The following is a 54,124-nucleotide window of genomic DNA, read 5'->3' as shown; positions in this document are numbered from 1 at the left end:
TTACACCTATGGCACCAGTTCGCTGAGCATCGGGATAAGCTGACCACATGGGCGATCGGCCAAGCGGTGGAACTGGAAATCCCTGACGCTCGCCGAGTGGTGAATTCACTGATGGAGCTAGCGGTGTACTACCGCGATCACACTCTGGTCCAGAAACTTTTCGATTCGCTGTCGACCAAACGTCCTAAACTGCTCATTGAGGCGTTGTCAAACGCCGTGCTCGACCCGCTCTTCGGTGCCTACATCCGCGGTCGGCTCTACAGTTGGCTGGACCGTAAGCCAACTCAAGATGTCGTCGACGTTGTCGCCGCGGTTTGCGGTGGTGAGTTCGGCCGAGTGAAGCCCAGCATGGCGATAACCAGGCTGGGACGGGCAGCCCTTAGGTCTCCGGACCCTCTCAGTCCCGCTCTCGTGAATGCGTTCACCTCGATAAGCGCATCCGAGCACCGACAGCTGTTGTTTCGGGCGATCAAGCGGTGGCTTCAGACAGCCGACACCGAACGTGCAGGCGTTGTCGCGTTCCTCTGCATCGCGGGCACCAAAGAGGGTACGGCCGCGCTATACGGCGAGCCCGGTAATGAAATCTCCACTGAGGCCCTGATCCAAGCCTTCCAGAAGGCAATCGCTCGGGAGGAGACCTACAAACCTGCAATAACTGTGATGCAGGCATGGGAGGAGGCTGCTACCCACGGCGTGCTCAACCGAGACCGCATCACCGAGCTGTTCGGTGCTGTCATCAGGCCGCATATAAGGCGGAATATCATCTTCGACCTTTCTTCCGGCGATCGCCGAGGGGAGCTTGTTGATGACATTTTGAAGTACGCCATTCAGCAGTCAGGAACTCCCACTGAAAGCGTCAAAAAGGAGAGATCAGACGATGCCGTTGTGGGCTGACCGAGCTCTGCGGCGTCAACGATCGTCGCGATTTACGGTAGCCCTGCCCACCAGGATCCCTGGCATCTCCTTCGAGGGCCGGGGACGGGTCTGGTATCGGCCTGCCTCCACAGGGAGGTTCAAGGACGGGCAATCCTCCACAGGCTGGACGCATCCGAACCTGGCGCAGGCGCGTGCTGCGGCCTTGGCAGGCGTTGATGCCGCCGGTCGTGCAATAACCGGAGCACTCCTCCCAGAGGACAGCTTCGAAGCCGAGCAGCAGGTGACGATAGCGCTTGCGGCCTGGCAGTCCACGCCCGTGTGCAAGAACGTCGAGTTTCGTTGCCGAATCCACGTCTCCCTGCCAGAACGCGATGCGGTTCGGTACGAACCATTTGCCGAGGCGAGACGAACGGCGCGGCTAGCTACCGTCCTTGCTGAGGACGCTTCAACAGACCTGCTGCGCACCCACTTGTCCGATGTCACCAGTGCTCGCTTGTGGTGGCTGAAGCAGTATCTCGATCAGCCCGGACAGGACCTTTCATGGAAGGTGTTCGATGAACATGTCAGACCTTTGATTGCAGATGCGCACCGCCCCGAACGTGACATTGACCGGCTCGCACGGATCATCCTGACGTCTACTGACCGGATCTCCGATGATCCAACTCGCTTGGAGACGTTCCTCCAAGTCCTGGAGAAAACGTTTGAGATCATGGGCTGGCCTGACCTATCCGCCGATGTTGGCACTCTCAGTGAACGTCCCGGATAATTTCTATGGAGTAGTGATCCTTCTAGTTCGACGGATATCGTTGGCACGGCAATCAAGCCGCCTGGGTCGTTATCGGGTAAGCGAACACGGCAGCCGCTTATCTGCACGGTGGACAGCGGATAGGGGATCGCTGCGTAAGGTGGGCAGTGATCAGCCATGTTCCTCAGTGAGCCGGGGTGAGGGACGAACCCCGGATCTTCGATCGCCCCTGACCATAACGGCCATCGGCCACCCCGTGGCGATCGTAGGGCTGCATTGGGGCGGCGCGGCAACCCTGGCCGGTGTGTTCGGTCAGTACGGCGAGGCAGGCGTGTAGCGCCCGGCCCGATGTCCCGCCGCCGTTCGGGACCGGCCCCCAGGCCGCACGCCCGGACGGCGGGCGGGCGGAGGGCCGGGGGTACGGCGGCGCGGCGCGCCGCCCTTGATCACCTATAAGAACAATTCGGCAGTGATCCGGGTAGAGCCCGCGTCGGCACGTCATGGCCGGTGGTAGAACGCTCGGTGTGGACGATCGACAGGACCGGTTGCGGGAGCTGGGCGAGCTGCTTCGGCGGTTGCGCAAGGGTGCGGGGCTGACGGGCAAGGAGCTGGCACAGCGAGCGGGGGTGGCGCAGCCGACGATCTCCCGGATCGAGACGGGACAGCTCCTGCCGACTCCTGAGACCGTCGAGCGGGTTTCGGCAGCTCTTGAGCTGGGTGAGGCAGACCGCGGAGCACTGGACGCGCTGCTCGTTCGGCTGCGTGATGAGGTCTCCCGCCTCAAGGGTGGGTTGGCCGGCCGGGAGGCGGCGAACGCGGCGCGGGTGCGGTCAGCCGGTTGGATGGCCGTGTTCTCTTCGGCAATGGTGCCGCCACTGTTGCAGACGGCGGAGTATGCCCGACTGGCCCTGACGATCGGCCGGGAGGTGGACGAGGATGACGCGGCCAGGGCGGCGGCCGTACGGGTCGAGGCACAGACCGTGTTGTTCGAGGCGGGGCGGAAGTTCGCCTTCGTGCTGACCGAGGGTGCGGTGCGGACCTGGCCGGGGTCGCCGTCGTTGATGCTGGCGCAGCTCGACCGGCTCGCTCAGGTGGCGACGCTGCCGCATGTCCGGCTCGGCGTCGTGCCGTGGAGGACGGAGGCGCCGGCCTTTCCTCTGCACGGGTTCACGATCTTCGATGGTTCGGTGAGCGTGGTCGAGAGCCTCACGGGTGATCTCACGTTGACGGAGACGGGCGACCTGGAAGCGCATGAGGAGGTCTTCGAGGCGTTCGCCGGAGCGGCGCTCTACGGGGATGACCTCCGTAGCTTGCTGAGTGAGATCGGGGCGGACTACCGAGCGCTGGGGAACCACTCAACGAACTGACGCATTTATGCGTCGAATACCTTGGGCGGCTTCTACTGTTGGTCATACGCTTCCGACGTGGATGTATAGCCCCCTATACAACGGAGTACGCCCATGTCAGGTTGGCGCTTGTCCCGTCACTTCCTCGGCTCCACGGCCTCAGTCCGTGAAGCCCGCCGGTTCGTCACCGCGTTCCTGAACGGCTGGCCCATCGTGGAGGCGGCCGAACTCATCGTCAGCGAGCTGGCCACCAACGCGGTACGGCACTCGGCCAGTGGCCGGTTCGGCGGCCGGTTCCTCGTCACCATCCACGTCGGCCGGGACCGGCTGTGGCTCGCCGTGCTCGACGAGGGCGGTCCCCGCACGCCCGAAGTGCTCGACGGCCAGGAGGACGAAGGCGGACGGGGCCTGCTGCTGGTCTCGACGCTCGCCGACTCCTGGGGAGTCGACGGCGACGAGCAGGGCCGTACCGTGTGGGCACTGCTCAGCACCGAGCCGGCCGCGGCCGTGCAGGCGGCGTCATGCCGGTGACCGGCTGCCTGAGCCCTCATCTTCCGCTTCCGCAGTCTCAGTGCAAGCGCCTGGACTGGCATCCTCCCCGGCTCGGGGAACGGGTCCGGGTGATCGCCTGGACCTGTAAATGCCGGGTTCCGTTCTACGAGCTGTGTGAGGCCGGCGGGCAGGCGTTCATCCGCCGCACCGTCTACGAGGGCAACGGGTGGAAGGTCCGGGAGACCTCCCGGCGGCGATCGGCCGAGGCGCACGCGATGTGGACGGCGCTGCTGTCCGGTCTGGCGCGGTGAGCGGTGAGTCCGCGCGGCGTCCCGAAACGGCGCTCTGCGATCCGGGCGGTGGACTTGAAAACCGGCGAACCGCTCAAAACAGTACCGTCAAGGGGGATAGACGGCATTTCGTCTAGGGGCCTAGACTCGGTGGAGCACCACCGAAAGGGAACCACCGTGCCATCGAGCGACCTCGACCGTATCGCTGCGATCGACGATCCGTATCTGCTGCTGCGGGCCGCGACCGAACGCCTCAACGCCGCACAGCAGGAGGTCACCGAACTGGCCCGGCTCCGCCGCCGCGTCATCCAGGAACTCCACGCCCAGGGCATGTCGTATGCCCAGATCGCCGAGAAGGCCGGCCTGTCACGCGGGCGCATCCACCAGATCAAGCACACCGGCCCGGCCCCCGAAGGCGCGTTCCTCGGCACCGGCACCATCACCCTGGCCACCCCCCTCAAGCGCGAGGCCGGCAACGCCCGGCCCGTCGTCGCCATGGAGGACGTCACCGCGGCCAAGCGGCTGGAAGACCTCGCCCGCGGCTTCGACCTGGCGGTGAACCTCGAACACGTCCCCCTCGGCGGCGACATCGATCTGAACCGGCCCAACCTCATCGTCATCTGCGGGCCGAAGCTCTCCCCCGTCATGGGCGCGCTGTACGAGTCCGACCCGGTGCTCGAATGGGTCAAGGACGGCGCGTGGACCCTGCGGGACCGCCGCACCGGGCAGAGCTACCGCTCCGGCGAGGACTCCGAACCGGCCCGCCCGGTGGACTACGCCTACCTCGGCCGGTTGGCCCGCCCGGACGGCAACGGCAACCTGCTGGTCTTCACCGGCATCCACCCGCACGGCACCCTCGGCGTGGTCGACCTGCTCACCTCCGAGACCGCCACCCTGTGGGGACAGGTCGGCGAGAACCGCTTCTCCTGCGTGGTCGGCGTCGAATACGACCCGGCGACCGGGGAACCCGTCAGAGCGGAACTCGCCAGCCCCCTCTACCGGCACGAGGAGCCCTGACCCCCATGCGCGTCACCTTCGCCACCGAAGCAGCCCCCGGTCGCCCCAACGAGGACTTCGTCGCCGCCACCCCGGACGCGGTCGTCCTGCTCGACGGCGCCGGCACCCCGGCCGGTTCGGAGTCGGGCTGCACTCACGGTGTCGCCTGGTACAGCCGCGCCCTGGGCTCCACCCTGCTCACCGCCATGACGCAGACCTCCAGCCCGCTGATCGAGATCCTCGCCGAGGGCATCAAGACCGTCGCGTCCATGCACGACTTCACCTGCGACCTGGCCCACGCGGGCTCGCCCTCGGCCACCGTCGTCATGCTGCGCCACAGCGCCGACGCCCTGGACTGGCTGATCCTGGCCGACTCCGTCCTCGTCCTGGACACGGCCGACACCGCAGAGCCCATGGTCATCTGCGACGACCGGGAAGCCCTCGTCGGTGCGGCCCACCGCACGACCATGGACGCCCTGCCCTCCGGAAGCCCCGAACACCTCGCGGCCCACCGGGCGTACGTGGAGACCCTGCGCGGCCACCGCAACCGCGACGGCGGCTTCTGGGTCGCCTCCGCCGACCCCCTCGCCGCCGACCAGGCCCTCACCGGCACGGTCCCCGCCCACCAGGTCCGCGCCGCCGCACTGCTCAGCGACGGCGCCTCCCGCCTGGTCGACCGCTTCGCCCTGACCACCTGGCGGCAGACCCTCGACCTCCTCGACCAGCACGGCCCCGCCGAACTGATCCGCCGGGTCCGCGAGGCCGAGCACTCCGACCCGCACGGCGAACGCTGGCCGCGCGGCAAGGCCCTCGACGACGCGACCGCGGCTTGGTGCGATCTCCGTTAGGAGAACTTCTTGATGGCGTCCTCGATGCCGCTGTTCCCCTGCGGCTGCTACGTCGTCGGCGAGATCAAAAAGGCCCTCCTCCCCATCTGGGGAAGAGGGCCTCTGATCTGCGGAGGCTCGGGGATTTGAACCCCGGATGGGCGGTAAACCCAAACCGCATTAGCAGTGCGGCGCCATAGACCTGACTAGGCGAAGCCTCCTGGTAGCCGTGTGGCTCAGCACAGAGTACCGGCGATCGGGCAAGGCGGCAAAGCGATTGCCTGGCGCGTCGGCCATGCCTTCCCGGGAGGGTTATCCACCATCTGTGGATAACTTCGTCCACACCTGTGGACAGAGCCGTGGAGGAGCAGGTAGAGCTTAGGGTAAACCTGTGGATTCTCTACGAGTGAGACAAGAAATCTCACCTGTCGAGCACGCGAAGGCTCCTCGCCCGACCGGGGAGGAGCCTTGCGTCGATCCCGGAGACCAGGGGTCCCGGAGACCAGGGGTCCCGGAGATCAGGCGGCCGGGTTGGCCTCGCCCTCGATCTCGATCTTGATCTTCTTGCCGACGAGCACGCCACCGGTCTCCAGCGCCTGGTTCCAGGTGAGGCCGAACTCCTCGCGGTCGATCTCGGTGGTGATGGAGAATCCCCAGACCTCCTGGCCCCACGGGTTGGTGCCGGCGCCGCCGTACTCGACGGTGAGCTCGACCGGCTTGGTGACGTCGCGGATCGTCAGGTCGCCCGCCAGGGTGAACTCGTCCCCGGAGTGGCCGACGACGCGCGTGCTGCGGAAGGTCAGCTCGGGGAACTTCTCGACGGCGAGGAAGTCGTCGCCGCGCAGGTGGCCGTCGCGGTCGGCCACGCCGGTGTTGATGCTCTCGGTCCTGATCGTGAGCTCGGCGGAGGACTCCAGGGGGTTCTCGGCGATCGTCACGGTGCCCGCGAAGTCGCCGAAGCCGCCGCGGACCTTGCTCACCATCATGTGCTTGACGACGAAGCCGATGCTGGTGTGGGCGGCGTCGAGCGCGTAGGTGCCGGCGGCGGGGATCTGGAGGTTCTCCCAGGTGCGAGTGCTCATCGTGTTCTCCCGAGGGGTGCTTGCTGCGTGGACATTTGCGTCAACATATTTCTACACGAGGAATATTCCTCCCGTCAACTATCGTCCGATACAGTGTGAACGTGCTTCCCCTAGACGACCCCCGGCTGACCGCGATGGGCCTCCTCTCCGAGGTCTCCACCGGGCTGTCGGACAAGACGCTCCCCACCCTCGCGGCGGCGGGGCTCTCCGAGATCGACTTCGAGACCCTGATCCGCCTGGCGCGCTCCCCGGGGCAGCGTCTGCGGATGAGCGACCTGGCCGCGCAGACCACCCTGTCCACCAGCGGTGTGACCAGGGTCGTGGACCGGCTGGAACGCGAGGGCCTGGTCGCGCGGGAGGCGTGCGCCACGGACCGCCGGACGTCGTACGCGGTGATCACGGAGACGGGCCTGGCCCGTCTCGGCGACGTACTGCCGCAGCACCTGGCGGACATCGAGGCCTGGCTCACCGGGCTGCTCTCCCCCGACAGGCTCTCGGCCTTCCTCGACGCCCTCAGGACCATCCGCGACGCCGTACGGCCCTGCGCCACGGCGGGCGCCCAGGACCGGTCCCCCGGAGAGGCCGGGTCCTGCGAGCAGCCTCCCGGGCGGCCGTCCTCCCGACGGTCCCCTGAGGACCGCGGCCGATGACCCGGAACGCCGCCGGGAGGATCCGGGGACGCCGATGACCCCGAACGCCCCCGGCAGGATCCCGGGACGCCGATGACCCCGAACGCCCCCGGCAGGATCCCGGGACGGAGGGTCAGGACCGGGGCTCGAGCCGCCGCTCCTGGACCTCGAGGGCGCAGCGGAGCTTGGCCATGCCGCGCGAGACCGTGCTCTTGACCGTGCCGACGCTGACGCCCAGGGCCTTGGCGATCTCCAGTTCGGTCATGTCTTCGTAGTAGCGCAGCACGATCGCGGCCCGCATCCGGGCGGGCAGTCCGTCGAGCGCCTGCTCCACCCGCTCGGGCAGCTGCCGCTGGACGCCGGCGACGACCGGCTCGGGCACCTCCCCCGAGGGATACTCCTCCAGCCTGCGCCGCCGCCACCACGAGATGTTGATGTTGACCATCGCGCGGCGCACGTAGCCGTCCAGGGCCGCGCGGTCCTCGATGCGCTCCCAGGCCAGGTAGGTCTTGGCCAGTGCCGCCTGGAGCAGGTCCTCGGCGTCGTTCGGGTTCCCGGTGACCCGGCGGGCGGCGCGCAGCAGCGCCGGTCCGCGAGCAATGACGTACTCGCGGAACTCGTCGTGGGTCCCCCCGGTCACCGCGATCACCCGCCCTGTGGTCAAGGTGTCTCCCGTGGCCAGAATCGCAGCCGGAGCGCCTGATCCGGCTGAACCGGAATCCAGGTTTCATCCCTCCGGCCGCAAAGATCGCACCAACTGCCCCACCGGCTGCCGGAAGACCGTTAGACGCCGTTTTGCCCTGTCATGGGGGAGAGGCATTCCACTGGGGAGGGAAATCCTGATACCTGGTCGGATACCTGACGGAATTATCAGGGGAAGCCGACAGCAGGACATCTCCCAGCATGTGACGCTGGCTGGACGTCCCGCCGAGAACAGGAGAACCACGATGCCCCAGCGGAGCGTCGACCGCCGCCGGGCGCTGGCCTCGGCCGCGCTCGGCCGCCCCCTCACCGCCTCCGGCCCCGTTCCCGGCGACGGCGAGCTCCTGCACGCCGTCACCGGCACGGTCCTGGACGCCAGCCCGCACCTGATCATCATCGAGACCTCGGACGGCGCGGAGGAGCGGCTCGTCATCGCCCCCTGGGCGACCGCCTGGCGCGGAGACACCGTGGCCCCGGCCGACCTGCCCTCCGGCGCCAACGTGGTCATCAGGGCGTTGAAGGCCGGCCGGGTCGTCGACCGGATCTGGGCCGACACCACCCGGATCACCGGCGTGATCCAGGAGGTCGGTCCCGGCGCCGGGGACCGCACGGTCGAGCTCTACTGCGGGCCGCACCGGGGCACGCGGACCGTCGTCGTCCCCTACGCGGTCTCGGGGCGGCTCCGGGTCCGGCATCCGAAGTTCGAACCCGGCTACCTGTTCGACGCCGTCGGCGTCGTCGAGGACGGCGTGGCCCACGTCCGGCTGCCCACGACCTCGCAGCCGCCCTACCGGTGGACGTCCGTACCCGAACCGCCCCTCGCCTACGGCGGCGCGCAGCCGCACGTCTCGGGCACCGCGACCTGGTCCGACGGCTTCGACTTCGGCGAGCGGGGGGCCGCCTACCCGATGCTGGAGTCCTCCGACGCCGAGTGCGACGAGGTGGGGAGGTCCTGTGCGAGACTGCCGTACCTCGCCCTGGGGTCGGCGCTCGACGTGCGCAACGTGTGCGCCGGCCGCACCTCGGTCGTACCGGTCGTGACGTGCGGCTGCCTCGCCGGCCGGTTCTGCGACCGGTGCCTGGAGTGCGGCACCTCCCCGCGCGGCCGGATCGTCGAACTGTCCCCGGCCTCCTTCGTGGAGCTCGGCGGGGAGCTGACCAAGGGTTGTTTCAACGCCCGGATCACTTTGGGATGACGTAGGTGACGACGCAGATGACAGAGATGCTCAGGACGATCGCCGCCGCCCAGCTCCCGGTGCTGAGCGTGCTGCTGGCCCTCGGTACGGTGGCCAAGATCCGGACCGCCCGGGGCGAGACGGGCCTGGACGGGATGAGCGGGCTGGGGCCGGCCGTGCTGGTGCCCGAGCACTGGCGGGCGCCCGTGATGCTCGGTTGCGCGGCCGGGGAGGCGATTCTGCTGGGCGGGCTGATGGCCACCGGGCATCCCGTCTTCCGGTGGGGGACGACCGCGTTCTTCGCGGTGGCCACCTACGTCCTGTGGGAGTTGCGCCGCCGCCGCCCCGACGTGGGGTGCGGCTGCTTCGGCGAGGTCAGCACGGTCCCGGTGGGCTTCCGCTCGTTCGCCCGCACCGTGGTGCTGACGGCCATGGCGGTCGGGACCGTGTGGGCCGGACCGGTGCCGGGGTGGTCCGTGCTGGCCGGGATCTCCTGGACCGAAGCGCTGGCGGTGACCGGAGGGCTGCTGCTGGTCGCCGCGTTCTCCCCGGAGATCGAGGAGACCGCCGCCCGGCTCCGGCACCGCGCACCGTGCGAGGAGCGTCCGGCGGACGCCGCGACGGCCGCCGCCCGGCTCCGCTCCAGTACGGCCTGGCGGGCCTACGAGGGGTCGCTGACGAGCACGGAGCCGGTCGACAGCTGGCGGGAGCTCTGCTGGCGGTTCTTCGTCCATCCGGGCCGGGGTCCGGACGGGGAACCGGTGGACGTGGTCTTCGCCGTCCACCTGAGCGGCCGCAAGCCCGCGGTCCGGGTGGCGCTGGTCGGACCGGACGGACGGGCGGTCGTGACCGTCCCGCTGCCGGAGCCGGTGACGGCCGCGGACGGGGCCGGCGGCTCCCCCGCCCTCGCGGCACACGATCATTGATCTCTGTACGGCTGTCCAGACCCAAGGCCCGGGCATCCGAAGGCCCGGCATCCGAAGGCCCGGCATCCGAAGGCCCGGCATCCGAAGGCCCGGACGGAGAGGTCAGCCGGTGAATCCCCGCACCAGCGCGACGAGCGCCGCCGAACCGATCAGCGCCAGGTAGCCGAGCACCAGCCGGGTGTCACGGAGCAGGCACCTGCTCCGGGCCAGCCCGGCGCGGCGGGCCCGCAGGTAGCCGGTGAATCCGAGCACCGCGAAGCCGAGCACCACCCATGCGCCGCCGAGCCAGGCCAGCAGCGCCACGGTCGCGTAGACGCACAGCCGGAGCGGATCGTACGGCTGCGCGCCGCCCGGCCCCGGCCCGGCGGGTGTCCGTCCCGCCGCAGGATCCCCGCCGGCGGGCGCCGTACGCCCCGTCAAGTGAGCTCCACCAGCGGGAGCCGTACGCCCGGGTCGGCCGCCGCCACCGCGGAGAGCCGCTGGCGGGAGAGCGCGGGCCAGGCCTGGACGGCGCAGAACGGGGCGCACTGGTCCTGGTCCGCGCGGGTGCCGACGTGGACGCAGCACTGGACCAGGCGCTCCTCCAGCATCGTCGACATGTCCATGAACGGCTTCACGGTGATCCGGACCACCCGCTCGCCGAGCATCCGGCGGAGCCTCCCGCGCCGTCCGGGCAGCGCCGAGGAGGCCAGCGCCAGCAGGGTGGACACGCCCAGGTCGCAGTTCTCGCAGATGTCCCGCCACAGGTCGCCGATCTGCGGGTGCGAGAGCGACGACTGCTCCGACAGCAGCCCGAGCAGCGACTCCTGGACGGCCCGGCGCAGCTCGCGCGGGATCTCCCGGTCGGCGATCCGGTTGGCCACCAGGCCGAGATGCTCCTTGAGCCGGTCGTGGCCGATCAGAGCGGCCAGCGACCGCCACGCGCCGGAGTCGTCGCGGATCAGGTAGCCGACCGAGCAGCAGTGCGGGTGTGAGCACGGCAGTGCGGTCAGGTCGCGCCAGGTGACGGCGCCGCCGGTCTGCGGGCCGAGGCGGGCGAGCACCCCGGTGTGGGTCAGCCGGTCGAGCGGGTCGATCGCCGCCGACCGGCCGGAGCCGAACTGCGGCTGCAGGGAGACGCCGCCCACGTAGGGGGTGTCGAGCGCGAGCCGTACCACGTCGCCGATCTCGCCGTCGTTGACGCCGAGCGCCGCGGTCATGACCAGGGTCGTGAAGATCTCCCGCTCCGACAGCCGCCGCACGGCCTCCGCCTTGAGGGCGCGCAGGTCCCCGCCCCGGTGGTGGCGCGAGGCCGCGGCGGAGGTCCCGTCGTACTGCAGGTAGACCTCCACCCGCTCGCGGTGCCCGGTGAGCAGGTCGAGCAGCGCGTCGTCGCGGGCGACGGCGACGCCGTTGGTGTTGACCAGGATCCGGGTGACGGGCCGGGCGGCGAGCTCGGCAAGGAGCGTCCCCAGCTCCGGATGGAGGGTGGGCTCGCCGCCGCTCAGCATGAGCACGTCCAGGCGGCCGTTCTCCCTGGCCAGGCGCTGGTCGACGTTGGCCAGGACGTCGGCGACCGGGACCACCCCGCGCAGGTCGGGCGAGGAGCCGGCGAAGCAGGTCGGGCAGCGCAGGTTGCAGGTCTCGGCGATGTCCTCCAGCAGGATGCAGGTGTGCTGGGTCTGCATCTCCGGGAGCCCCCGCAGGTACGCCGCGGGGACCGGGTCGAAGTTCCCGGGGGTGTCGGGGACGTGGGCCTTGGTGGGGGCGGTCCACTCCTCCAGGTAGGCGAGGATCTCCGGGTCCTCGTCGTAGAGGGTGCGCACCAGGCCGTGGACGCGGCAGCCGCGCTCCAGGAAGACCCGGCCGTCGCGGACGGCGAGGTAGCCGGTCAGGCGGGGCACGTCGTGCAGCGGGCGTTCGGGATCCTCGTCGTGGCAGCGCGGGCAGAAGGCGTTGACGTAGCGGAGGATGCGGTCGCCCCGCAGCCCCATCCCGCCCGTCCCGGCGGTCCCGGCGGTCCCGGTCACAGGTAGACCCCCGGGTTTATGCCCGTGCAGAATCCCGCGCTGACGATCGAGACCAGCGCCCAGCCGGCCATGAGGCCGATCCCCAGCCCCTTGGACCAGGGTTCGCCCTTCCGGACCAGCAGGATCCCGCCGCCGAAGGTTCCCAGCGCCAGGACCACCGCCGCCACCCCGATGCCCACAGGCGATTGGGTGGAGAACGCGAGGAGCGCCATCAGCACGTTGGCCGCGATGAAGGCGAGGACGCCGACGAACGCCAGTGCCACGATCACCCCCGTGGAGTCGCCGGACGGGGGCCGCCCCTCCCGCCCCGGTGGAGGGCCCGCCGAACCGGGTGGAGGGCCGGTCTGTCCCGGCGGGCCGGGCGGTTCCTGGGGCGGCGTGGTCATGCGCGGGCCTCCTGTCTGCGGACGAGCGCGTCGTAGAAGCCCCGGCGGTAGCCGTACCGGAGCCTGAGGACGACCAGCAGCAGGCCCGGCGCGAGGAACCACTGCGGGCGGGTGAGGTCCAGCCAGACCGTCTCGTTCGCCCGGGTGAACTCCACGAGGAACCGGAAGACGGCGTAGGCCGCGACGTAGAGGGTGAACAGCTCGCCCGGCCGGGTGATCCGGCTCCGCAGCCACCAGAGCGCGCCGAAGGCCGCCAGCTGGAAGGCCACCTCGTACAGGAACGACGGGTGCATGGCCTGCCCGGACAGGCAGCCGGGGCAGGCGGGCGTGGTGGCGGGGGCGTGCACGCCCCACGGCAGGTCCGTGGGGCGGCCGGGGGCCTCGGTGAGGTGGCAGCCGATCCGGCCGACCGCCATGCCGAGCGCGACCGCGGGCGCGAACAGGTCACCGGTCCGCTCCCGGTAGCCGATCAGCCGCTTGGCGACGAGCACTCCCGCGTAGGCGCCGGTCAGTCCGCCCAGGATGCTCCGGGAGCCGAACATCCAGGCTTCCAGCAGGCTCGGGTTGAGCGCCGGGTCGAGGTGCTCGGCCCAGCCGGACAGCCGCATGCCGACCGCTCCGCCGACCAGTGCCCCGGTGACCGCCACCAGCGACTGCTCGGCCGGCGCGCCCCGGCGGCGGGCCTCGGCGACGAAGACCGCCGCGGCGGCCAGCACCCCCAGGACGACGAAGAGTCCGTGCACGGGCACGGACCGTCCCGCGATCCCGATCACCGGCTCCATCCCGCCACAGTAGATGCGAGAACGCCTCCGGACCACCACCTCCGCCGAGCCGGAGACCGTGCCCGGACACGCGCCCGGGCTCGCGCTCGGACGTGCCCGGGTCCGACGGGACCGCATGCGGTGGAACCGTGCGGCAGGACCATGTGCGACGGGACCGTGCGGCAGGACCATGTGTCGCGGGGTCGCGTGCGGCGGGGCCGGAAGGACGCACCGGCACCCGCCGCGACCGGTCGACTACGCTGATGAGTCGTCGTGCCGGTCCGTTGCGAGGGGGCAGCAGGTGGGAAGATCTCCGTCCGTGACGCGCGTCCGGACCGCCCTCGCCATGACCGCCGCCTACCTCGCGGTGAGCGCCTGCGGCGGTTCCGAACCCGTCACCGCGCCCACGACGCCGCCCCCTCCGCCCAGCCCGCGCCCCTCGTCACCGTCCCCTTCGCCTTCGCCCTCGCCTTCGCCGACGGACTCGCCGACCGCGACCCCGTCGGCGTCCCCGTCCCCCCCGCCCGACGGAACGGACGGGCCGGCCGGGACCGCCTCCCCGCAGGCGTCGCCGTCCGCCGGGGCCGCCTCGCCGCCCCCCTCGCAGACGCAGCCCCCGGCCGAGCCCCCGGAGTTCGCCGCGAAGGTCTCCCGCGTCGCCCGCGAGCGCCTGCCGTACTCCTGGCGCAAGGGCTGCCCCGTCCCGGTCAGAGATCTGCGGCTGATCACGATGACCTACTGGGGCTTCGACGACCGGCCGCACACCGGCGAGCTGGTCGTGCACGAGGACGTCGCCGACGACGTCGTCACGGTCTTCGGCCGGCTGTACGACTGGCGCTGGCCGATCTACCGGATGGTGCTCGTCGACGTCTACAAGGGCGACGACTTCGACTCGATCGACGCCGACAACACCTCGGCCTTCAACTGCCGCCCGGCGACCGGCTCCAGCAGCTGGTCGCGGCACGCGTACGGCAAGGCCATCGACATCAACCCCCGCGAGAACCCCTACGTCTCCGCGGACGGCTCGGTCGCCCACCGGAACGCCCGCAGGTTCGCCGAGCGCCCGGTGAAGGCCCCCGGTGTGATCAACCCCGGCGACAAGGTCGTCCGCGCCTTCGAGAGGCTCGGCTGGGAGTGGGGCGGCTCGTGGTCCGGGATCAAGGACTACCAGCACTTCAGCAAGGGCGGCGGCTGAGGCCTGGGCCGACATCGCAGGGTGGAGCCTGATATGTGGTCCGACCTCTCGCCGGTTCTCAGTGTTTCCGGCTGTCTCCTACCCTCGTGTGCCCTGTCTCACGTCGGGATCGCCCGGCTGACCGCATTGGAGAAGCAGACCGGCTCGTACACGAGCGTCGCCGGTGCATGGCACCAGCATCCCCATGAACAGGGGGATATACCCCGTCGATCCCGGCGAGAAGTGACCGCAGTCCTGTCACGGCCGCGGAACCGTCGCCTCGCCGAGCGCTTCGGCTGGGCCGTTGCACCACCCGCCCGCGGTGAACGGGACGATCAAATGGAAACCTCCATCAGTTGAAACCGTTTGGGAGGGACGGCCGCCCCGTGAGCCATCGAGGTCGAGGGCCTCGAATATCCCATCCGATCTGCGACGAAACCAAGAATTCGTGTGGCGTGCATCACATCGAGCTTGACTTGCTCAGCAAAATCAATTGACCTGCAGAAACATGAGGCAACCCCTGCCTGATGACTTTACGTAGCGAAGGTATTGCAAGTCATGCATTGCCTCCTCCCGCACCTCTGACTCAATATCAATCATGATCACCACCAGCGCCCACAGGAGGTTATAGATGTCGGCGGAGATCCGATTCCATGTTGATCAGGATCTATCGACCGGCCTATTCGGTGATGGTGGCGCATTGCAGCACGACGCAGCCGTCCTTCTCGCCGGGCAAGCCTGGTCCCGGGGCAGGACATCCCCGGCGGCCGGCACGGGAACCGCCGTCGATGCGCTCGCGCACCTGGCCACCCGAGCCAGTCTGGAAGCCGAAGGCTCCGAACTGGAGTGGAGCACGCTCAACCCGGACCTGGGGAAACCGCCCATGACTGGACCGCGCCGGTGCCATGGATCAACGGTCATGCCGCATGGTCTGTCACAGACTGGAAAACCGAGGACTCCTCCCGGTTGCTGAACGTTGTTCGCGCGGTCTTTTCCTTCAGCGGCCACGAAGAGGAGGTCGGGGAAGGTTGCCTGATCGAGAGAGATCACTATTCTCTCGCACGAGCCCAGGAAATACTCGTGAAGACGATGCCGAATCTGACCGCGAACACCCTTTCGCTGGTTCGGCTACTGGTAGTCCTTCGTACGGACATCCCGTCATGGTATCTGACACAGATCCCAGAGAGCATCGGCCTGGGAGAGAACCTTCTCCGACGTGAGAGCGATCTCGTCATCGCAGAATGCCTGCTGCATGAATGCCTACATGAGAAATATACGCTGATGCGGCTTGTCCGAGCCCTTGTCCGCCCCGGTTACAGTGATCACAATAGCCCCGGAGTGATGCTTCCCTGGTCATTGAGCATGGGCGAGCGAAGGGTCTTCAAAGTCAATCGACTTCTTTCCACCCTGCACGTCTACGCACATCTGTCGGCTTTTCATTCGGCAGTCCTGCGGACTCCTGGACTTGGCGCTCATCATGCTCAGGCAGCGGATCGCATCCGAACGAACTTCGAGCGGGCTTCCTACATCAACCAAGCCCTGCAGTGGACGGAAGTCAGTTGCCATCTGGGTGGCGACGGTCACGCCCTACGCGACTGGCTTGACCGTACAGCGCTCGGCTTCGTCCGCGAGACATCCGACGTCCTCGGGCTCGGCCTGCAGGCTTACCCCACCGACCAATGGACGCATGACGATCTGATCGAGGTATGACCATGACACAGCCGATATCGATCCCGGAAGTACGGATCGAACCGCTGTCCATCAAGGGGCGTTACTTTCTCTTCGCCCGGCAGCCACCGACCGTGATGATGATCGATTCGATGACCGCATTAGTCGTCCGTCTTGCACAGGATCCGGACACTGCACCCGGTGAGGTGAGACAGCGTTTTCGCGAGCTGACCTCCCGGCGAGGACTTTCACCGGATGCTGCGGATGCCCAATTCGATGTGGCCGTCGCCGCGCTGAAGGCCGCTGGATTGACAGAGTTCGAGGCGGACGCGCACATGTGACGGGCCCCATAGGTCCCGGCTCCCCGACGGAGCCGGTAACTGCAACGATCGAGGGGAGGTAGAACAATGAGCACCGCCACCATCACCGTCGAGGATCTCCTGGCCGAGATCGACGACCAGTCGGCCGAGACGGCGCAGCCCATCTCGACAGTTGTCATGCCCGACATCAAGGCACAGGCGCAGTATCCGAAGATGGTCTGACAGCGCGGACGGGTGGGAGGGCTTGCCACTCTCACCCGTCCGTATCCACTACTGGCGAGGAGCCATGGCACAGCGATCCACTGCAGTATTGCACGATGGGCCGTTCGGAGACTCCAACGCCCTGCGAAACGATCTCCAGGTGTTCCACGCAGGGCTGGTCGAAATGCTCAGCGAAGTGACCGGAACCCGGCTGCCTGACAGCGGCCAGTCCTTGCTCCGGCAAAGCATACGGCGGGCCTACCTGGAACGCGCTTTCAAAGCGTGTGTCGTACAGCGTGACACCACCGAAGCGACTCGCCTCGTCAACGAGGCGGCCACTCTTCTCGACGAGACCACCGAAGAGACCGAGGTGGCAGCTGTCCCCTCCGTCTACGCCCTCGCCACCGACTGGGAAGAGTCGAGAGCCGGCCGTCTCCTGGTCGAGCTCATCAAGAAGGACCTCGCCCCTCATCCGGTGACCGTTCTCAACGCCACTCCCGCGCAGGCCCTAGACGTCGCCCGCGGCATCCACCTATTGATTGAAATGCTTGGCGAGCTCGCCACAGGCACGCTCGCCTGCGTGTCGGGGACAGTCATCCTGGACAGCGACGCCGTTGAGTCGGCTTTCATCGTGCCGGTCCCGGCCGTTTCGGTAATGAACCAGAACATACTTTCGGATCCTGTCGCCGTCGCGGACGCCGCGCTACACGAAGCCTGCCATCAGAAGCTGTACGACCTGATGGCCACCCGACACATCGTCCAGTCCGGCTATGATTATCTGAAAGGTCCGCTCTTCGAAATTCCATGGACACCGATCAACGGTAAACGCAGGACCATGGATGCAGTCCGGATCGTATCCACTCTTCACGTGTACGCCCATGCCATGGCTCTTCTCATCGCCTTGGCCAACAGTGGCCGAGAACACCCGACTGCGACAGACCGCCTGTCCGACTATTGGCGACGATCCCAATTCTTCTGGACTGTCGCGGAGAGCGGCGCTCTCGATCGAGGGCTTGGTCCTGACGGTCGGGCCATGGCACGGTGGCTCACCGAGATCTTCCATCTTCACGCTCAGGACATGCAGGACCTGGGGCATGGAACGGACGACACATTCGGCCGTGACGCACGCCGTCAAGTGGAGGCTCTCGGTGCTTGACGACTGGGGGCCGGACCCGCTTTTCGGTCCATTTCTGAGGATCCATGAACGTTTCCCGGATGTGCCTGTCATAAGCTACTACGAAGACGACTTCTATGTTTACGGACGTGACGCGGCCTGGCCTCAGGTGTGGGATGTTCCTGCGATCACCGCATTGGCGGAGCGCGTCGATCCCAAAGCGATCATGGATCTCGGTTGCGGTGAGGGTCGCATTTCCTGGAACCTTGTAAAGCGAGGATTCACCGGCCCGATCATGGGTGTCGACAACTCCCCCTCCGCCATGAAGGCTTTCACCGAGCGGTTCGCACCGTACGACCAAGCACATTTTGAGCTTCGGGACGCCACGGGACCGGCATCGGCCGTCACAGAGTGCGATCTGATCGTCATGGGAAGCGTGACGATCAACTCGTTCTGCACGGAGCAGCGACTCAACGCGCTACTGCAGTTCATCAATGCCTCGTTGCCGACTGGCGGACATGCGATCCTCCTCGCCTATCAGGACCAAATCCTCGAAGGCTTCGAGCAACTCAGCGGAGCCATGGACGCCGTCGACTTCACCGACTCGGAGGGAGTTCAGCGTCTCATCTGGCGCGGAGTCCACTACAGAGATCAAGATTTCCGCCAGAACTACTTCATCGAGCATTCCGGCTCTCGTTTCCCTGGAGTCCTCGGTGTGCTCAGGGAACGAATCTGGACCGCTACCGAACTGCGTGCGCTAGCGGAATCAGTCGGTCTCCAGGTCGTCAATCGCGAGGTCGCCACCGTCGACGACGGCGGTGCCGAGGGATGGAGCTGCGACGCACTCTTGTTCCGTAAGGGTTCTGTATGACGACCCGGATCCGACCATCCAGGGCACTCGTAGCATTGATCACCGGGACGTTCATCTCCGTCACGGGGGACAGCGTTGCGTCCCTTTCCATGATCCTTGATGCGGCGGCTTTCGGTGAGCCGTGGTGGGTGACCGAAGTCTTCTTCGCGGAGCTTCTGCCACCGCTGGTCCTCGCTCCGTTCCTTGGCGTCCTGGTCGACCGGACCAGTGCCAAGAACGTGTGGACAGGCGCGGTCCTCGCGCAGGCACTGATATTCGGGATCGCCGCGATGGTGCCGGATTTCCACGCACGAGTGGCACTCGTGGCTCTTGCCAATGTTTTCGCAGTCGCGTCATCAGCAGCCGCTTTCAAACTGGTACCCGCGATAGCCGGCGAAACTGGTGCCGAGCGGGCCAACAGCGGCATCGGAACCGCCACGTCTCTGGCTTTCCTGGCAGGTCCTGGGATCGGAGGCGCCGCCTATGTCGCCACCGGCAGCTCTCTCCTGCTCGGCTTGAACGCTGTTTCCTTCCTCTTGATCGCCGCAGTCACAGGTGTCGTCGTGCCGAACGACACCGACGAGCGCATGGAGTTGGACACCCGGCCGTTCGAGGGAGCACGCGAAGGCTTTCGCGTGCTGCGTGCCTCGCCGGTCATCGGACCGATGCTTCCCATCCTCGGGGGCGTCATCTTCGCCACGTCTGTCGAAGGAGTCGCAGGTGTCTTCTATCTGAGGGAGGTGGCGGCCGGAGATTCGGTTTACGGACTACTGCTCGCCGCTTGGGCACTGGGATCCATTCCCGGCGCGCTTGCCGGTGGATGGCAGCGGGTGACGGGGAAGGAGGTCCTCCTGGTCGCCGGCGGTGCGTTGTCGATCTCCATCGCCCTGCTGGTCGAGGGACTCGTTCCCATCGCATGGGTCATCGCTGTCGTGTTCGTGATCGGCGGCTTCGGCAACGGTGCCCACAACGTCGGCGTTCGCAGTGCGATCCATCGCCACATCCCCGCCCATGCCCATGGACGAGCATGGTCCTACTACTCGGTTCTCGCCAATTCCTGCGTTGCCCTGGGGTACGTGGTAGGGACACCAGGAGTGGTGATGGGCAGTCGCCCCATGGTCATTGTCTCGGGCGTACTGGCGCTCAGTATGAGTCTGCTCGGGATCTGGCTCCTGCGACGGGTGCTTCTCACCCAGGCCAAGGCGGAGAAGCCGTCGGCGACCCCCTCCCTAGGCCGACGGGCCGACTGACCCGAATCACCGGAAGCGGCGCGGTTCGGCCGGCGAACTCGAGACGTCGGTCGGCCGCCGGGCAGGGGAAGCGAAGGGGCAGGGGCCGCCGGTATGCGGGCCCTGCCCCTTCGCTCAGTCTTCGTCGTGCCAGGTATGCAGCTCGCAGCGCGCCTGGTGCCGGCTGCGGCGGCGCTCCTGACGCCGGAGGTGGTATCCCTCGCGGCCCCCGCCGACCCCACCGCAGTCGAACACGTAGTAGGCGGTGGCGCGCCAGTGACAGCCGCTCGTGCAGTGGTTCAGGGACGCGCTGTCGGCAGTGATCTCGTCCGGCAGCGTGCACGACCCGAACCTGTGATCATGCACGGGCACGCAGGTCACCATCGGCGCGTCGGCCATCCGCACCCACCAGGGCCGGGTCTTGTCGGTCTTGCTCATACGGTCACCTTTCGGCTCCGTGACACCCCGGGATGGGGCCGTCACAAGACCGGATGCACCGTGATCACCTCCGACTTCCGTGTGCGACATACGGCACCGACGCTACCGCGTCGGCGTCGGGGATGGCGGTGGAGCGGGCCGCCCTCACCGTGTGCCGGACGTCATGTCCCCGGCGTCTCCGCAGGACCCAGCGGATGCCCGGTGCTGTCGACCAGGACGCACGGCTTCACCGGACCGTTCGAGATCCGCGCCCACACGGCCGAGATGACCGCGTCGTCGTTCTCGCCGAGGGTGAACTCGAGGACCGCCGTCTGGCCGTCGTCGAGAGCGCCGGGGTCGAACAGGAAACCCCCCTCGGGACCGGTGACGCCTCGGGGGATCACCAGTGGCCTCCCGTCGGCGGGATCGTACGTCTCTTCGCGGGGCAGCAGGGAATCGCTGCGCGGGTCCTCACACTGCTTCCCCCGGGGAACGTAGTCCACCACGGCGTCGAAGCCGAGGGCGTTCAGGTCCGCCTCCAGAGCCTTGGGATCCCGCACCTCGTTGATCTCGACCGTGATCGTGCCGTCGGGATTGCGCGACACGGCGTACGCCGGTGTCCCCCCTCCGGTGAGAACCGGTACGGCCACCGCCAGCGCCGCCGCGGCGGCCAGGACGGAGGAGAGAAGGATCGGGCGCCGCAGCGCAGAGCGGCGTTCGAGCCTCGACGGCCGGGTGTCGTGGTGGATCTGCTGCATCATGATTCCCTTGAGCAGTCGGTGGCGGTCCGCCGGCAGGTCCCGCTCCACCGGAGCGGGCAGCAGCCGGGCCAGTTCCTCGAGCTGATCGGGGCCGGACTGCGGTCGGCTGTTCATCGAACCTTCCTCCCAACGGGCCGGACCGCGTCGTCGCGGTCACCATCTACCTGTCCGGGCCGTGGCCGCGGTTCCCTGCTCCCTCCGGGCGCCGGCCAGGCACGCGACCGCGGGTCCGGTGCTCCTCCGCCCTGCGGGTCCGGTGCTCCTCCGGCCCGCCGTTCCGGTGCTCCTCCGACCCGCTCTTCCGGTGCTCCTCCGCTCACCGCCGCGGCCTCGGCGAGCTTCTGGAGTCTCTTCCTCGCCCGCGAGAGCCGGGAGCGGACCGTGCCCACCGGAACTCCGAGGGCCTGGGCGGTCTCGGCGTACCCGAGCCCGGCCCACACGCACAGCGCGAGCACCTCGCGCTCCGGACGGCGCAGCGCGCCCAGAGCCGTACGCACGGAGGCCAGCAGCCTGTCGTCGTCGACCTGGCCCGCGACCTCCTCGGTGATGTCCGGCACCGCCTCGCCCGGAGGCAGTCTGGCGATCACGCCTTCGTGCCGCCGGGAGGCGCGCCTGGCGTTGCGCGCCACGTTGGTCGCGATGCCCAGCAGCCACGGCCGCAGCGAGCCGCCGTCCGGGTCGACCCTGCTCCGCAGCCGCCACGCCTCCAGGAAGGTCAGGGACACCACGTCCTCGGCGGCCGACCAGTCACCGGTCAGCCGGAAGGCGTGGTTGTAGACCGAACGCGCGTAGTCGTCGAACAGCCGGCCGAAGGCGTCCGGATCCCCGGCGCGCACCCTGGCGCGCATAGTCGTCTCCACACCCGTGTACTGTCCGGCGGGCCTCCGCCGGTTCCCCGCGTCCGGGACATCTCGTCCACGGTTCGGCGGTGGACGCGGGTCCGTGACCGGTGATCGCGCAGGACGGCGTCGCCGTACGGCGGCACCGCCGGGCGCGTCGGCCTCGGGGTCCCTCCCGCCGGATCTCGGGTCACCCCCGGCGGATCTCCCAGACCACGTCGACGCCGCTCTCCGCGGGCGCCACCGGCTCCCGGGGCACCCGGCCGACCTCGCGGTAGCCCAGGCGCCGGGGCACGGCGCCGCTCACGTGGTTCGCCGCGTCGTGTTTGATCACGATCCGCTCGATCCCCGGCAGGGCGAGCCCCTCGGCGGTGAGCGCCCCGGCCGCGGCCGTCATGTGCCCGCGGCCGGTGTGGCCGCCGTGCAGCCAGTAGCCGATCTCCAGGGCGCCGGGGCCGACACGGGCCATCAGACTGATGGATCCGACGACCGGGCCGCCGTCGGCGGGCCGGAGGACGTAGGCGAACTCGGTGCCCCCGGCCCAGCCCTCCTCCGCGCGCCGGATCCAGCCGAGGGCGTCCTCGACGGAGTGCCCGTCGTGGGCCCAGGGCATCCACGGCTGCAGGTGCGCGATGGACTCGCTGATCGCCGCCGCGACGCCTTCTGCGTCGGCCTCCCGCACCCGGTGGAGCACGACGGACCCGGCGGCGATCTCTTCGGCAGGGGATACCTGTTCCATCGGAACATACTGGTAGAAGCACCCTCACCGGTGCAATCGAGATATCGGCGGACACGGGCCCTCGGCACGGCCGGGGCCGCCCGTCCCGCCGCCGGGACGTGCGACGACGTGCCCGCATGGACTCCGGACGCGGCCGGACCGCGCATCCCGCCGTCACCCGTGGGGCACGCGTTCCGGGCCGGACCCCGCCGGGCAGTACCTCCACCAGGGGGGCCGCCGGTGTCCCCCAGGCCGGACGGTCGCACACGGTGACCGCTCCGACCCCTGGTAAAAGATCCGAGCTGAGGCATCATGGACGCTATGACGGTGGGGGACGGTGACGGCTGGGCCCGGTGCGGCCGAGGCCACCGGCACTGGGGCGTGTACGGCGCATCCGGACTGCTCGCCGTCCACCACGACTCCGCGGGCACCCCTCACGTCCTCATGCAGAAGCGCTCCCTGTGGAGCCACCACGGCGGCACCTGGGGTCTGCCCGGCGGCGCCCGCGACAGCCATGAGGACGCGATCACCGGCGCCCTGCGCGAGGCCTGCGAGGAGGCCGCCCTGCACGGTGACGGCCTCCGCGTGCAGGGCGTCTACCTGGACGACCACGGGGGCTGGTCCTTCGAGACGGTGATCGCCGAGGCCGACGGCCTGCTGCCCGCGGTCCCGGCCAGCAGCGAGAGCGCCGACCTGCGCTGGCTGCCCGCCGGGGAGATCGCCGCCAGGAGGCTCCATCCCGGTTTCGCGGAGACCTGGCCCGCGCTCAAGCCGGCACTCGGCCCCCTGGTGCTCGTCCTCGACGCCGCCAACATCGTCGGCGCCCGTGCCGAGCACGGCTGGTGGAGGGACCGCGCCGGGGCGACCGCCAAGCTGCTCTCCGAGGTCGCCGCCCTCGCCGAGGGCGGCCTGCACGCCGTACCCGGGCACGTGCCGCCCCTGGCCCGCTGGTTCCCCCGGATCGTCACGGTCGTCGAGGGCGCCGCCCGGGAGGTGACGGCGCCGCCCGGCGTCACCGTCCTGGCCGCGCCGGGCAGCGGGGACGACACGATCGTGCGGGCCGTACGGGAGACCTCCGGCTGGGAGCGCGTCCTCGTCGTCACCGCCGACCGCGCCCTGCGCGACCGCGTCACCGAACTCGGCGCCGACGTCACCGGGCCGAGATGGCTGCTGTCGCAATTGTGAGCGTTCTCTTGGTGCGGCCGTCCTCCTGACGTGGTCGTTCTCCCCGTGTGAACGGTTTCCGGTGTGGTCGTCCTCCTGGCGTGAGCGGTTCCGGGCGTGAGCGGTTCCGGGCGTGAGCGGTTCCGGGCGTGAGCGGTTCCGGGCGTGAGCGGGCCGCCGGGTCAGCGGGCGCCGGGCTGGAGGAGTCCCGACTCGTAGGCGGCGATGACCGCCTGCACCCGGTCGCGCAGGCCCAGCTTCATCAGGACGTTGCTCATGTGCGTCTTGACCGTGTGCTCGCTGACCACCAGCTCGGCGGCGATCTCCGCGTTGGACAGCCCCCTGCCCAGCAGGACCAGCGTCTCGCGTTCGCGCTGGGTCAGCCCGTCCAGCCCGCCCGGGCTGCCCGGCCCGGACTGGCTGCCGGACGGGACCGGGGCCGGGCGCGGGCGCCTGCTCACCATGTCGTCGATCAGCCGTCGGGTCACGGACGGGGCCAGCAGCGAGTCCCCGGCCGCCACGACGCGGACCGCGTGGACCAGGTCGTCCCGGCGCACGTCCTTGAGCAGGAAACCGCTTGCCCCGGCGTGCAGCGCGTCGTAGACGTAGTCGTCCTGGTCGAAGGTGGTGAGCATGAGGACCCGGGTGGCGGTCTCCGCGCACACCGTGCGGGCGGCCTCGATGCCGTCCATGCGGGGCATCCGGATGTCGAGGAGCAGCACGTCCGGCCGGTGCCCGCGGACGGCCGCGATCGCCTCGATCCCGTCACCGGCCTCCCCGGCGACCGTGATGTCCGGCTGCGCGTCCAGGATCATCGCGAAGCCGCTGCGCACCAGTTCCTGATCGTCGGCGATCACCACGCTGATCGTCACCGGATCACCGCCGCGGTCCCGTGGAGGGGGAGCCGTACGGACACCCGGAACCCGGTCCCGTCCGGGGCGGGGCCGAACGCGGCGGTTCCCCCGCAGGCCGCGGCCCGCTCGCGGATGCCGATCAGCCCTTCGCCGCCCCGCTCGCGGATGCCGGTCCGCTCGCCGTCACCCCGTCCGCCGGTCCGTCCGCCGGTCCGTCCACCGCTCCCGCTGCCGTCGTCGGTGACAGTGATCATGAGTGCGTCGTCCTTCCAGTCGAGGCGGACCTCCGCCGTGGCGGCGCCGGCGTGTCTGACGATATTGGTGAGCGACTCCTGGACGATCCGGTAGGCCGCCACCTCGACGTCGGCGGGCGGTTCCACCGGGGTGCCGGCGGTGGCCAGGGACACCCGGAGGCCGCCCGACGCGACCCGGCCGACCAGGTCGGGGATCCGGTCCAGGGTGGGCTGCGGGTCCCTCGGCCCCTCGGACTCCTTCAGCAGGCCGAGCATCCGCCGGAGCTGCGCCATCGCCTCCCGGCCCGCGCCGGCGATCGTCTCGAAGGCGGCCTCCGCCCGTTCCGGGTTCGACCGTACGGCGAGCGGCCCGGCCTCGGCCTGGACGACCATGACGCTCACCGCGTGGGCGAGGACGTCGTGCATGTCCCGGGCGATCCTGGCGCGCTCGCGTTCCGCCGCGCGCTCCGCCTCGATCTCGCGCTCGCGCTCCAGCCGTACGGCCCGCTCCTCCAGCCCGGCGGTGTAGGCGCGGTGCATCACCACGGCCCTGCCGAGCGCGTAGGCGGCGGCCCAGGTCACCATCCCCCGCACAAATGTGGGCACGGAGCCCACCGAGAGCAGGGAGCCGCAGAGGACGATCGCGGCCCCGGCGAAGCGCCGCCCGCGGGGGCAGCGTTCGGCCACGGTGTAGGTGGCGACCAGCCAGCCGTACCAGATGGGCTGCGCCGGGTTGTCCGGGTCGTTGAGGGAGTACAGGCCCGAGGCGGCGAGGGTGAGGACCAGCACCGCGAACGGGTACCGGCGGCGCGCGAGCAGCGGCAGTGCGGAGGCGAGGACGGGGAGGTAGTGGGCCACCGTCCACGGCCCCTCGGCGAGGCGGCGCGTCTCGTACAGGAACGGCACCGACTGGGCGGCGAGCACCAGGACGGTCAGCGCCACGTCCGGCACGACGGGAGGAAGCGCTCGCACCCGCCCGGCCAGGGAGCCGGTCAAGCCGTCGACCAGAGGGGAGAAGGACATGGCACCGGAGTATCCAGGACGGCCCGGGGCCGCCGTCTCCCCCGCGCAGGGGATGTCCGCGACCCGCCGGGGCCCGGCATCGCCGGTGCGGGGGAGACGCTCCCCCGTGCGGGGGAGCCGGGGAACCGCTCCCACCGGCGATCATTTCCGAGCCCGTGGAGGCCAGGCTCGGAAGCGCACACCGACCCGTTGGGAGCCCCCGCAATGAACGTCCGCACCGCCTTCGTCGCCGCGCCCCTGCTCGTCTTCGCCTACGGGGTGATCCGGATCCTCGACGGCCTCGACGGCAGCCGGGGCCCCGGCCTCGCCTGGACCGCCGGCCACCTCGCCTTCCTCGCGGCCCTGGCCCTGTTCGTGCCGATCTTCTGGGAGATGCGCCGGATGGCGGGCCGGAACGCCGTCGCCACCGTGAGCGCCGCCCTCGGGACCGCCGGCCTGCTCGCCCTCGCCGTGCAGTTCGCCATCGACATCGTGATCGGGTTCATGTCCGCCGACCACGACGCCATGGGCGCGCTGTTCGACCGGGTGCAGGCCGTTCCGGGCGTCTCGTTCGTGGTCTACGACGGCGTCCCCCTCCTGTTCTTCGCCGCCCAGTTCGCCCTCGTCCTGCAGCTCGCCGTGGCCGGCCGGGTCAGGGCCTGGACGCCCGTCCTGGTCATGGCCGACCTGCTGCTCCCGTTCTTCGAGAAGGACCTGATCCCGCTGGGCGCGCTGTTCCTGCTCGTCTCCTTCGCGCCCCTCGCCCGCCGGTCCGCCGCGACCGCGACCGCGCCCACGGCCCCCGGCACCCCCGCCGTCTCCGCCGTCTCCGGGTGAATGTTCCACGTGGAACATCGGGGCGCCCGGCACGCCGGGAGCGTCTGGCACGATGGGGACCATGTCTCATCTCCACACCGATCCGCCGCGGGCGTGGACGGATGAGGACGGACCGGTCCCGCCGGACTCCTGGGGCCGCGACCCCTCCCCGGGGCGCACCCTCCCCTGGGGCTTCATGCTCGTCATCGTCCTGCTGGTCGCGGGGCGGTTCGCACTCGCCCCCCACCTGACCTCGGCGGCGCTGCGGACCTGGGCCACGATCTTCGTGGCCATCTGCGTGCAGGCCCTGCCGTTCCTGGTCTTCGGGGTCGCCCTGTCCGCCGCGATCACCGCTTTCGTCCCGGCCTCGTTCTGGACCAGGGCGCTGCCCGGACGCCCCTCGGTGGCCGTGCCCGTCGCCGGGATGGCGGGCGCGGTGCTCCCGGGCTGCGAGTGCGCGTCGGTCCCGGTCGCCTCGGGGCTGATGGCCCGGGGGGTGACCCCGGCCGCCGCGCTGGCCTTCCTGCTCGCCTCACCCGCGATCAACCCGATCGTGCTGGTCGCGACCGCCGTCGCCTTCCCCGGCCAGCCGCTGATGGTCGCCGCCAGGTTCGGCGCCTCGCTGACCGTGGCGGTGCTCGTCGGCTGGCTCTGGCTGCGGTTCGGCCGGAGCGAGTGGCTGCGGATTCCGTCCCGTCCGCACGGCGGCGGCTCGAAGCTCGTCGCGTTCGGCGAGGCCATGCGGCACGACCTGCTGCACGCCGGCGGGTTCCTCATCGTCGGCGGCCTGGCCGCCGCCACGCTCAACGTGCTCGTCCCCCGCGAGTGGCTGACCGCCGTGGCCCAGATCCCCTGGCTGGCGGTGCTGGTCATGGCCCTGCTCGCCGTGCTGCTGTCGATCTGCTCGGAGGCCGACGCGTTCGTGGCCGCCTCGATGACCGCGTTCTCACCGACCGCGAAGCTCGCCTTCCTGGTGGTCGGGCCGATGGTCGACCTCAAGCTGATCGCGCTGCAGATCGGCACGTTCGGCCGCGCGTTCGCGGTCAGGTTCGTCCCGCTGACCTTCGCGCTCGCCGTGCTGGTGAGCGCCCTGTCCGGATGGCTGCTGCTGTGAACCGCCTGTCCCAGAGCCTGGTCCTGGCCCTGCTGGGGGGCGCCGTGCTGCGGATCTCGGCGTTCTCCACGACCTACCTGAACTACGTGAAGCCCGGTTTCCGGCCGTTCCTGATCGGTGCCGGGGCGGTGCTGCTGATCCTCGGCGCCACCGGCCTGGTCCAGGCGTGGCGGGTGAAGGAAGGGCACCGGGACGGGCATGGGCACGACCACCGGAACGGGGACGGGGACGGCACCGACCACGCACACCGCCACGGGCATGGGCACGCGCACGGCGGTCCGCGGGTCGCCTGGTTGATGTGCCTGCCGGTGTTCGCCATCTTCCTGATCGCGCCGCCCGCCCTGGGCTCGTTCGCCGCCGCCCGCTCCGACGACACGCCCCGGCCCCGGTCGCAGGCGCTCAGCGCCTTCACCCCGCTGACCGGCGACGGCCCGGTGGACATGAAGATCGGCGAGTTCATCGGCCGGGCCTGGGACGACGAGAAGAAGTCCTTGACCGGCCGCCGGGTCCGGCTGACCGGCTTCGCCGTACCGTCCAGGAAGCAGGGCCAGTGGTACCTCGCCCGCATGCAGCTGGCCTGCTGCGCCGCCGACGCCTTCCCGCTGAAGGTCGCGGTCAAGGGGATCCCCGAGCCGCCCGCCGACACCTGGGTCGAGGTGACCGGCACCTGGATCCCGCCGAAGTTCGAGAAGATGCCCAACGGGGTAGTGCATCCGGAGTTGTCCGCCACGGGTCTGGTGAAGATCGACGCCCCCGCCGAGCCGTACGAGGACTAGGAACGGGAGGGACCCGTGGATCTCGGTCTGGCCCTGGCCCAGTACGGCCCGTTCGCCTCCCTCGGCAGCGTGACGGCGGTCGCCCGGGCGGCGGAGGACCTCGGATACGACAGCGTCTGGGTCGGCGGCCGGGAGACGGGCGGAGCCCGGACGGGCCGGTGGTCTTCATCGCCGCTCGGGGACGAGCGGCGTTACGATCACCGCATCCGTTCCCACCGGCCCCGGAGACCGAAGTGGGCTACCCGCCGCAGTACGGCCCGCCGCCCAGGGGCGAGACGGGCCGCGGCCTGACCGTGATCGTCCTCATGGTCGCCGGCCTGATCATCGGGACGGTCATCGCCGTGCTCACGGTGCTGGACCCGTCCGCGGCGCAGGACTCTCCGCCGGCCTCCGCGAGCACCTCGGACGCTCCGGGCGACGCCCGCGCGGAGGAGGCCGTACGGCGGGCCGCCCAGGCCGCGTTCGACGCCTACGCGGACGGGCGGTCCGGTGACTTCTGGGACCTGTGGAGCACCCGGGCCCGGTCGTCGATCACGCGTGAGGAGTACGTGCGGCTGTTCCAGCTCTGCCCCCAGCTCGTCGCCGGTGCGGCGTTCACCATCACCGACGTCTACGCCACCGGTGACACCGCCCTGGTGACGGCGGGCCGTACCGGGGACCCGACGCCCTACGACTACGACTTCGTCCGGGAGGACGGCTCGTGGCGGCACGTCCCGCCACCGGAGGAGCAGGAGGAGTACCGGGCCAAGGGCGTCGACCGGATCGTCGCGGAACGCCGGACCGCCGGCACCTGCGGCATCCCCGCTCCCTCCGCCTCCTCCACCCTCCCGGCCGGCTGAACCCCGGGGCCACCGCGCCGGAAAGGGCTGCCACGACGGGGATTCGGGGCTACTGTCGATGGCATGGCCTTCCCCCTGCCGTCACGGCGTGATGACGACAAGCCGGGCGAGTCCCGGTCCGGCGGGAGCACCGGCGCGGACAAGCCGGGGATCCCGATGTGGCTGGCCCATCTGCAGCCCCGCGACGCCTCCGACGGCGAGGGTTCCGCCACCTCCGTCACCATCGAGCTGGACCGGGCCGACTACGAGGCGCTGACCCGCAAGGCGAGGTCGGACGGGAAGCGGGTCGCCGACGTGGTGCGCGCGGCCGTGCAGCGGGAGATCGGCAACAAGCCGCACGTCATCGCTCTGATCCGCCGCTGGGATCTGAACCGCGAGGACCTCGACTCCGCCGCCGACTCGCTCGGTGTCGCCCGCCTCTCCGACGAGGAGTGGAGCCAGATCAGCACGCGCCGGAGCCGGAGGATCTGACCATGCTTCCCGGTCGGGTCCTCGATGTCAGCGCGTTGATCGACATCGCCGTCGCCAAGACCAAGTACGCGCGGGCCGTCACCGCCACCTGCCTGAGCAGCGGCGGCGGCATCTGCGTGCCCGCCACCGCCCTGGCGGCCGTCTACTCCATCGCCCCGCTCTCCACCCAGGTGGAGCTGTTCGAGCTGGTCTCGACGCCCGGCGTGAAGGTCGACGACTTCACCTCCGGCAAGGTGGGCGACATCGCGGAGATCCTGGACGGCTCGCGGGACGTCACCGCCGGCCACGTCGTCTGGTGCGCCCGGAACACCCGGTGGCCGATCCTGACCGACCGGGGCGAGCAACTGGCCGTCTACGACCCCCACGTCATGATCGACTCCCTGCCGTAGTCCCGACCGGAGTACGGCAGGCGCACGGGTGGTGGACGGCCGCCGGACCCGGAAAGATCTTCACTCGACGCCGTCGGTCCGGAACGTCACCGACTTGACCGGGGCGGGGCGCCCCTTCGACGCCGTCACCACGGCGGGAGCCGCCACCGCGGACGCAGGCTGGACGGCCAGGCCGCTGAGGGTCAGGCCGTCGGCGACGGAGAAGGCGAGCAGGTGGTGCTCGTGCATGAAGCAAAGCTCCTCGGCTGGTGCGATCGGGCTTCAACGATGCGCTCCGAACACGGCCGATGACGATGCGGAGCGGTTACCCGCGGTTCCTCACCCCAGGTCCGTCACCCGGTACGGCGGACGGTTCCTCATCGGATTCTCAGGCTCCCGCCATGGGCGTCTCATCCGGCCTGTCGACTATCGATGCAGGTCAACGAAGCGAAATCGAACAAGGAGTGTCATGAACCGCACCAAGCGCCTGGCCGTCATCGCCGGTCTCGGCACCGCACTCGCCGGAGGGCTGATCGTTCCGGTGGCGGCCTGGGCCGCCGAGCCGATCCCTGCCTCCTCATCGACGGCCGGCACCGCGACCGACACCGCGACCGGCGGCGGACACCGCGGCGAGCACGGCGGACGGGGCGGTCACGGCTGGCGGGCCGCCGAGCTCGCCAAGCTCCTCGGCGTCGACGAGGCCAAGGTCACCGCCGCGATGGAGGCCATCCACGGAGACCGCGGCACCGGCAGGGAAGCCCGGCCGGGCGACCGTACCGCGATGGCCGAGACCCTGGCCGCCGAGCTCGGCGTGAGCGCCGACAAGGTGACCGCGGCGCTGGACACGTTGCGGCAGCAGCGCACCGCCGCAGCCGAGGCCGCCCTGGCCGAGCGGCTCAAGACCGCCGTCACCGCGGGCACCCTCACCCAGGTCGAGGCCGACGCCGTACTCAAGGCGCACCGCGCCGGCCTGCTGGGCGGCGGCCCCCGGGGCGGGGGAAAGGCGGCTGACGGCACCGGCACCACCACCGAGTAGTGCTCCGGTCAGCAGGCCTGACCAGAGAACACCGGCCGGGGCGTGAACCGCCCCGGCCGGTTTCGTGTTCTCATTCGGGCCCACCGCCTCACGAAGCGACCGGTCTCACTTCGATGAGACGTCTGCTGGACCAGCTCGGGCGAGGGCCGGACGATCGGCCGGTACGGCGCGCGGCCTCGACGTCCGGCGCGTTTCACAATCTAAAACATTGCAGGTTCTGAAATTTTCTGACCATCCCGTTCGTTCTGCCCATCGTGGACAGCAGCGACGAGCTCGGCCGGAGAGACCGGAAGAAGCTCGAAACCCGTGCGGCGCTGGAGCGTGCCGCCCTCAGGCTGGTCGCCGAGCGCGGTCTCGCCGACGTCACCGTCGAGGACATCGCCGGAGCGGTGGACGTCTCCTCCCGCACGTTCTTCAACTACTTCCCCACCAAGGAGGACGCCCTCATCGGCGGGGATCCGGCGGCCGCGGCCGACCTGCGCCGGAAGCTGGTGGCCGTGCCCTCCGCCGTACCCACGCTTGAGGCGTTGCGCCTGGTGCTGCGGGATGCGGCCGTGAGCATCCAGGAGCAGCGTGAGCAGTGGCTGCTCCGGCTCGGGGTGTTCGAGCAGAACCCCTCATTGCTGCCCCGCCTCGTCGCCGGCGGAGCCGAGACCGAGCGCTCCCTGACGGCCGCCGTCGCCGAGCGGCTCGGCACCGGTCCCGCCTCCCAGCAGCCCGGCGCCGAGCAGCCCGCCTCCCCTCAGCCCGACGCGGCCACCTCCCATCAGCCCGCTGCCGGGCGGCTCGGCGACGGTCCTGCCGCCGCTGGACGGGCCGGCGCCGATCCGGTCGCCGACGGCCATGCCGAGCTCGTCACCGCCGTGGCCCTGACGGCCTTCCGGGTGGCGATGATGCGGTGGAGCGCCGCACGCGGCGGACCTCTCCTGGCCGACCTGCTGGACGACGTCTTCTCCCGGTTGTCCGCCGGACTGCCCGACCCCCGGCCCCCGGCCCCCTGACCGTCCTCTCCGAACGCCTTCTCCAGACCCGCTCTCCCGGCCTCCCCCCTGAACCTCTCCCGAACACCCCTCTCCTGAACCGCCCCGGCACTCCGCCGGGGATCACGGACGTCCCCGACGCCGTACCGACCCCGACCCCTCTCTGAAAGATCGAGGAAGCATGACCGCCACCAGCGCGCAGCCCGAATCCGCGGCCGCGCCCCCCGGGCCCACCTCTCGCCGGAAGGTCCTGCAAGCACTGTCCGGGCTGATGGTGGGCATGTTCGTGTCCATCCTGGCCTCGACCGTCGTGGCCAACGCCCTGCCGCGCATCATCACCGACCTGCAGGGTTCGCAGACCGTCTACACCTGGATCGTCACCTCGGAGCTGCTGGCCATGACGGCCACCGTGCCGCTCTGGGGCAAGCTGGCCGACCTCTACAGCAAGAAGCTGCTGATCCAGCTCTCCCTGGGCCTGTTCGTGGTGGGTTCGCTGATCGCGGGACTCACCCCGAACGTGGAGATCCTCATCGTCAGCCGCGTCGTGCAGGGTCTCGGCGCGGGCGGCATGACCGCACTGGCCATGATCGTGATGGCGGCCATGATCCCGCCGCGCGAGCTCGGCCGCTACGCCGGGATCTTCGGCGCCGTGTTCGGCGTCGGCACCGTCGCCGGGCCGCTCATCGGCGGCATGCTCGTCGACACCTCGTGGCTCGGCTGGCGCTGGTGCTTCCTGATCGGCGTGCCGTTCTCGATCCTGGCCATCATCCTGCTGCAGCGCACGCTCGACCTGCCGGTGGTGCGCAAGGAGGTCAAGGTCGACTACCTGGGCGCCTTCCTGATCACGCTGGGCGTCTGCACCCTGCTGGTGTGGTCGTCGCTGGCGGGCAACCAGTTCGAGTGGGCCTCCTGGTGGACCGCGGGCCTGGTGGGCGGCGGCCTGGCCGTCCTGGCGCTGGCGCTCTGGGTGGAGTCGCGCGCGGCCGAGCCGATCATCCCGCTCTCGCTGTTCAGGAACCGCACGGTCACCCTGGCCACTGTGGCCAGCGTGCTGGTCGGCGTGGCGATGTTCGGCGGCACGGTGTTCCTGTCGCAGTACTTCCAGATCGCGCTCGGCAAGTCCCCGACGGTCGCCGGCCTGATGAGCCTGCCGATGGTGTTCGGCCTGCTGGTCTCCTCCACCGTCGCCGGCCAGCTCATCACCAAGTGGGGCCGGTGGAAGGGCTTCCTGGTGGCCGGTGGCGTCGTCATGCTCGCCGGCATGGGCCTGCTGTCCACCATCGACGGGCAGACCGGCACGCTGCTGCTCTCGGTCTACATGGCGGTGCTCGGCATCGGCGTCGGCATGCTCATGCAGAACCTGGTGCTGGCGGCGCAGAACGACGTGCCCGCGCACGACCTGGGCGTCACCACCTCGACGCTGACCTTCTTCCGCAGCATGGGCGGCGCGGTCGGCGTCAGCGCCCTGGGCGCGGTGCTCGCCAACCGGATCACCACGCTGATGACGGAGAAGCTCGGCCCGCTGGCCGCGGGCGGCTCCGGCGGGGGGAGCCACGCCGTGCCGGACGTCTCCAAGCTGCCCGAGCCCGTGGCCGCCGTCATCCGGGACGTGTACGCCACGGCCACCGCCGACCTGTTCCTCATCGGCGTGCCGCTGACCGCGCTCGCGCTGGTGGCGGTGCTGTTCATCAAGGAGAAGCCGCTCAACACGCTGTCCGGCACGGAGCGGCTGGCCCAGGAGGAGGCGGTGCAGATCCCGGCTCACTGACCCGGGCGCCGGGGGCGGAGGACTGCTCCGCCCCCGGCTCGCCCGCCCCGTTCCCCGGCACACCCGTACGGCCTGACCGCCCCGTCAGCCGCCACCCTCATGGACCGGTGCGGCCGATGCGGCCGGCCCGCAGGACTGGCCGCCTGCGGGCCGGCAGCCTGCCGGGGACGCGGTCACCGGCGGATCTGCCGGGTGATGGTCGGGTCGGTGATCGCGGTGTCCCCGGCCAGGAGCACGGCCTTGCTGAGGATGACCGCCAGCACCCGGTCGCCCTCGAACGGCAGGAACACCTGGCCGTCGCCCGTCTCGGCGGCCCGCCCGGGGACGACGCACAGGTACTGGTCGTCGGGAGTCATCAGGATGTTGCCCGACCCGAGATGGATCTTGTAGGTCCGCAGGTTCCCGCGGACGTGCAGGAACCGGCCCTCGACCGTGCAGCGGTCGGCGATCGCCAGTCGCGGCACCAGCCGGGTCAGCAGGTCGCGACGGGTCTGCGCGGTGCCCGACAGCTCGCCGAAGCCGTAGGAGGTCCAGTAGTCGCGGAAGCGGCCGTCCGGCCCGCCGTCCTGCCAGGTCGGGTCGTTGCCGACGCTCGCCACCCCGACGAACAGGTCGACGTCGCGCATGACCTCGCTGAGCACCAGCGGCGGCACCTCGTCCAGCGGGACCGGCCCGGCGGCGGCGCCACCGCGCGTCTCCTGCTCGTATCCGCAACCGTCATAGGCATGCGCGTGGTTGTCCGGCGCGGTGATCGGGTAGAAACGCACCTGGTCGGTGGTGAGCCGCAGATAGGACCCCGAGTCCGCGGTGTCGACGCCGTAGTCGTCGCCGATGCCGCCGATCCAGAACTCGGCGCGCAGCCCCCACCGCGGCAGCTCCCGGACCGCGGGCGGATAGGCGTCGTCGGCCATGATCCGCAGTCTGTTGCGCCAGCCGCGCAGCGCGGCCAGCGCGTGGAACTGGTGCTGACGCAGGACGTGCGCGGCGTACCGGTTGGAGTAGACGCGGGTGTTCTCCTCCGCGGCGGTCAGCAGGTAGATCTCGCGGTGGGCCTGCTTGAACGGCTGGGTGATCCGGTGGCGTTCCAGCCGGTCGCGCCAGGCGAGCACCTCGGCCGTGTCCCGGCCGATCGGGTGCCAGAGCCGTACGGTCGCGTCCGCGGCCGGCGCCACCGGCGCGTCGTCCACGTCGCGCAGGGCTCCGTCGGCGTAGCCGCACGGCACGCCGTCGACCAGCCAGATCAGCCGCCTGCCGAGCGTGCCGACCAGCGGGTGGTCCAGGTAGCGCCCGCGCCAGACCTCGTACGGCCAGGACCGCTCCGCCAGGAACTGCTGGTCGAGCCGCTCGGCCTGGGCCGCGAGCATCTTGCCGATGTCCTTGGCCGAGGCCTTCAGCTCGGCCAGCTCCTCGGCGTGGTCCCGCCGTACGCTCGCGGGCGGTGACTTGACCGCCTTCCCGGCGGCGTTCCGCCAGGTGAGGGTGGTCCGGGTGCCGGTGACGGCCAGCTCGGCGACGGCCTCGCCGAGTTTCTCGGCCCTCCGGCCCACCTCGGTGAGGCCGTAGACGGGTACGGCGAGCTCCTCGACCTCCTCGCGGGAGAGCCCGAGAGCGGCGGAACGCGTGTCGAGCGCCGTGTTCAGGACCTTCAGCGTGCCCTTGTAGGTCACCCGGGCGGACAACCGGGCCAGCTGGGCGAGCGCGGCCTCGCCGTCCATCCGGGAGAGCGCGTGCACGGCCGCGTTGGCGACCAGCGGGCTGCGCGGTCCGATCCCGGGGACCTTGCGCAGGGCCGTCTCCACCAGCGTGCCGAGGGTCCGGGCCGAGTCCGGGTGTCCGGGCAGGAAGGCCAGCATCCAGGCCAGCCCGCGGACGCCGAACGCGTTGTGCGCGTCGAACTCCGCGTCGTCCATGTGACGGACGGGAACGCTCCTCGGCCGTCCCACCAGGGCGAGCCATCGGACGATCGCCGCCCGCGCGGGCTCGGGTCCCACCGCGTCGAGCAGCCGCCGCGCCCGCCGCTCCCAGGCGCCGGACGGCTTGGCGGAGGTGGCGGTCACCGCGTGCGCCGCCAGCGCCCGCCACTCCTCTCCCCGCACCGCCAGATCGGCGAGCGCCTGGTCGGCCCAGGGCTCACCGGCGCTGAGGACCGGGTGACCGGGAGGGAAGACCAGATCCTGAAGGGGGACTCTGCCGTATGCGGCGCGCGCCGTACGCCGGATCACGCCCAGCACCGGTCCCGGAAGCTCTCGACCGGCTCCCAGCCACACGGTGGCGAGGCGGGCGAGGAGGCCGTGGGAATGGTGCGCCTTGGATTCGGCGGCTTTGGAGAGGAATGCCTCCACCGCGTCGAGGTGCCCCCCGAGCGGGACGTCCCGCAGGGCGGTCTCCGCGAGGGCGTCGGGCATGTAGCCTTCGTCGAGGTCCAGCCCGGCGAGGGCCACCTCGATCCGGAACTCGTCCGGGCAGGTGGCGAGGATGTCGGCCAGAAGAGTCCAGCCCCGCCCCCACATCCCGTTGGGACCTTGGGAGAGCACCACTTCGGTCGCCAGCTTCGCGGCGTCCCCACCGTCCGCGAACGCACGCATCGGCGCCGGGTCGAACGCGCTGAGGGGCATCAGCCACCGATCAGGGGGACGAGCTTGAGGAAGGTGATCTCGGTGCCCATCCGGAGGTCGAGCTCGGCGTCCAGGTCCTCCACCTGCCGGTCGTCGACCAGGACCAGGAACCCGTTGCGGCCGAACGCCTCCGCCGCCTTGGCGAACTGCCGCTCGGCGTCCACCCGGCGCGGGGCCCGGGTGCGGTCGCCGTTCAGCGCCCGCTCGGTCTCACCCGGCTGGACCAGCCCCCGGAAGGTCTCCGGCGGGGCCGCGTTGTACTCGGCGACCTCCTGGAAGACCCGGCGCCGGATCACCTCGCGCAGCGTGATCCGCTCCTCGAAGATCTCCAGATGCCAGGCCTCGTGCCGCTCACCCGAGGTCGTCTCGTCGACGAAGCTCACTCTCACCATGCCTGCGCAGCGTAGAGAACCCATCCGACATTCGTCCCTGAAGTACCGTTGCCCGCCATGAGCGACTTCATCTCCTTCCCCTTCTACGACCTGTTCCAGGAGAACGGGCACATCCCGAGGGTCCGCGAGCAGCTCCCGCCGCTCCTCGCCGGGGTACGGCGGAGCATCCTGGAGATCGGTGCGGGAAGCGGCCTGGTCACCACGTCGCTGGCCGACTGGACCCCGGCGGAGATCTTCGCGCTGGAGCCCTCGGCGGGCATGCGCGCGTTGCTGCTGTCCCGGCTGAACGCCCGCCCGGAGCTGCTGGAGCGGGTGACCGTGCTCCCCTGCGACGCGCTGAGCGTGAACCTGGACGAGCCCGTCGAGGCCGTCGTGATGATCAACGTGATGTACGCCCTGGAGCCGGACTACCGCAGGCGGCTCTGGCCGGTGCTGGCGGGCCTGCTGGAGCCGGGCGGCCTGCTGGTCTTCACCTGGCGGGCGGGCGGTCCCCCGGAGCCGCGCCCGCTCCAGGAGCTGGACTCGCGCCGGGTGGGCCGGCACACCTACTCCGTCCTGTCGGAGGTCCTCGGGTCGGACGGGGAGGCGATCGAGGCCCGCTACCTCTACCGGATCGCCGAGGGCGACAGGGTCATCAGCGAGGAGGAGATCGCCGGGCACGCCTACCGTCCCGGGTGGGAGGCGATCGAGGGGGAGCTGACCGGCGCGGGTTTCGTCCAGGCCGACGCGCCCGAGGGCTTCCTCGCCTGGCGGCTCGCCTGAGCGCTCCCTCGCCCGGCAGCCCGCCCGACCGCCTCGGAACCGGAAGACCGTGATCCCGGGCCCCTGACGAAAGTCAGGGTGGGACCCGTCCGATCGTCCGCTGTGCGCCCGCCCCGCCGACTTCTAGCGTTCGTCGACGTGGACGAAGGTCCGGGAGGAGAACGCGATGAGGATGTGGAGGGCCGCGGTGATCGCCGGCCTGGCCGGAGCGCTGCTCGGAACCGGCGCGACGGCGGCGAACGCCCTGCCGGAGGCGGCGGAGACGGCCGGGACCACTGAGGTCGCCAAGTCCGCCGAGGTCGCCAAGACCGCTGGGGCCACCGAGCCCGCCGGACTGAGCACGACCACCGGGCTGAGTGCGACCACCGGGCTGAGTGCGACCACCGGGCTGAGTGCGACCGCGATCGACCGCTACGTGCGCGGTTACCTCGAGCGGACCCGGCTGCCGGGCGCCCTGGTCGCGGTCACCGAGGACGACCAGGTCGTGCACGCCGCGGGTTACGGCCGCACGGCCACCGGCGAGGCGATCACCGCGGACACGCCGATGCCGCTCGCCTCGCTGTCGAAGTCGTTCACCGCCCTGGCGGTGCTGAGCCTCGCCGACCAGGGCAGGATCGGCCTGGACGACCCCGTCCGGAAGCACCTGCCCGAGTTCGCCATGGCCGACCCCCGCGCCGGGAGGATCACCGTGCGGGAGCTGCTCCAGCAGACCTCGGGCATGAGCGACCGGACCTTCCCGGAACTGACGCTCCCCGCACCGGACACCCTGAAGGACGCCGTCGCGATGCTGCGGGACGCTCCGCTCGCCGCCGAGCCCGGCACCAGGATGATCTATCACAACCCCAACTACGCCGTCGCGGCACGGCTGGCCGAGGTGGTGGCCGGGGTGCCGTTCGCCGACCACCTGGCCGCCGCGGTGTTCCGTCCGCTGGGCATGACGTCCACCACGACGGTCGACGTCACCACGGACCTGCCCCACGCGGGCGAGGGACACGTCCGCGCCTACGGCCAGGTCGTCAGGCGCTCCCATCCGAAGTGGTTCGTCAACGGCTCGTACGGCGTCGTCAGCACCGCCCGCGACATGGCCAGGTGGCTGATCGCGCAGAACGGCGCCGGCGGCGTCCTGCCCGAGGAGACGCTCAGGACCGCCCAGCGCGCGTCCGGCGTGGGCGGCAGCCACTACGGCATGGGCTGGGAGACGGGGAAGACTCCCGGAGGGGCGCCCGCGCTCCGGCACACCGGCTGGCTGCTCACCCACAACTCCGCGCAGACGCTCCTGCCCGAGAGCGGGTACGGCATCGCCGTCGTCACCAACACCGGGATGATCTCCGGTGACGACGCGGTCATCCTCACCGACGGACTGATCGACCTCCTCGAAGGGCGGACGGACGCGGGCGCCGTACCCTTCACCACGACCGCGGACCCCTGGCTGGGCGGCCTGACGCTGCTCAGCCTCGGAGCCGGCCTCGCCGGGGTGTGCCGTGCGCGCCGATGGGCCCGCCGCCGTTCGGGACAGGCCGCGTGGCGCCCGGCCGTACGGCTGGTCCCCTGGGCGCTGCCGATCGCGTTCTTCCTCGGTCTCGCCGATCTGGTCGGCTTCCTGATGCGCCGCGAGGGCACGCTGGACCAGATCTCCTACGTCTGGCCCGCACTGTACGTCTGGGCGGGCGCGGGCGCCCTGGCCTCCACCGCCGTCATCGTCTCCCGCCTCGTCCACCTCGCCCTCGCCCGCCGCCCGGCCGCCCCCGTCGGAGGCCGTTCATCCGCTGAAGGCGCGTTCCCGGCGCCGGAACCGGCCCGGCGGCGTCCCGAACCGGCGCCGGAAGGCGCTGGCGAAGGCGAACTCCGAGCTGTAGCCGACCTGGTGGGCGATCGACGCCAGCGGCGCGTCGGTCTCGCGAAGTAGCCGCGCGCCGCAGTCGAGCCGCCAGTTGGTCAGGTACGTCACCGGCGGGAGCCCGACGAGCGAGGTGAAGCGGCGGGCGAAGGCGGTGCGGGACATGCCGACCGCGGCGCCGAGCTCCTCCACCGTCCACTTGTGCCGGGGGTCGCGGTGGATCCGGTGCAGAGCGGCCGCGACGGCGGGATCGCCCAGCGCCGCGGGCGGCCCGGCGGCGGCATCGTCGTCGTGCCAGGCGCGCAGCAGGTAGACCAGGAGCAGATCGATGAGGGCCGGTACGGCGGCGCCCGCCCCCACCCCGGATTCCGGGCCGTCGGCCAGCAGGTCGACCACCGTGCGCATGGCGGAGTGCCGGTCGGAACGCATGTGGATCACATCGGGCAGGCCCTGCAGGAAGGGGTGGACCTGCCCCTTGTCCGATCGGTAGGCGCCGCACACCACATCCGCGTACGACGCGGCACCGTCCTCGGGCGGGAACGCGTCCGGCACCGCGGGCAACTCGGCGAAGGGGCGGTCCGGGGTCCCGCTCAGTCCGTGCGCCGCGCCGTACGGGACGAACACCACGTCACCGGCGTCGAGCCGCACCGGAGGCGCGGACGGCGTGACGAGCCAGCCACCGCCGTCCAGCACCACGTGGAAACCCGTCCCGGAGAACGGCTCGAGCCGCCTGCCCCACCGGCCGGTGCCCCGGGTCCGGCAGAACGATTTCCGCCCGCCCCGCATGCCGCCGATCACGTCGCTGAAGAGGTCCACGCCATCCGTTCCGCACGATCTCGTATGGATCGGGTCCTTTCGCGCATTCTCCCATACATCCGATGATCCCTACGGTGAAGGCATGAAGGCGATCACTGTGCATTCGTTCGACGACGGGGGCGCCCTGCACCTCGTCGACCTCCCCCATCCCGTTCCCGGGCCGGGGCAGACGCTGATCGAGGTCGAGGCCGCGGGCGTCGGGTACGTCGATGTGATGTCCCGCCGCGGGCAGTACCCCGGGTTCCCCGAGCCGGGGTTCGTCCCGGGCCTGGAGGTCGCGGGCGTCGTCAGGGGGACCGGCGAGCGGGTCTACGCCATGCTCGGCGGCGGAGGCGGCTACGCCGAACTGGCGGTGGCCGACGACGTCGTGGTGGAACTGCCGCCCGAGGTCTCCCCGGCCCAGGCCGTGGCGCTCGGCGCCAACGCGCTGACCGCGTCGCTGCTCCTCGACCGGGCCGGCGTGGCCCCCGGGGAGAGCGTCCTGGTCCGCGGCGCCAGCGGCGGCGTGGGCTTGATGGCCGCCCAGGTGGCGGCGCACCTCGGGGCCGAGGTGACCGCGAGCACCCGCTCGGCGGCGCACGCCGGGCGTCTGAACGGGCTCGGGTTCTCCACCCGGGACGACGAGGACGCCTCGTACGACGTCGTCGTCGACCCCGTGGCCGGTGCCGACCTCGGCCGCCATCTCGGACGGCTGCGGCCCGACGGCCGTTACGTCGTGTGCGGCGCGGCCGGCGGGCTGCCCGCCCCGGACTTCGCCGCCGGTCTCGTGGGACTCTTCCCGCACTCTCCGTCGCTGCTCATGTTCAGCCTCAGCTCGGTCGCTCCCGAGCGGCTGCGGTCGGGGCTGAAGACCGTCTTCGACCTCGCCGCCCGCGGCGTGCTGCGCGGCGTCGCCGACGCGGCCGTCCCGCTCGCGCAGGCGTCGCTCGCACACGAGCGGCTCGAGTCGGGCACGGTCTTCGGCAAGGTGGTCCTGCGCCCTTGACACGGCGCCCCGGATCCGGCCGAGCGCAACCGGCCCAACCAGCCCGACCAGGTCGCGGTAGGCCAGTCGGGGCCCTCCGGTTTCGGCCGCCCACTCGAAGGTGAGCGGCACATCACGGTTCTCCTCGGCGTACGGCGTGACGTACGGCTTCCGGAGGGCGGTGACAGCGGTCATGCCGCCCCCTCCCGCGTCCGGGCCTTCTCCTCGTGCAACCGCTCGCACAGCCGGACCAGGCCCCGGGCGTGCAGCGTCCGCCCGCAGCGGCAGCCCGGGACCGCGCACGGGCCGGTGGCGTACCAGGTACGGCCCGCACGCCAGATCGTCCAGCCGGGCCAGGCGCGCCGCAGCAGCTCGGCGAGCGCGGCCTGCTCCTGATCCGTCATGCGTTCACCTCCGCGACCTCGTACGGCGACCGCCACCTGGTGGACCCGGGCGGGTCCGGCGACCGGGAGGCGGTGTGGTGGGCGGTGGGCTCGCCGGGCCGCAGACGGCCCGCGCTGCGGGACGGCGGCCCGCCGGAAACCGGACGGCCGACGTCGAGGGCCGGGGCCGGGTGGGGCGGCCGGGACCGGGCGGTCGCCGCCCGCGCTCGGGCCCGCTGCAGGGCGGCCGGGACGCGGGCCCGCGCCAGCCGTACCGCACGCGCCTCCCGCGGCTCGACCGGCCGCCACCCCGGCTCGACCGGGACGGGCGGCCAGGGTGCCGCCTGCGGCTCGACCGGGACAGGCGACCGGGGTACCGCCTGCGGCTCGACCGGGACAGGCGACCGGGGTACCGCCTGCGGGGCGGGCTCGGCCGTACGGGGCACGGGCACGGCCAGCACCTCCTCGACCGGCGTCTCCTCGGCGGCCACCGGCACGCACATGCTCGGCCGCACCCACGCGGTCGCGGGCATGCCCTGCTCGTCCAGCCGGGCGGCGCGGATCAGGTGCTGGCGGGCGCGGATCTGCGCGCCGGAGGGCGCCTGGTAGTCGTGTTCATCGACGTGCAGGCACCCGTGGTCGTACGGCGGGTGCCCGCAGACGGCGCAGCCCATCGGCAGCGGCGGCCGGGAGGCGGAGAAGCAGGGCCCGCAGACGGGCTCTCCCCCGGCGTCCGGAGGGTTAAGGTGTCGCATGGGTCAGGACCTCTATTCCTGATCAAGGCCCCGGTACGGCGTCATCAGCGCCTGCCGGGGCCGATTTATACGTAGGCCACGAGGATGTGTTGGGCGCTGAGAAGCGTGGACCGCTGGGGCAGAGGGCCCGATACCAAGTGGGCGAACTCGACAGGGCTCTCGAATGGTCGACCAGCGACAACGGCCTGATCAGCATGAAGCGCGGGGGAGTCGGGTCGACACATCAAGATCCACCTCCGTCTTTGAAGCGGCTTGAGCCTGAGCATACCTCCATAGGGCTGTCTATGGACGTCCCTGAGGTCCATTGCTCCTCAGGACTCCCCCAGGAGCTATGGGGCTCACCATGGCGGCCTATGGTCTGGAGAGTGATCGAATTTCGTCCTGATCAACCACGATGGGTGCAGGTAGCCGCTGTTCTGCGAGGACGGATCGAAGCCGGCGTCTACAAGATCGGCATGCCTGTTCCCAGCGAGCCGCAGATTTGCCAGGAGTTCGGGATCGCGCGGAACACCGCCCGAAAAGTCCTCGTCCACCTTCGCGAGGAAGGACTCGTCTACTCAGTTCCAGGCCTGGGCACCTTCGTCGCCGCCGCCGAGGACGGCGCGGAGCCCACCGAGGGCGCATAGGCCGCCTCCCCGGCGAATCACACCACGGCGGGTGCGGTGGGCGTGTTCGGTGGACCTCACCGCGCGGCCGAGGACCGGGCCGCGTTCTCGGGGGTGGCCCGCAGCTCGTCCTCCAGCTCCTCGACGATCCGCTGAGTGAGCGTCCGCAGCCGTGCTCGGCGCCCGGTCAGCTCCTCGGTGAAGTCCCGCGCGGTCGGACCCGTCCAGACCGCCTTGCCGGTGAACGCCGCATGCGCTGGGTCCAGGGCCGCTTCCAGTCGCGCCGCGTGCATGCGCACCTTCGTCAGCGCCCGCAGCAATTCCTCCCTGCGGGGATCGGGGGCCATATCCGATGGTTCGGGGGCCAAACGCTTCCCCTTTCTCCTTGGAACGGCTTGCGCGCTCTCCCGGACGATATGAGATGGTGCGCTCAGACGGCCAGCTCTTTGGAGGATATCCAATGCCCCCTTCCAGTCGGAGCCTTCCCGTACGGCTCGGCGCGACACTCCTGGTGGCCGCTCTGGCCATGGCGGGCTGCGGTGAGAAGGAACCGACGGCGGCCGCGGCCGGCGCGACCCTCAAGACGCACATCCTGAAACTTCTCGACGAGGTGAGCGCCCAGAACGCCCAGGTCACCGATCCCGGCGGCAAGGACATCCCCTGCGGCGACGGCAAGGCCAAACGCACCTTCGCCGCAACGGCACCGGATTCCTATCATGAGTCAGCGCCTTACACACTGAACGTCATGATGATAAGCACGCTGGGCGATATCGCCGATTACAAAATAACCGAGAGCACGGGGGCGATAGTCCACATGGAGAACGAGCCCACAAGGACAGTGGTCATTCTGGAGTCCACGAAGGGCCGATACTCCGCACGAGGCGAGACCCGGTGCCTCAGTCGGTCGTGACCTGCGGGTCCGCATGGCTTCTCCCTCGGGTGTAAGACTCCCCGCTGGCGCCGTTGAAGTTCTTGGCCTGCCGTGCGGTCATCTCACCGAGGGAGAGGAGATCACCCTTCCCCAAGCCGTTGTCGACCAACCACTGGTCGAGGGCCCTCACCCCCGCCGTGCCCTGCTTGAGAATCTCCTCGAACGGGCGCAGGCCGCCCTTCGGATCGGCGATGGCCCCGGCCGGGGGAACCTTCGGGACGAACCCCTGCTCTATGAGAAGCCGCACCGTCTCGTGACGTCGCCCCAGCGTCTTCGCCTCATCCGACTCCAGGAGCTTCTTCACCTGCTCCTCCGGACCCCGACCGTAGGTGTAGTAGCCGGAGACCCCGGTGGACAAGGCCGTCCAGGTCCTGGGGATGGCGGAGAACGGAGAGAGCAGCCCGACGACGCCCATGACACCGCCCGCCAGGAAGCTCTCCGCGTCCTCCGCGGTCTCGGAGCCCTCGTCTCCGGGCTTGAGCACCCGCACGGCGGCGGCCAGTTCGGTGCCCCGGACGTTGCCCAGGGCCGTGAACAGGTTGTCCAATGGAACCGGGGTTCCACTGCTCCTGGCGGCGCTCGCCGCCTGCGGGAGAACCCGATGGAGGAACGCATCCATGCCCGCGTCGAAGCGGAGTCGCGCATCCGTGTCACCCGCGAAGGTGGTCATGAAGCGGAAGGTGTCCTCGGGACTCAACCGGAAGGCGCCGCGCAACCCGGGAGGCGGTGTCCACTCGAACAGGCCGGGAGTGGTCCGCATGGCGCTGTCCTTGGCCACGTCGGCGTCGTTGAGGTTGGCGCCCATGGTGATCTCGGTGGCGTACGAGGCCCCGATCTCCGCCAGGTGGATCCGGGTCGCGTCGTTCAGCCGCCACCCGTCCGCCTCGGTCATCACGGTGTAGGCGAAGAACGCCGCTTCCTGGCTGTGCTTTCCGTCCTGCTCGTCGTAGGCGCCGGAGGCCGCGGCCAGGAGCCGCCCGAAGGCGCCCGCCGTCTCCGGAACCCCCATCGTCCGCTCATTGAGGTCCTTCAGGAACGCGGCCAGCTCCGGCCGGTCGTCCCACTTCTCCGGGGATCCCGGAAGCCGCCCGAAGGGCAGGGCGACGGTCGGCGGAGCCGGGTCCGGGCCGAAGCGGGCCGCCGAACCGACCGCCAGGCGGGCCGCGGCGGGGTTGTTCCCCAGCGCGTTGAGCACTCCCGCCAGGGCCGAGCCGCCGATCCGGCTGCCGGACCGCAGCGCGGGCGCGGCGAGTCCGGCCAGCCACGCATCCGGGTAGTCCCCGTGGCTCAGCAGCGCCGCGACCGCCTCCACATCCTCGGCGTCCCCGGCGCTCCCGATCATCGCCTTCTCCGCGGCCTTCATCACCGCGGCGAAGCCGGGCGTCTTCGCTCCGCCGCTGACCGCGGTGGCGAAGGCCGTACCGGCCGTGCGGAGCGCGTCGGACCGCTCGTCGTCGGGCAGCCGGCGCAGCGCGGCGTTCACCCGGCGGATCCCGGCCGGGCCGAGCGCGGCGAAGAACGCGGCGGTGAAACCGGCGTCGTGCCGGTGCGCCTTCAGCTCCTCGAACACCGCGGCGATCTTCTCCGAGGCGTACGGCCCGGCGAACCGGAACTCGTCCGGGTCGATGGCGGCGAACCGCTCGCCCAGCTCGGTGCCCCGACGCCGCGCCTCGGCCGGGGAGAGCAGCGACGCCTCCTGGTACGGCCGCAGGCCCGCGCCGACCATCCCGGGGATCTCCGGTCCGGGGGCCGTGATGGTCGCCACTCTCTGGCGGAGCCTGGGCACCTGCTGCTCGGCCCAGCCGCCGATCTCCCGGATGGGGGCGAGCCCGGCGGCGGGCAGATCGACGGCGGCCAGCTCCCGGCGGATGTTCTCGGCCTGCTCGGCGATCACCTGCCCGGCCCGTTCCAGCTCGGCGATGAAGCCTCTCATCAGCGCCGGGTCGATCCCGGAGAACTCCGGCGCGAGCGGCCCGGTCCCCGGTGGTACAGAGGGTGTCTCTGTCATCCGTCCATCATCGGTGACGGGGGATCGGGAAGCGAGGGCTCACAAGCAGGTCATCGGCCGCCTGAAGGAGAGCTCCGCTCGATGGCCGCCGGGGTGACGGGGGTGAAGAAGTTGACGAGGTTGCCGTCGGGGTCGCGGAACAGCAGCGACCGGTTACCCCAGGGCATCGTGGTGGGGCCGTTGACGAAGTCGGTGACGAAGCCGGTCAGGTTCCGGTGAACGCGGTCCACGTCGTCGACGAGGAACTCGATGATCACGCTGTGGTTGTCGGCCGGGCGGGCGGAGCCCGGGGCGAACAGCGGGACGGTGCGGGTGCCGGCGATCGCGAGGGTGGCGCCCGTGGTCTTGAGTTCGGCGAAGTCCTCGGTGGCCCACATCGCCTGCGTCCCTATGGCGCGCTCGTAGAACTCGACGAGGCGCGCGACGTTGCCGGTGATGATGCGGATCGAGACGAAGTCCATAGGGATCTCCTTGGCTGTACTGGGGGTGTGCACGTCGCAGGCTAGGAGAAATAGTGGACAGAATCGGTCCAGTATCCGCGTTAAGTTGTGCACATGCCTCGCCCCACTGGCCGCGTGCTGACACTCCTGGAGCTGCTGCAGTCGGGCGGCACCCGGACCATGGCCGAACTCGCCGACCGGCTCGGCGTCGAAGGGCGCACCGTGCGACGGTATGTGGACCAGCTGATCGACCTCGACGTGCCCGTGGAATCGGTGCGCGGCCGCTACGGCGGGTACCGGCTCGCTCCCGGGTACCGCTTGCCTCCGCTCATGCTCAGCGACGACGAGGCGCTGGCCGTGCTGCTCGGCCTGGTCGCCGGCCGCCGAGCAGGGTTGACGACGACGCAGCACACGGCGAACGAGACCGCATCGGCCAAGATCCGGCGGGTGCTGCCCAAGCACATCGCCCGTCGGCTCGACACACTCCTGGAAGCTCTCGCCTTCACGGATCAGCCCGGCGAGTTCGACGCCCCGGACGCGGAGGTCCTGCTCACCATCGCCGACGCGGTACGCCACCACCGGCCGATCTCGATCCGCTACACCGACCGCGACGGACAGCGCAGCGAACGCACGCTGCACGCGTACGGGATCGTCGCCCATTCGGGCCGGTGGTACGTCACAGGCAAGGACGCCCGGATCGCCGAGGACCGAACCTTCCGGCTCGATCGCATCACAGACGCGAGGACCCTGCCCGGCTCATTCGAAGCGCCGGTGGGTCCAGGTCCGGCACAGCGCGTGTTGTCAGGGTTCGCCACGGCCGAGTACCAGCATGAGGTGATCTTGCGGATCCACGGAACAGTTGAGCAGATCCGCACCCACCTTCCCGCCGGCGTCGCGAACCTGGAGGAGCACGATCCCGCAGCCGGCGAGGACCGCGCGACCGAGCGCTGGCTGCGCGCCGAGCTACGGGCAGAGCGGCTCGACTGGTTGCCTCCGGTACTCGCCTCACTCAACCGGCCGTTCGTCATCGAGCGCCCCGACGAACTTCGCGACCTCGTCATCGCACTCGCCGATCGCCTCGCGTCCTACGCCCGCCAGGCCTGACTGCGCGGAACCGATGTCATGAGATGGCACATCAGGCGGTACGGGCATCGTGTGTCGCGCGGTTGCCGAGGACTTCGTCCATGTGCGTCTCGGCCCAGCCCCTGAGCCCGCTCATCAGGTGGTGCAGTGACAGGCCGAGTTCGGTGAGCTCGTAGGAGACCGTGACGGGACGGTGGGGGTCTGAACCGCCCCGGATCTGACGGAGACCTCGGTGTGCCCCTGGTCTTGTGGAGGCGAGGGCGCCGCCCTGATCTTCATGTACTACGGCATCGAGCATGGCCCGGCGGGTGCTGCGGCGCCCTCCGTCTGGTGAAACGGTCAGTCGCGGCGGATACCGTCACCCACCATGAACACCTCGTACGAATGGTCCGATCTCTTCCCGGAGGAGGAGCCGGTGGCCGAGGGGCCGGACCAGCCGCCGTTGCCGCCGGGCCACGGCCTCCACCCCCCGGCCGGCGAATCAGAAGTCGTCCGGCTCGAAGAGCGGTTGGGCGTGAACCTGCCGCCGAGCTACCGGCAGTTCCTCCTGTACTCCGACGGCTGGGGCGTCGAGGAGTACTCCCTGTGGCCGGTCGCGGAGGTCGGCTGGCTCCGTGACGTCATGCCCTCAACGGTCGAAGCCTGGTCGTCGCCCAGAGACGAAGTGCCCGATGACCTCTACTTGGTCTACGGAGAGGAGCAGAACCAGCACGCCATAAGAACGGAATACCTGCCCGACGCCCTTTCAGTCGGGATGTGGGACGGAGATCTCCTTCTCAACCCTCACGTCATGACCCCTGACGGCGAGTGGGAGGCCTGGCTGCTCGCGGCCTGGATGGCCGGTGCCCAGCGTCACAGGTCCTTCTGGGACCTCATGAAAGACATCTGTACCCCTTGAGTCCTCCGGCGGCAGGGAGGGACAGCGTCCGTCCCCACCCGGCTGCGCCTCTCCACGCGGGCCTTCACTCTCGGTCTCCGGGACCGGGCCGAACGGACCCTCACAGCCCTAAATGATCACGCTGGATCCCGGTCCGGCGGTCCGGCCCGCCGAGGCGGCGTTCAACGCGGGATCACCCAGTCCGGCGCCCAGGTCCCAGGGGCGCCGTGGCCGGCCGCCGTAGCGGCGAGGTGGGCTCGGAGGACGGCCAGCGCGGGGTGGGGGTCGTCGCGACGCCACAGCAGTGAGTGCGGGTAGACGGGCGTGGGGTCGGTCACCGGGATGCGGCGCAGGCCGTGGCCGGCGGGCCAGACCAGGCGGGTCTGCTCGCCCATGAAGGTGGCCAGGGCCGGGGTGTCGGCGATGGTGTCGAGGAGCGCGTCGGAGCCGAAGTTGGGGCCGGTCGCCTCGATGGTGAGGCCGAACTCGGCGGCCAGGTCGTCGTAGTAGGCGGTCCACTCGGTTCCGGGGGCGAGGCCGGGCATCCAGATCCGGTGCCCGGCGAGCCGGGTCAGGGTCACCGACCGGGCGGACGCCAGCGCGTGGGCGGGACCGACGAGGAACTGGAGCGGCTCGTCGAGCACCCGGACCGACTCGATGTCCCCGGGAAGGGGCCGGCCGGGCATGGTGACGGCGCGGAAGGACGCGTCGATCGCACCGGACCGAATGGCGGCAACGGCGGTCTCGATGTCGAACAGCATCACCACGTCGAGGTCGATCTCGGGGTGCGCGCGGTGGAAGCCGCGCATCAGGCCCGAGGTCGCGCTGCGCGAGGTGATCATGTCGACGCGTAGCGGACGGCGGCCGGTGTGCACGGACGCGACCGCGCGCTCGGCGACGCGCAGCAGCTCGCGGGCGTGGGGCAGGAACGCCTGCCCGTCGATGGTGAGCTCGGCTCCGCGCGGCGTGCGGGTGAACAGCCGCACGCCGAGGCTGCGCTCCAGCGCGGCGATGCGCTTGGAGACGGCCTGCTGGGTGACCGCCAGCTCGGCGGCGGCCTCCTGGAACCGCCCCGCGTCGGCGGCGGCGATGAAGGTCCGGACGGCGTCGAGGTCCATGCGGACACACCCTACGGATACAACCATCAGTTGTGGATAGACGGCCTGATGGTTGTTTGATTCCTGCGCATGGCGCGCGCTTCGATGCTTCCGATCGCGGATCGGTTGTGTGAGTGAGCGGCGAGGAGCGTCGGGCATGCGGAGCGGGCACCGGTTGGGGCGGCAGTTCGGGTGGCTCTGGGGGGCGTACGGGACCAGCGCGCTCGGCACGTGGCTGGCCTTCGGCGCGTTCCCGCTGATCGCCGTCCAGGTGCTGCACGCCGGACCGGAGCAGGTCGCGGCGTTGTCCTCGGTGGGGGCTCTGGCGGGCGCGGCCGCGGCGGTGCCGCTGGGCCCGTGGGTGGAGTTCCGCCGCAAGCGGCCGGTGCTGATCGGGACGGACCTGGTGCGGTTCGCGGCGCTGCTGACGATTCCCGCCGCGTTCGCGCTCGGCGTGCTCTCCTTCGTCCAGCTCCTGCTGGTCTCGGTCGTCGTCGCGGCGGCCGACATCACCTTCCGCGCCGCCTCCGGCGCCTACCTGAAGACTCTGCTGCCGGCCGAGCACCTGCTCGTCGCCAACGCCCGCTTCGAGTCGACGGCCTGGACGACCACGGTCATCGGGCCGCCGCTGGGCGGCGCGGCGATCGGGCTCCTCGGCCCGGTGGTGACGGTGGCGGCCGACGCGGTCAGCTACCTGCTCTCGGCCCTGGGCATCGGCGCGGCGGGCGGCCGGGAGCCGCGGCCCGAGCGCCGGCGGGTCGCACGCGTGCGGGCCGGGGACCTGCTCGACGGCTGGCGGTACATCCTCGCCGACCCGACGCTGCGCCCCCTGTTCTTCAACACCGCCGCCTTCAACGGCCTGGTGATGGCCACCGACGCGCTGCTGGCCGTCCTGATGCTCGGCCGGCTCGGGTTCGCACCGTGGCAGTACGGCCTCGCCTTCGCCGCGCCCGCAATCGGCGGGCTGCTCGGGTCGCGGCTGGCCCGGCCGCTCACCACCCGGTTCGGGCAGCACCGGGTCCTGGTCGTGGCCGGGACGCTGCGCGCGATCTGGCCCATCGGGCTGGCCTTCCTGGGGCCGGGGACCGGCGGTCTGCTGCTGGTGATGGGCGTCGAGCTCGGGCTCATCTTCTGCTGCGGGGTCTTCAACCCCGTCTACGCCACCTACCGCCTCGAACGCACCGCGCCCGACCGGGTCGCCCGCACGCTGTCCGCCTGGACGGTGACGACCAGAGTCTCGACCGCGCTCCTGACGGCCGTCTGGGGCGTGCTGGGCGGCCTGCTCGGCCCGCACACGGCCATCGGCCTGGCCGGCGTGCTCCTGCTGGCGACCCCGCTGCTGCTCCCCCGACGCGCCGCGACGACCGGCTCTACTACCCCCGGAAACGAGCAACGGTGTACTCCCCTCCCCGTCCCTGGAGAGAGGGCGGACATGAGGCTTCTCACATGAGCCCGCCGAAGCGGGATCGGTCATCGTGGCGTCGGCCCCGCTTCCGTCCGGGCAGACCGTGTCTTCAGGTGCGGCGGAGTTCGGCTTCGATGAGAAACCGGTGATGCCGGACGGTGAAAGCACCCTCGGACCGGATGCGCTCATGGAGAGCGCGTAGCGGTTCCCCGTGGCGGTCGTGATCGAAACCGGGGACCTGCCACGGGACGGCGCGTAGCTGGAAGATTACGGCGCCGATGTCCTGGAAAACGTAGTCGATCATCTCTTCCCGGGCGTCCAGCACACGCAGCCCGCATCTGTGGAACCGCTCCTCCGCCACGGCCAGGGTCCAGCTCTCCGGATCCGCGGAGGGCGGCACTCCCAGCGCATGGTTCAGCTCCAGGTCATTGCGGCTGCCCACTTGCTGCGTGAGCAGTCTGCCGCCTTCGGCCAGAACGCGCGCCGCTTCGACCGGGTCAAGTGCACCGTGCCTGTTGAGCACGAGGTCGAAGGCACCCTCACGTGCGGGGATGCGATCCGCCGTACCGGCCAGCACGGTGACGTTCATCGGTCCGAGCCGCTTGGCGGCGACAGGCACGTTCGGCTGCCACCCCTCCATCGCGACGGTATGACGGGGCAGTGGAGACAGGGAGGCCAGGACCTCTCCCCCGCCGGTGTCCACGTCGAGCAGTCGCCGCGTCGCCGGGAGCAGCGCGGAGGCTCGCTCGGCGTAGTCCCAGGATGGTCTCCCGCCGGTTGTCCTGCCGCGTAACCAGCCGAAGTCCCAGCCGAGGACGGATGCTCGAACGGCCTGCTCTACAAGATCGTCGTAGCTGAGCACTCGGTCACACTAATGAGGTTCGTCGTCGGCCGCCACGGGTCCGCCCCGGCGGCGACCGTGGAAGTGCACCCCACCCGAATTCGGGTCGGCGCCCGCGTCGAGCCGAGCGCGGATCAAGGGGAGCCGACGCGTACGGCGGTAGCCGCCAGAGTGGTGTAGCGCATCGTGAAGCGGCCGCCCAGAGCGTCGACGGCCTGGCCGACCGCGTCCAGGATCTCGGCCAGCTGGTCGGGACGGAGCCGGGTGAGGCCGCCGGTGGTGGGGAGCAGGTCCAGCCACTGGTCGCGCGTGTAGGACCGCTCCCAGTCGAATCGCCACTGTTCCGGGTCGGTGAACCGCCCGGTCTCGCGGATGCTGTCGGCGATCTTCGCGTACCCCGCCTGGTACATCTCCAGCGGAGGTCGCGCCGGCTGATCGCTGAACGGGGAGTCGGGCGCCACCCGGCGGTAGGCAGCCGCGAACGGCCCGGCCACCTCGGCAGGCGGCTCGAACACGTGCCCGAAGATCGCCAGGCGCCCGTTCGGACGCAGCACCTCGGCCGCCTTCACGACGCCGACGGCCGGGTCCACCCAGTGCCACGACTGGGCGGCGATCAATGCGTCGAACATCCGGCCGGCCGGTTCCCAGGCTTCGAAGGTCGCCACCTCGACCTGCAAACCTCGGGCTCGCGCGAAGTCGGCCATCCGCGCGTCCGGTTCGACGCCGAGCACCGCGCAACCGGCGGCCTGGAACTGACCGGCCGCGATGCCGGTGCCGCAGCCGACATCGAGCACGTCAGGCCCCGGGCTCCCGGTGACGATACGCATCACCAGGTCATCGGGGTAACCGGGCCGGGCCTGGTCGTAGCGTTGCGGGTCCGTGCCGAACGATTCGGCCGTCCGCCGAGCCTGATGCGGCTGCGCGGATTCTGGTTGCTCTCGCGGTAGAGTGGGCATGCGTTCACCTTAGTGGGCAAGCGCCCACATGCCAATGGATATTCAGGAGCCCAACGCAGGAGGGGGTCTGTCAAGTGCCGACCGGGGTGCACCTTCGCGACGCGCGGCAGCAGTTGTTCGACGCCGCCGAACGCGTGCTGCTGCGGGATGGCCCGAACGGGCTGACCAGCCGGGCCGTCACCGACGAGGCCGGCTGCGCCAAGGGCGTACTGCACCGGCACTTCACCGACTTCGACGCCTTCCTCACCGAACTCGTGCTCGACCGGGCCGCGCAGCTCGAGACGCAGGCGCGGGCGCTGCGCGAGTCCGTCGGCACCGGCACCGTGGCCGACAACCTCACCGGCGCGCTGACCACCCTGTTCGGGCCGGTTCCCGTGGCGATCATCCCGCTCATCACGTTCCGGGACGAGTTGCGCGCACGGCTGCGGCAAGCCATGCCCGGAGGCGGCATCGCGATCCTCGCCCAGGCCACGACCGCGGTCTCCGCCTACCTGACCGACGAGCGCGCAATGGGCCGTATCGCGACCGACGCCGACATCGACTCGCTCACCCTCTCCCTGGTCGGAGGCGGGCACCTCCTGTTCGCGGACCGCGACCCGGACCCACCGACCACGGCGACCGTCAACAAGCTGGTGACCACCGTACTCGCCGACGTCGTGCAACGGCGGTCACGCTGAACCTGACTCGCAGCCCGCAGAGGCCCGCCGGAATGCCTCCGGCAAGACCGCGTCCCATGAGGCCCGCCGGAAGGTCTCTGCCCGGCAGAAGTCGAAGACCCTGCGGACGAAGGCCCTCACCGAAAGCTTCCTGCCGGATCTCCGGAAGACGGCCGAGTGGGGCGAAGCCTTCGCCCCACGGATATCCCCCGATCAGCGACATGCAACGGCTCGGAGCGGCGCACGGCTGCGCACCCCGGCAACGGTCAACGGTGCCTCACCGGGGCGGAACCCCTGGTCAGACACCGTTTCGCGTGCTCGGCGGAGAGCGCGGGATTCGAACCCACGAGGACCGCCACCGGCCCTAGCGGTTTTCAAGAGGGCCGTGTTCCGGGCGACGGCAGAGTTTCTGAGCAGGGCGAAAGCATCTTCCCTGACCCGAACGACAGAAGATCATCCCGCATATATCCCGCAGGCTCCTCACCCCCCCTCTAACCATGATCCAGGAACCGATCACGCCCTTCCATCCGTGGAAGCTCCCCCAGCCCGGCTCTTGACCTACCCTCTCCGCCATCCGAGATCATGTCGGCCATGTGGTTCTTCCGTTTCCTCGCCATCGGACTCCTCAGCGGGATCCTGATGGTCCCGCTCCTGCACTCCCCGCGGGGTGACGGATTCGAGCACCTGCCTGAGCGTTTCACCAGCGCCGTCGGCAGCGGTGACGGAATGTGAGATCACAAGGAAAGG

60 protein-coding genes, 1 tRNA gene and 1 pseudogene (1 of these 62 cut by a window edge) are annotated in these 54,124 nt (G+C 70.5%); 37 read left to right on the top strand and 25 right to left on the bottom strand.

The window, feature by feature from the left end:
- The 7 genes from IEZ06_RS29630 to IEZ06_RS29600 form a co-directional block, all read left to right on the top strand.
- On the top strand, positions 1–894 hold the final stretch of the coding sequence (locus tag IEZ06_RS29630) for a hypothetical protein (RefSeq protein WP_189239978.1). The gene continues 981 nt to the left of window position 1, outside the view; only the last 894 of its 1,875 coding nucleotides appear in the window; the start codon falls outside the window, past its left edge; it ends in the stop codon at positions 892–894.
- Positions 895–1,078: 184 nt separating this feature from the next.
- A complete protein-coding gene (locus IEZ06_RS29625) occupies positions 1,079–1,642 on the top strand; it encodes a hypothetical protein (RefSeq protein WP_189239977.1) in 564 nt (187 codons plus the stop codon).
- 503 nt (positions 1,643–2,145) lie between these two features.
- Positions 2,146–2,988, top strand: a complete 843-nt coding sequence (locus IEZ06_RS29620; RefSeq protein WP_189239976.1) for a helix-turn-helix domain-containing protein — start codon at positions 2,146–2,148, stop codon at positions 2,986–2,988.
- A 108-nt stretch (positions 2,989–3,096) separates the two neighbouring features.
- Positions 3,097–3,498, top strand: coding sequence for an ATP-binding protein (locus IEZ06_RS29615; RefSeq protein WP_203872206.1), 402 nt, complete (start codon positions 3,097–3,099; stop codon positions 3,496–3,498).
- Positions 3,499–3,587: 89 nt separating this feature from the next.
- Positions 3,588–3,770 (top strand): hypothetical protein, encoded by a 183-nt coding sequence (locus IEZ06_RS29610; protein WP_189239974.1) that lies wholly within the window; start codon positions 3,588–3,590, stop codon positions 3,768–3,770.
- Between the two features lie 156 nt (positions 3,771–3,926).
- The gene (locus IEZ06_RS29605) at positions 3,927–4,766 is read left to right on the top strand and encodes a sigma factor-like helix-turn-helix DNA-binding protein (protein WP_189239973.1); all 840 of its coding nucleotides are present in this window, start codon (positions 3,927–3,929) and stop codon (positions 4,764–4,766) included.
- 5 nt (positions 4,767–4,771) lie between these two features.
- Positions 4,772–5,593: a protein phosphatase 2C domain-containing protein gene (locus IEZ06_RS29600; RefSeq protein WP_189239972.1), complete on the top strand. Its 822-nt coding sequence runs from the start codon at positions 4,772–4,774 to the stop codon at positions 5,591–5,593.
- 110 nt (positions 5,594–5,703) lie between these two features.
- On the opposite strand, the gene IEZ06_RS29595 is transcribed toward IEZ06_RS29600, so the two are convergent.
- Together IEZ06_RS29595 and IEZ06_RS29590 are read right to left on the bottom strand one after the other, a co-directional pair.
- Positions 5,704–5,793: transfer RNA gene (locus IEZ06_RS29595), tRNA-Ser, on the bottom strand.
- A 297-nt stretch (positions 5,794–6,090) separates the two neighbouring features.
- Positions 6,091–6,654: a YceI family protein gene (locus IEZ06_RS29590; RefSeq protein ID WP_189239971.1), complete on the bottom strand. Its 564-nt coding sequence runs from the start codon at positions 6,652–6,654 to the stop codon at positions 6,091–6,093.
- A 101-nt stretch (positions 6,655–6,755) separates the two neighbouring features.
- Here IEZ06_RS29590 and IEZ06_RS29585 point away from each other — a divergent pair, with 101 nt between their 5' ends.
- Complete coding sequence (locus tag IEZ06_RS29585) at positions 6,756–7,304, top strand: MarR family winged helix-turn-helix transcriptional regulator (RefSeq protein ID WP_229798872.1); 549 nt, start codon at positions 6,756–6,758, stop codon at positions 7,302–7,304.
- Positions 7,305–7,416: 112 nt separating this feature from the next.
- Here IEZ06_RS29585 and IEZ06_RS29580 read toward each other — a convergent pair whose 3' ends face one another.
- A complete protein-coding gene (locus tag IEZ06_RS29580; RefSeq protein ID WP_229798870.1) occupies positions 7,417–7,947 on the bottom strand; it encodes a SigE family RNA polymerase sigma factor in 531 nt (176 codons plus the stop codon).
- A 283-nt stretch (positions 7,948–8,230) separates the two neighbouring features.
- Here IEZ06_RS29580 and IEZ06_RS29575 point away from each other — a divergent pair, with 283 nt between their 5' ends.
- The gene (locus tag IEZ06_RS29575) at positions 8,231–9,181 is read left to right on the top strand and encodes a hypothetical protein (RefSeq protein WP_189239970.1); all 951 of its coding nucleotides are present in this window, start codon (positions 8,231–8,233) and stop codon (positions 9,179–9,181) included.
- Positions 9,182–9,198: 17 nt separating this feature from the next.
- Positions 9,199–10,086, top strand: coding sequence for a MauE/DoxX family redox-associated membrane protein (locus IEZ06_RS29570; protein ID WP_229798868.1), 888 nt, complete (start codon positions 9,199–9,201; stop codon positions 10,084–10,086).
- A gap of 102 nt (positions 10,087–10,188) precedes the next feature.
- Here IEZ06_RS29570 and IEZ06_RS29565 read toward each other — a convergent pair whose 3' ends face one another.
- From IEZ06_RS29565 to IEZ06_RS29550, 4 genes are read right to left on the bottom strand one after another with little or no spacing between them, the layout of a single operon-like run.
- Complete coding sequence (locus tag IEZ06_RS29565) at positions 10,189–10,506, bottom strand: hypothetical protein (RefSeq protein WP_229798866.1); 318 nt, start codon at positions 10,504–10,506, stop codon at positions 10,189–10,191.
- Complete coding sequence (locus IEZ06_RS29560) at positions 10,503–12,095, bottom strand: radical SAM protein (protein WP_229798864.1); 1,593 nt, start codon at positions 12,093–12,095, stop codon at positions 10,503–10,505. Before IEZ06_RS29560 ends, IEZ06_RS29565 begins: the two co-directional genes overlap by 4 nt.
- Positions 12,092–12,481: a hypothetical protein gene (locus IEZ06_RS29555; protein WP_189239969.1), complete on the bottom strand. Its 390-nt coding sequence runs from the start codon at positions 12,479–12,481 to the stop codon at positions 12,092–12,094. The genes IEZ06_RS29560 and IEZ06_RS29555 overlap by 4 nt, the downstream gene beginning before the upstream one ends.
- Positions 12,478–13,263, bottom strand: a complete 786-nt coding sequence (locus tag IEZ06_RS29550) for a prolipoprotein diacylglyceryl transferase (protein ID WP_189239968.1) — start codon at positions 13,261–13,263, stop codon at positions 12,478–12,480. Before IEZ06_RS29550 ends, IEZ06_RS29555 begins: the two co-directional genes overlap by 4 nt.
- 298 nt (positions 13,264–13,561) lie before the next feature.
- Here IEZ06_RS29550 and IEZ06_RS29545 point away from each other — a divergent pair, with 298 nt between their 5' ends.
- From IEZ06_RS29545 to IEZ06_RS29520, 7 genes are all read left to right on the top strand, one after another.
- Complete coding sequence (locus IEZ06_RS29545) at positions 13,562–14,437, top strand: M15 family metallopeptidase (protein ID WP_229798861.1); 876 nt, start codon at positions 13,562–13,564, stop codon at positions 14,435–14,437.
- An 879-nt stretch (positions 14,438–15,316) separates the two neighbouring features.
- Complete coding sequence (locus tag IEZ06_RS29540) at positions 15,317–16,126, top strand: aKG-HExxH-type peptide beta-hydroxylase (RefSeq protein WP_189239967.1); 810 nt, start codon at positions 15,317–15,319, stop codon at positions 16,124–16,126.
- Positions 16,123–16,425 carry a hypothetical protein gene (locus IEZ06_RS29535; protein ID WP_189239966.1) on the top strand — a complete coding sequence of 101 codons (303 nt, stop codon included), beginning with the start codon at positions 16,123–16,125 and terminating at the stop codon, positions 16,423–16,425. Before IEZ06_RS29540 ends, IEZ06_RS29535 begins: the two co-directional genes overlap by 4 nt.
- Positions 16,426–16,491: 66 nt before the next feature.
- Positions 16,492–16,626, top strand: a complete 135-nt coding sequence (locus tag IEZ06_RS37365; RefSeq protein ID WP_268245636.1) for a hypothetical protein — start codon at positions 16,492–16,494, stop codon at positions 16,624–16,626.
- Positions 16,627–16,690: 64 nt separating this feature from the next.
- Positions 16,691–17,761, top strand: coding sequence for a hypothetical protein (locus IEZ06_RS29530; protein WP_189239965.1), 1,071 nt, complete (start codon positions 16,691–16,693; stop codon positions 17,759–17,761).
- Positions 17,754–18,590 carry a methyltransferase domain-containing protein gene (locus IEZ06_RS29525; protein ID WP_189239964.1) on the top strand — a complete coding sequence of 279 codons (837 nt, stop codon included), beginning with the start codon at positions 17,754–17,756 and terminating at the stop codon, positions 18,588–18,590. Before IEZ06_RS29530 ends, IEZ06_RS29525 begins: the two co-directional genes overlap by 8 nt.
- On the top strand, positions 18,587–19,819 hold the full coding sequence (locus tag IEZ06_RS29520) for an MFS transporter (RefSeq protein WP_189239963.1): 1,233 nt from the start codon (positions 18,587–18,589) through the stop codon (positions 19,817–19,819). Before IEZ06_RS29525 ends, IEZ06_RS29520 begins: the two co-directional genes overlap by 4 nt.
- 114 nt (positions 19,820–19,933) lie before the next feature.
- Here the strand turns inward: IEZ06_RS29520 and IEZ06_RS29515 are convergent, their stop codons facing one another.
- The 4 genes from IEZ06_RS29515 to IEZ06_RS29500 all read right to left on the bottom strand — a co-directional run bounded on the left by IEZ06_RS29515 (position 19,934) and on the right by IEZ06_RS29500 (position 22,554).
- Positions 19,934–20,236, bottom strand: coding sequence for a hypothetical protein (locus tag IEZ06_RS29515; RefSeq protein ID WP_189239962.1), 303 nt, complete (start codon positions 20,234–20,236; stop codon positions 19,934–19,936).
- 161 nt (positions 20,237–20,397) lie between these two features.
- Positions 20,398–21,090 (bottom strand): hypothetical protein, encoded by a 693-nt coding sequence (locus tag IEZ06_RS29510; RefSeq protein WP_189239961.1) that lies wholly within the window; start codon positions 21,088–21,090, stop codon positions 20,398–20,400.
- Complete coding sequence (locus IEZ06_RS29505) at positions 21,087–21,824, bottom strand: RNA polymerase sigma factor (RefSeq protein WP_189239960.1); 738 nt, start codon at positions 21,822–21,824, stop codon at positions 21,087–21,089. The genes IEZ06_RS29510 and IEZ06_RS29505 overlap by 4 nt, the downstream gene beginning before the upstream one ends.
- Before the next feature lie 181 nt (positions 21,825–22,005).
- A complete protein-coding gene (locus IEZ06_RS29500; RefSeq protein ID WP_189239959.1) occupies positions 22,006–22,554 on the bottom strand; it encodes a GNAT family N-acetyltransferase in 549 nt (182 codons plus the stop codon).
- 300 nt (positions 22,555–22,854) lie between these two features.
- Here IEZ06_RS29500 and IEZ06_RS29495 point away from each other — a divergent pair, with 300 nt between their 5' ends.
- Complete coding sequence (locus tag IEZ06_RS29495; RefSeq protein WP_189239958.1) at positions 22,855–23,718, top strand: NUDIX hydrolase; 864 nt, start codon at positions 22,855–22,857, stop codon at positions 23,716–23,718.
- Positions 23,719–23,879: 161 nt separating this feature from the next.
- On the opposite strand, the gene IEZ06_RS29490 is transcribed toward IEZ06_RS29495, so the two are convergent.
- Both IEZ06_RS29490 and IEZ06_RS29485 read right to left on the bottom strand, forming a co-directional pair.
- A complete protein-coding gene (locus tag IEZ06_RS29490) occupies positions 23,880–24,569 on the bottom strand; it encodes a response regulator (RefSeq protein WP_189239957.1) in 690 nt (229 codons plus the stop codon).
- Positions 24,566–25,807: a sensor histidine kinase gene (locus IEZ06_RS29485; RefSeq protein WP_189239956.1), complete on the bottom strand. Its 1,242-nt coding sequence runs from the start codon at positions 25,805–25,807 to the stop codon at positions 24,566–24,568. Before IEZ06_RS29485 ends, IEZ06_RS29490 begins: the two co-directional genes overlap by 4 nt.
- A gap of 204 nt (positions 25,808–26,011) precedes the next feature.
- On the opposite strand from IEZ06_RS29485, the gene IEZ06_RS29480 reads away from it, so the two are divergent.
- The 6 genes from IEZ06_RS29480 (at position 26,012) to IEZ06_RS29455 (ending at position 30,191) form a co-directional block, all read left to right on the top strand.
- On the top strand, positions 26,012–26,623 hold the full coding sequence (locus IEZ06_RS29480; protein WP_189239955.1) for a hypothetical protein: 612 nt from the start codon (positions 26,012–26,014) through the stop codon (positions 26,621–26,623).
- Positions 26,624–26,684: 61 nt separating this feature from the next.
- Positions 26,685–27,716 (top strand): permease, encoded by a 1,032-nt coding sequence (locus tag IEZ06_RS29475; protein ID WP_189239954.1) that lies wholly within the window; start codon positions 26,685–26,687, stop codon positions 27,714–27,716.
- A complete protein-coding gene (locus tag IEZ06_RS29470; protein WP_189239953.1) occupies positions 27,701–28,492 on the top strand; it encodes a TIGR03943 family putative permease subunit in 792 nt (263 codons plus the stop codon). Before IEZ06_RS29475 ends, IEZ06_RS29470 begins: the two co-directional genes overlap by 16 nt.
- A 233-nt stretch (positions 28,493–28,725) precedes the next feature.
- The gene (locus tag IEZ06_RS29465; protein ID WP_189239952.1) at positions 28,726–29,331 is read left to right on the top strand and encodes a hypothetical protein; all 606 of its coding nucleotides are present in this window, start codon (positions 28,726–28,728) and stop codon (positions 29,329–29,331) included.
- Positions 29,332–29,394: 63 nt separating this feature from the next.
- On the top strand, positions 29,395–29,802 hold the full coding sequence (locus tag IEZ06_RS29460) for a hypothetical protein (protein ID WP_189239951.1): 408 nt from the start codon (positions 29,395–29,397) through the stop codon (positions 29,800–29,802).
- Between the two features lie 2 nt (positions 29,803–29,804).
- The gene (locus IEZ06_RS29455) at positions 29,805–30,191 is read left to right on the top strand and encodes a hypothetical protein (RefSeq protein WP_189239950.1); all 387 of its coding nucleotides are present in this window, start codon (positions 29,805–29,807) and stop codon (positions 30,189–30,191) included.
- A gap of 60 nt (positions 30,192–30,251) precedes the next feature.
- On the opposite strand, the gene IEZ06_RS29450 is transcribed toward IEZ06_RS29455, so the two are convergent.
- Positions 30,252–30,419, bottom strand: a complete 168-nt coding sequence (locus IEZ06_RS29450; RefSeq protein WP_189239949.1) for a hypothetical protein — start codon at positions 30,417–30,419, stop codon at positions 30,252–30,254.
- Positions 30,420–30,639: 220 nt separating this feature from the next.
- Between IEZ06_RS29450 and IEZ06_RS29445 the strand changes: the two genes are divergently transcribed.
- The 3 genes from IEZ06_RS29445 to IEZ06_RS29435 all read left to right on the top strand — a co-directional run bounded on the left by IEZ06_RS29445 (position 30,640) and on the right by IEZ06_RS29435 (position 33,954).
- A complete protein-coding gene (locus IEZ06_RS29445; protein WP_189239948.1) occupies positions 30,640–31,206 on the top strand; it encodes a hypothetical protein in 567 nt (188 codons plus the stop codon).
- 254 nt (positions 31,207–31,460) lie between these two features.
- Positions 31,461–32,207: a TetR family transcriptional regulator gene (locus tag IEZ06_RS29440; RefSeq protein ID WP_189239947.1), complete on the top strand. Its 747-nt coding sequence runs from the start codon at positions 31,461–31,463 to the stop codon at positions 32,205–32,207.
- Between the two features lie 160 nt (positions 32,208–32,367).
- Complete coding sequence (locus tag IEZ06_RS29435) at positions 32,368–33,954, top strand: MDR family MFS transporter (RefSeq protein ID WP_189239946.1); 1,587 nt, start codon at positions 32,368–32,370, stop codon at positions 33,952–33,954.
- 173 nt (positions 33,955–34,127) lie between these two features.
- Here the strand turns inward: IEZ06_RS29435 and IEZ06_RS29430 are convergent, their stop codons facing one another.
- Both IEZ06_RS29430 and IEZ06_RS29425 read right to left on the bottom strand, forming a co-directional pair.
- The gene (locus IEZ06_RS29430; RefSeq protein WP_189239945.1) at positions 34,128–36,569 is read right to left on the bottom strand and encodes a DUF4132 domain-containing protein; all 2,442 of its coding nucleotides are present in this window, start codon (positions 36,567–36,569) and stop codon (positions 34,128–34,130) included.
- Complete coding sequence (locus IEZ06_RS29425; protein WP_189239944.1) at positions 36,569–36,961, bottom strand: hypothetical protein; 393 nt, start codon at positions 36,959–36,961, stop codon at positions 36,569–36,571. The genes IEZ06_RS29430 and IEZ06_RS29425 overlap by 1 nt, the downstream gene beginning before the upstream one ends.
- Positions 36,962–37,018: 57 nt before the next feature.
- Here IEZ06_RS29425 and IEZ06_RS29420 point away from each other — a divergent pair, with 57 nt between their 5' ends.
- Positions 37,019–37,723 carry a class I SAM-dependent methyltransferase gene (locus tag IEZ06_RS29420; RefSeq protein ID WP_189239943.1) on the top strand — a complete coding sequence of 235 codons (705 nt, stop codon included), beginning with the start codon at positions 37,019–37,021 and terminating at the stop codon, positions 37,721–37,723.
- Between the two features lie 166 nt (positions 37,724–37,889).
- A pseudogene (locus tag IEZ06_RS36785) lies at positions 37,890–39,029 on the top strand (serine hydrolase domain-containing protein); the annotation flags it as partial.
- 453 nt (positions 39,030–39,482) lie between these two features.
- Here IEZ06_RS36785 and IEZ06_RS29415 read toward each other — a convergent pair.
- The gene (locus tag IEZ06_RS29415; RefSeq protein ID WP_189239942.1) at positions 39,483–40,376 is read right to left on the bottom strand and encodes an AraC family transcriptional regulator; all 894 of its coding nucleotides are present in this window, start codon (positions 40,374–40,376) and stop codon (positions 39,483–39,485) included.
- Positions 40,377–40,458: 82 nt separating this feature from the next.
- On the opposite strand from IEZ06_RS29415, the gene IEZ06_RS29410 reads away from it, so the two are divergent.
- The gene (locus IEZ06_RS29410) at positions 40,459–41,361 is read left to right on the top strand and encodes a quinone oxidoreductase family protein (protein WP_189239941.1); all 903 of its coding nucleotides are present in this window, start codon (positions 40,459–40,461) and stop codon (positions 41,359–41,361) included.
- A gap of 170 nt (positions 41,362–41,531) precedes the next feature.
- Here the strand turns inward: IEZ06_RS29410 and IEZ06_RS29405 are convergent, their stop codons facing one another.
- Positions 41,532–41,744 carry a hypothetical protein gene (locus tag IEZ06_RS29405; protein ID WP_189239940.1) on the bottom strand — a complete coding sequence of 71 codons (213 nt, stop codon included), beginning with the start codon at positions 41,742–41,744 and terminating at the stop codon, positions 41,532–41,534.
- Positions 41,741–42,478, bottom strand: a complete 738-nt coding sequence (locus IEZ06_RS29400) for a hypothetical protein (protein WP_189239939.1) — start codon at positions 42,476–42,478, stop codon at positions 41,741–41,743. The genes IEZ06_RS29405 and IEZ06_RS29400 overlap by 4 nt, the downstream gene beginning before the upstream one ends.
- Positions 42,479–42,672: 194 nt before the next feature.
- Here IEZ06_RS29400 and IEZ06_RS37540 point away from each other — a divergent pair, with 194 nt between their 5' ends.
- Positions 42,673–43,104, top strand: coding sequence for a GntR family transcriptional regulator (locus IEZ06_RS37540; RefSeq protein WP_307811765.1), 432 nt, complete (start codon positions 42,673–42,675; stop codon positions 43,102–43,104).
- A 56-nt stretch (positions 43,105–43,160) separates the two neighbouring features.
- Here IEZ06_RS37540 and IEZ06_RS29390 read toward each other — a convergent pair whose 3' ends face one another.
- Positions 43,161–43,430: a hypothetical protein gene (locus tag IEZ06_RS29390; RefSeq protein WP_189239937.1), complete on the bottom strand. Its 270-nt coding sequence runs from the start codon at positions 43,428–43,430 to the stop codon at positions 43,161–43,163.
- A gap of 113 nt (positions 43,431–43,543) precedes the next feature.
- Between IEZ06_RS29390 and IEZ06_RS29385 the strand changes: the two genes are divergently transcribed.
- Positions 43,544–43,993: a hypothetical protein gene (locus tag IEZ06_RS29385; RefSeq protein WP_189239936.1), complete on the top strand. Its 450-nt coding sequence runs from the start codon at positions 43,544–43,546 to the stop codon at positions 43,991–43,993.
- Here the strand turns inward: IEZ06_RS29385 and IEZ06_RS29380 are convergent.
- Both IEZ06_RS29380 and IEZ06_RS29375 read right to left on the bottom strand, forming a co-directional pair.
- Positions 43,980–46,022 (bottom strand): hypothetical protein, encoded by a 2,043-nt coding sequence (locus tag IEZ06_RS29380; RefSeq protein ID WP_189239935.1) that lies wholly within the window; start codon positions 46,020–46,022, stop codon positions 43,980–43,982. The genes IEZ06_RS29385 and IEZ06_RS29380 overlap by 14 nt on opposite strands.
- Before the next feature lie 50 nt (positions 46,023–46,072).
- Positions 46,073–46,483 carry a VOC family protein gene (locus IEZ06_RS29375; protein ID WP_189239934.1) on the bottom strand — a complete coding sequence of 137 codons (411 nt, stop codon included), beginning with the start codon at positions 46,481–46,483 and terminating at the stop codon, positions 46,073–46,075.
- Positions 46,484–46,597: 114 nt separating this feature from the next.
- Between IEZ06_RS29375 and IEZ06_RS29370 the strand changes: the two genes are divergently transcribed.
- Complete coding sequence (locus IEZ06_RS29370; RefSeq protein WP_229798857.1) at positions 46,598–47,566, top strand: helix-turn-helix transcriptional regulator; 969 nt, start codon at positions 46,598–46,600, stop codon at positions 47,564–47,566.
- Positions 47,567–47,912: 346 nt separating this feature from the next.
- Positions 47,913–48,443 carry an SMI1/KNR4 family protein gene (locus tag IEZ06_RS29365; RefSeq protein ID WP_189239932.1) on the top strand — a complete coding sequence of 177 codons (531 nt, stop codon included), beginning with the start codon at positions 47,913–47,915 and terminating at the stop codon, positions 48,441–48,443.
- Between the two features lie 161 nt (positions 48,444–48,604).
- On the opposite strand, the gene IEZ06_RS29360 is transcribed toward IEZ06_RS29365, so the two are convergent.
- Positions 48,605–49,540, bottom strand: coding sequence for a LysR family transcriptional regulator (locus IEZ06_RS29360; RefSeq protein WP_189239931.1), 936 nt, complete (start codon positions 49,538–49,540; stop codon positions 48,605–48,607).
- Positions 49,541–49,676: 136 nt separating this feature from the next.
- Here IEZ06_RS29360 and IEZ06_RS29355 point away from each other — a divergent pair, with 136 nt between their 5' ends.
- The gene (locus IEZ06_RS29355) at positions 49,677–50,969 is read left to right on the top strand and encodes an MFS transporter (protein ID WP_189239930.1); all 1,293 of its coding nucleotides are present in this window, start codon (positions 49,677–49,679) and stop codon (positions 50,967–50,969) included.
- 64 nt (positions 50,970–51,033) lie between these two features.
- On the opposite strand, the gene IEZ06_RS29350 is transcribed toward IEZ06_RS29355, so the two are convergent.
- Together IEZ06_RS29350 and IEZ06_RS29345 are read right to left on the bottom strand one after the other, a co-directional pair.
- Positions 51,034–51,786 (bottom strand): methyltransferase domain-containing protein, encoded by a 753-nt coding sequence (locus IEZ06_RS29350; RefSeq protein WP_189239929.1) that lies wholly within the window; start codon positions 51,784–51,786, stop codon positions 51,034–51,036.
- Between the two features lie 113 nt (positions 51,787–51,899).
- Entirely contained in the window at positions 51,900–52,721 is an 822-nt protein-coding gene (locus IEZ06_RS29345) for a class I SAM-dependent methyltransferase (RefSeq protein ID WP_189239928.1), read from the bottom strand.
- A gap of 74 nt (positions 52,722–52,795) precedes the next feature.
- On the opposite strand from IEZ06_RS29345, the gene IEZ06_RS29340 reads away from it, so the two are divergent.
- Complete coding sequence (locus IEZ06_RS29340; protein ID WP_189239927.1) at positions 52,796–53,398, top strand: TetR/AcrR family transcriptional regulator; 603 nt, start codon at positions 52,796–52,798, stop codon at positions 53,396–53,398.
- A gap of 570 nt (positions 53,399–53,968) precedes the next feature.
- Complete coding sequence (locus IEZ06_RS29335) at positions 53,969–54,109, top strand: hypothetical protein (protein ID WP_189239926.1); 141 nt, start codon at positions 53,969–53,971, stop codon at positions 54,107–54,109.
- Positions 54,110–54,124 lie beyond the last annotated feature (15 nt).

The sequence above is a fragment of the Planomonospora antibiotica genome (assembly GCF_014647955.1).
GTDB classification, from domain to species: domain Bacteria; phylum Actinomycetota; class Actinomycetes; order Streptosporangiales; family Streptosporangiaceae; genus Planomonospora; species Planomonospora parontospora.
This window is presented reverse-complemented; position numbering and strand designations above follow the sequence as displayed.

What these genes read in the sequence shown, in the direction of transcription:
- IEZ06_RS29360 (WP_189239931.1), bottom strand. Translation starts at nt 49,540, where the DNA reads ATGGACCTCGACGCCGTCCGGACCTTCATCGCCGCCGCCGACGCGGGG.
- IEZ06_RS29425 (WP_189239944.1), bottom strand. Translation starts at nt 36,961, where the DNA reads ATGGTGAGAGTGAGCTTCGTCGACGAGACGACCTCGGGTGAGCGGCAC.
- IEZ06_RS29480 (WP_189239955.1), top strand. Translation starts at nt 26,012, where the DNA reads ATGAACGTCCGCACCGCCTTCGTCGCCGCGCCCCTGCTCGTCTTCGCC.
- IEZ06_RS29390 (WP_189239937.1), bottom strand. Translation starts at nt 43,430, where the DNA reads ATGGCCCCCGATCCCCGCAGGGAGGAATTGCTGCGGGCGCTGACGAAG.
- IEZ06_RS29365 (WP_189239932.1), top strand. Translation starts at nt 47,913, where the DNA reads ATGAACACCTCGTACGAATGGTCCGATCTCTTCCCGGAGGAGGAGCCG.
- IEZ06_RS29455 (WP_189239950.1), top strand. Translation starts at nt 29,805, where the DNA reads ATGCTTCCCGGTCGGGTCCTCGATGTCAGCGCGTTGATCGACATCGCC.
- IEZ06_RS29500 (WP_189239959.1), bottom strand. Translation starts at nt 22,554, where the DNA reads ATGGAACAGGTATCCCCTGCCGAAGAGATCGCCGCCGGGTCCGTCGTG.
- IEZ06_RS29555 (WP_189239969.1), bottom strand. Translation starts at nt 12,481, where the DNA reads ATGACCACGCCGCCCCAGGAACCGCCCGGCCCGCCGGGACAGACCGGC.
- IEZ06_RS29485 (WP_189239956.1), bottom strand. Translation starts at nt 25,807, where the DNA reads ATGTCCTTCTCCCCTCTGGTCGACGGCTTGACCGGCTCCCTGGCCGGG.
- IEZ06_RS29470 (WP_189239953.1), top strand. Translation starts at nt 27,701, where the DNA reads ATGGCTGCTGCTGTGAACCGCCTGTCCCAGAGCCTGGTCCTGGCCCTG.
- IEZ06_RS29590 (WP_189239971.1), bottom strand. Translation starts at nt 6,654, where the DNA reads ATGAGCACTCGCACCTGGGAGAACCTCCAGATCCCCGCCGCCGGCACC.
- IEZ06_RS29475 (WP_189239954.1), top strand. Translation starts at nt 26,685, where the DNA reads ATGTCTCATCTCCACACCGATCCGCCGCGGGCGTGGACGGATGAGGAC.
- IEZ06_RS29430 (WP_189239945.1), bottom strand. Translation starts at nt 36,569, where the DNA reads ATGCCCCTCAGCGCGTTCGACCCGGCGCCGATGCGTGCGTTCGCGGAC.
- IEZ06_RS29575 (WP_189239970.1), top strand. Translation starts at nt 8,231, where the DNA reads ATGCCCCAGCGGAGCGTCGACCGCCGCCGGGCGCTGGCCTCGGCCGCG.
- IEZ06_RS29335 (WP_189239926.1), top strand. Translation starts at nt 53,969, where the DNA reads ATGTGGTTCTTCCGTTTCCTCGCCATCGGACTCCTCAGCGGGATCCTG.
- IEZ06_RS29550 (WP_189239968.1), bottom strand. Translation starts at nt 13,263, where the DNA reads ATGGAGCCGGTGATCGGGATCGCGGGACGGTCCGTGCCCGTGCACGGA.
- IEZ06_RS29505 (WP_189239960.1), bottom strand. Translation starts at nt 21,824, where the DNA reads ATGCGCGCCAGGGTGCGCGCCGGGGATCCGGACGCCTTCGGCCGGCTG.
- IEZ06_RS29375 (WP_189239934.1), bottom strand. Translation starts at nt 46,483, where the DNA reads ATGGACTTCGTCTCGATCCGCATCATCACCGGCAACGTCGCGCGCCTC.
- IEZ06_RS29355 (WP_189239930.1), top strand. Translation starts at nt 49,677, where the DNA reads ATGCGGAGCGGGCACCGGTTGGGGCGGCAGTTCGGGTGGCTCTGGGGG.
- IEZ06_RS29460 (WP_189239951.1), top strand. Translation starts at nt 29,395, where the DNA reads ATGGCCTTCCCCCTGCCGTCACGGCGTGATGACGACAAGCCGGGCGAG.
- IEZ06_RS29520 (WP_189239963.1), top strand. Translation starts at nt 18,587, where the DNA reads ATGACGACCCGGATCCGACCATCCAGGGCACTCGTAGCATTGATCACC.
- IEZ06_RS29435 (WP_189239946.1), top strand. Translation starts at nt 32,368, where the DNA reads ATGACCGCCACCAGCGCGCAGCCCGAATCCGCGGCCGCGCCCCCCGGG.
- IEZ06_RS37365 (WP_268245636.1), top strand. Translation starts at nt 16,492, where the DNA reads ATGAGCACCGCCACCATCACCGTCGAGGATCTCCTGGCCGAGATCGAC.
- IEZ06_RS29600 (WP_189239972.1), top strand. Translation starts at nt 4,772, where the DNA reads ATGCGCGTCACCTTCGCCACCGAAGCAGCCCCCGGTCGCCCCAACGAG.
- IEZ06_RS29570 (WP_229798868.1), top strand. Translation starts at nt 9,199, where the DNA reads ATGACAGAGATGCTCAGGACGATCGCCGCCGCCCAGCTCCCGGTGCTG.
- IEZ06_RS29400 (WP_189239939.1), bottom strand. Translation starts at nt 42,478, where the DNA reads ATGCGACACCTTAACCCTCCGGACGCCGGGGGAGAGCCCGTCTGCGGG.
- IEZ06_RS29495 (WP_189239958.1), top strand. Translation starts at nt 22,855, where the DNA reads ATGACGGTGGGGGACGGTGACGGCTGGGCCCGGTGCGGCCGAGGCCAC.
- IEZ06_RS29450 (WP_189239949.1), bottom strand. Translation starts at nt 30,419, where the DNA reads ATGCACGAGCACCACCTGCTCGCCTTCTCCGTCGCCGACGGCCTGACC.
- IEZ06_RS29515 (WP_189239962.1), bottom strand. Translation starts at nt 20,236, where the DNA reads ATGAGCAAGACCGACAAGACCCGGCCCTGGTGGGTGCGGATGGCCGAC.
- IEZ06_RS29345 (WP_189239928.1), bottom strand. Translation starts at nt 52,721, where the DNA reads ATGCCCACTCTACCGCGAGAGCAACCAGAATCCGCGCAGCCGCATCAG.
- IEZ06_RS29445 (WP_189239948.1), top strand. Translation starts at nt 30,640, where the DNA reads ATGAACCGCACCAAGCGCCTGGCCGTCATCGCCGGTCTCGGCACCGCA.
- IEZ06_RS29420 (WP_189239943.1), top strand. Translation starts at nt 37,019, where the DNA reads ATGAGCGACTTCATCTCCTTCCCCTTCTACGACCTGTTCCAGGAGAAC.
- IEZ06_RS37540 (WP_307811765.1), top strand. Translation starts at nt 42,673, where the DNA reads ATGAAGCGCGGGGGAGTCGGGTCGACACATCAAGATCCACCTCCGTCT.
- IEZ06_RS29405 (WP_189239940.1), bottom strand. Translation starts at nt 41,744, where the DNA reads ATGACGGATCAGGAGCAGGCCGCGCTCGCCGAGCTGCTGCGGCGCGCC.
- IEZ06_RS29530 (WP_189239965.1), top strand. Translation starts at nt 16,691, where the DNA reads ATGGCACAGCGATCCACTGCAGTATTGCACGATGGGCCGTTCGGAGAC.
- IEZ06_RS29380 (WP_189239935.1), bottom strand. Translation starts at nt 46,022, where the DNA reads ATGACAGAGACACCCTCTGTACCACCGGGGACCGGGCCGCTCGCGCCG.
- IEZ06_RS29410 (WP_189239941.1), top strand. Translation starts at nt 40,459, where the DNA reads ATGAAGGCGATCACTGTGCATTCGTTCGACGACGGGGGCGCCCTGCAC.
- IEZ06_RS29510 (WP_189239961.1), bottom strand. Translation starts at nt 21,090, where the DNA reads ATGAACAGCCGACCGCAGTCCGGCCCCGATCAGCTCGAGGAACTGGCC.
- IEZ06_RS29385 (WP_189239936.1), top strand. Translation starts at nt 43,544, where the DNA reads ATGCCCCCTTCCAGTCGGAGCCTTCCCGTACGGCTCGGCGCGACACTC.
- IEZ06_RS29535 (WP_189239966.1), top strand. Translation starts at nt 16,123, where the DNA reads ATGACCATGACACAGCCGATATCGATCCCGGAAGTACGGATCGAACCG.